The sequence below is a fragment of the Sphingomonas sp. BAUL-RG-20F-R05-02 genome, from assembly GCF_022662305.1.
Lineage (GTDB): Bacteria > Pseudomonadota > Alphaproteobacteria > Sphingomonadales > Sphingomonadaceae > Sphingomonas.
On sequence record NZ_JAKNQH010000001.1, the window covers coordinates 855,360 to 912,885 of the forward strand.

Consider the following 57,526-nt stretch of genomic DNA (forward strand, 5'->3'; position numbering starts at 1 on the left):
TGCACTTCGACCGGCCAGGGCGCCGCCGGGTCCACGCCATCGATGGGACCGCCGCGTAAATCTAGCCGAGCCGGCGTGTCGAGAAAGGTGCCGTTCGCCGCGAGCCGCAACCCGGTTGCGCCCATCGCATCGAACGGGCCGGCTACGAACAGCCTACGCCTCATATCGCGCAGGCTAAGATAGCCGTTGCGAATGACGAGGCGGGTCAAGGTCAGTCCGTGCGTGGCTACGCGGGTGTTATGCGCGTGCTGGCTTTCCCAGTTGGAGCGGCCGTGCGCATCGCGGACCAACGCAACCGTCAATCCGTCGATCGTCACCGCATCGGGATGCACCTCCCCGAACAGCAGTCGCAGCACCGGCAGGCGGACGGTTACCGATCGCGCCGTCAAGAAATCGCCACCGCGGACCCATGTGGGCTGAGCGATCCGCAGATCGTTGATGGAAATGTCAGGCGCGTAGGAGAACACCTGCTTGCGGCTGATCGAGCCGATATGGACTGCCGCGCCAAAGTGGGCGGCGATGCGCGCCTCCAGCACCGGGCGAAGCAGACCGAACGGCAGCATGCCCAATGCAAGGACGAACAATGCGACAACGAGCAGCAAAGCCGCGCCGGCCAGTCCGATCCGGCTTAGGAGCGACCGCGTCGCCGGTGTCATCGCCATGCTGCAATCACCCTTTTCATACTGCCAACTGCAGGAACCGAATGTCTGATTAACGGTCGCGTCGGCTGGACAGCGCGGACCGTTCCTCGCTATCGGCCCGGCATGGCAGTTATCGCAACCATCATGAACACGGCCACCGGCCAACCCATTCAGAAAATGACGTTCGGGCGCATGCCCAAGCCATGGGCATCCTTCAACCTCGCGACCGGTGAACTGGTGACGGCGGACCGGGTCGAGGTGGGCAAGCCCGCGCCCGGCAAGGTGGTCGTGCCGGTGGCGGTGTGGGTGACGGTGAAGGCGGCAGGTTAAGGGGCCGGTTGGCCCGGCCCCCCTCTCCTGACTTGCAGCCCTGCGCCGTAGCGGGGCAAACCGTTCAAAACCCGTGATGCGCGAACCCGATTGAGTCGGATGCGTAATGCTGTGTTCAGGTATAGACCGGGGTTACGGGTAAATCCTTAGCGGGAGTGACCGTTCGGCGACAATTTCGTTCAGACTGGCGTATCCGATGCCCCCGGCGGGCCGGTTCAGTGATGCTGGCACGCCGTCGGTTGACTTCCCACCGTCGCCCTGTATGAGCGCGACCTCAACCCGACAGGCGTTCGCGCCCGCCGGGTCCGTCCGAGACAGTAGGTGCGCCGGGTTTGCCGTCGCTTAATCTCCTACCGAGACGGGGAATGGTATTTCGGCTGGTGCGCAAGCCCCTGCCCTCGGTCCGTAGCGACGTGTCGCCGGTCCGCCAAACCCCATCGCTGGACAGCCCCCGTCGGCACGCGATCCTTTGGTCGTGCGCTTGCGGGTTAACCGGCCCGTCGCTTGCGGCGGGTCCAACGTGGAGAATGGCATGGATCGTGCTCAAAAGACCGAGCTCGTCGCCGAGCTTAACCGCACTTTTGCCGAAGTCGGCGCGGTGATCGTCACCCGCAACCTCGGCATGACCGTCGCGCAGTCGACCAAACTGCGCAACGCGATGCGGGATGCCGGCGCGAGCTACAAGGTCTCGAAGAACAAGCTTGCCAGGATCGCGCTGGACGGCACCGACTACACCGGTCTGGGCGACATGCTCACCGGTCCGGTCGGTCTCGCCACCTCCATCGATCCCGTCGCGGCCGCCAAGGTGGCCGTCGACTTCGCGAAGACGAACGACAAGTTCGAAATCGTGGGCGGATCGATGGGCGCGACCGTCCTCGACGTGGAAGGCGTGAAAGCGCTGGCGACGATGCCGTCGCTGGATGAACTGCGTGCCAAGATCATCGGCCTGCTTGTTGCCCCGGCAACCAAGCTCGCGACGATCACGCAGGCTCCGGCGGCCCAGCTCGCCCGCGTTCTCGCGGCTTACGCCGACAAGGACAAGGAAGGCGCGGACGCCTGATCGGCATCCGCTTCGAGATTTCACACTGAACAGAGCGGGGCGACGCCCCAAGATGGAGACTACACATGGCCGACCTGAACGCGCTCGTTGAGAGCCTGAGCGAACTGACCGTCCTCGAAGCCGCTGAGCTTTCGAAGATGCTCGAAGAGAAGTGGGGCGTTTCGGCTGCCGCTGCTGTTGCAGCAGCACCTGCCGCTGCCGGCGGCGCCGCTGCTCCGGCTGCTGAAGAGCAGACCGAATTCGACGTCATCCTGACCGGCGACGGTGGCAAGAAGATCAACGTCATCAAGGAAGTCCGCGCGATCACCTCGCTCGGCCTGACCGAAGCCAAGACGCTGGTCGAGTCGGCTCCTAAGGCCGTCAAGGAAGGCGTGTCGAAGGACGAGGCTGCCAAGATCAAGGCGCAGCTCGAAGCCGCCGGCGCGACCGTCGAAGTCAAGTAAGCCGCAGCGGGGGCAGGTCCAGCCTGGCTGGACCCACCTCCCGCAAGGCCGGCCGGCGCGAGCAAAGCTCGCGTCCGACGTTACGGGCTTCGCCCGTGACGGTTCGCCAAACAGAAAGGGGCGGCATCCACACGGATGCCGCCCCTTTCTGCGTTGATGGATAGCGTCGCGCGTTACCCCGCCTAGCCAGCGTCAAGCGCCACGCCGGCTTTGCCAGCCGCGCGCGTAGCGGCGAAATAGCCACTCGCCTGCATCACCACCGCGAGCCAGCCGACCAGCAGCGAGTCGGCGATCAGCACCGGCCACAGCAACCGCTTCGGGCCGAGGATGGCAAGCGCCGCAAACGCGTAATGCGGGACCATCAACGGCAGCATCGCGGCGAGCGAAAAGGCGAACGTCCATGGCACGTGTCGGCGCATGATCGCCACCGAAGCGCGTGGGCCCACGCTTGCGTTGCCGAGCACCGCCGCCACGCCCCACGCCAGCATCAGGATGCCAATTCCCGTGGCGACCAAGAACCCGGCGATCGTCACCGCCATATTCGCCGGCAGCGCGAACAATTGTATTACCGCGACGGCGAGCTGAACCGTGACGAACCCCGCAAACATGCGCAGCGCGCGCGGATCGGCGCGCACCGCGCGAGCCGGATCACGCCACGCGAGATAGCGCACGATCCAATAGCCTGGCAGGACCAGCGCGAGGACCTTGACCATGCCGAACCTCATCCGCCACGCGTCATGTTCATGCAGACGGGCGGCGGCGGGGCTGGCGTACAGGCCGATGCGGACCTCTACGACATGCTGGAGCAGTTCGAACGCTACGGGGACCAGCGCGAGCAACGGACACGCGACGATGAAGGCGATGCTGCCGCGATAGGTCGCGGTGAGCGCGTGCCGGAACCTCATGCCTCGTCCTCCTCGATGGCGATGAGCAGGTCGCCGGGCTGACACTCGAGCACGCGACAGATCGCCTCGAGCGTGGAAAAGCGGATTGCCTTGGCCTTGCCGGTCTTGAGGACGGACAGATTGGCGAGCGTGATGCCGACGGCTTCGGAAAGATCGGTGAGCGACATGCGGCGGGCGTGCAGCATATCGTCGAGCCTGACGCGGATCGGCATGTCAGACGGTCCCGACGAGATCGTCGCGCATCGCCGCGCCGCGCGCGAATACATGGGCGAGCACGAATGCGACCAGCACCGACAGCCATCCGCCGACCGACGGCGTCCAGGTCAGCACGTCGATATGCAGGGAGGCCAGCCAGAACTCCAAGCCGCCGAGCGCCGTATCGAGCACTTGCAGCGCGAGCATCGCCCAGGCGATGGTGCGCACCCGCGCGGCATTGTCCGGCAGGAACGGATCGCCGCTACGCAGGCTGGCGAGGATCGCGGCCAATGCGGTGAACAAGCGATACACGGCCCACACCGCAATTAGCCCTATCACCAGCACCAGCCGGATGCCGGTCAACCCCGCGAAGGCAACGGTGGGATCGTGGTATTTCGCCAGCAACCGCGCCATCAGCAACGTCCCGGCCGGCCAGCTTACCAAGAGAGCGGCGGCAAAACCAACACCTGCAGCCACGTTAAGAACCGCCAGCACCCGTACCACCGTTGCCGTGCCCGATATCATCGAATCGCGTGCCATCGCTTTCCCCTTTGGTTTGGGAATATGCTAGGTGGCTTATCGATTACCGGCAAGTGACATATCGAATATCGATATTAGACGATCCGTGAGACGGTGAACGGAAGCTGCCGTACGCGGTCATACATGCGCGGCGCGCCGTCGAGGCGGAACGGCCCGAGCTTGGTATTGGCGCCGCGATCGACCCCGACCACGAAGGACGCCGCGCTCTGCCCATTCCCGCTGTGCCAGCCGTAGTGCAGATTGACGGTCATCACCGGCACGAACAGCACCCTGTCCTCGCCCGCGCCCTGGATCGGCAGCGGCGGCATCGCGCCACGCGGCAGCATCGCGGTGCCCTCCAGCGCGGCGGAGGCTCCGGCGGCGAGGTCGAACCGCGCCACCGCCGGGGCTCCAAGCGGCCCGGCGAACAGCGCGTCGAGCGCGGCCTCCAGCCCCGGCCCCACCCCGAACAATCGCATATCGAGCGCGACATCACGGGCATCCACATCGCCGGCATTGCGCAGGATGACGCGGTATTCGACGGCGGCGCTGAGCAGGTTTGTACCGGCCCGCTTCACTTCCAGCGCGATTTCGACATGCGGGCGCGGCGCGGCGACTTCTACCACTGGAGACGGTGCGGGCGGTGCTGCCGGAATGACCGGCGGAGGCGGCGGCGGTGGCGAGGCGACCGGCTGCGGTTCGATCCCGTCCGTCGCGCGCCCGCGCCGGCGCAAGATCAGTAGCGCAGCCGCCAGCGCCACTACGGCAAGGCCGATCACCCAATATAGCCAACCACCCGATCGTGGTTCGGTCGCCGGCGCAGCGGCTACTGGCGTCGGCGTGGGCGACGGCGACAGGCTTGGCGTGGGGGCCGGCGTCGGGCTGGGAGCGATCGTCGGGGTTGCGCTTGGTGTCGGCACGGCAACCGCGGCGGTCGGTTCGGCAGCCGGCGTGGGTTGCGGCGTGGGGCGCACCTTCGGGCGCGCGGGCGGCGGTGTCGTGGTCACCGGCGGCGACAGCGGCGCCGGGGACGGGATCGCCACCGGTGTCGCGGTCGGCGTGGGGCGCGCCAGTGGCGCGATCTTCGGCTCGGGTGTCACCAGAGGTGTCGGGCGATCGGGTTGCGCGGGCAGCCGGTAATCGTCGAGGCCGGGCACCGTCGCGGGCGCCTGCACGTTCTGCGTCTGGGCAATGCCAGCGGATGCGGGCATCACCAGCATGATGGCACCGACCCGGCGGCCCACAGTCATAACAGAAATCACGAACGTCGCCCCGGTGCCATCATAAGGGCACCGCAATACGACCGCATCCGTATAAGACAAGCATCCCGGCGACGAGGCGAGTTCACTGCGCTACCGATCTCCGCGTTTGTTCCGGGCGAGTGGTTTGACAGAATCCAACACCGCGCCTATATGGATGACTTCGCCACAGCTTTCGGGAAATGACATGCCGTCGCGCAGCATGTCGATCGAATAGAAAGCCGTGGTTCAACGAGGACGCCGAGAAGCTGCTGTTTTCCCGAACCGGAGGACAAGCGGCTTTTTGCGTCTTCGGCGTGCCCGCCCGGGCGATCCGGGCACGAAATTTTGACGTGAGGGCTAACACACATGGCAACCAACCCGATCGACGGCGGCGCTATAAAGCAGCGCGGGAGCGAAGGCACCGCGAAGCGCCGTATCCGCAAGGTGTTCGGCAATATCCACGAAGTCGTGCAGATGCCGAACCTGATCGAGGTGCAGCGCGAGAGCTACGAACAGTTCCTGCGCTCCGACCCGTCGATCGGCTATGTGTCCGGTTTGGAAAAGACGCTACGTTCGGTGTTCCCGATCCGCGATTTCGCCGGCACCGCCGAGCTTGATTTCGTGAACTACGAACTCGAACCGCCGAAGTTCGACACTGACGAGTGCCGCCAGCGCGGCATCACCTATGCGGCGCCGATGCGCGTGACGCTGCGCCTGATCGTGTTCGAGGTGGACGCCGATACCGAGGCACGCTCGGTGCTCGATATCAAGGAGCAGGACGTCTACATGGGCGACATGCCCTTGATGACGGGCAACGGCACCTTCATCATCAACGGTACCGAGCGCGTGATCGTCTCGCAGATGCACCGCTCGCCGGGTGTTCTATTCGATCACGACCGCGGCAAGACGCATGCCTCCGGCAAGTATCTGTTCGCAGCGCGCGTGATCCCGTATCGCGGTTCGTGGCTCGATTTCGAGTTCGATGCCAAGGACATCGTCAACGTTCGTATCGACCGCAAGCGCAAGCTGCCGGTTACGGCGCTGCTCTATGCGCTCGGCCTCAACTCCGAGGAAATCCTCAACTACTTTTATAACCGCGTGACGTTCGTACGCGGTCAGGGCGGCTGGATCGTTCCCTATCAGGCCGAGAACTGGCGCGGCCAGAAGCCGATGTTCGACATCGTCGACGCCAAGACCGGCGAAGTCGTGTTCGCGAGCGGCCAGAAGATCAGCCCCCGCGCCGCCAACAAGGCCGGCAAGGACGGTCTCACCGACCTGCTGATCCCGACCGAGGAGATCTTCGGGCGCTATTCGGCCTATGATCTCATCAACGAGACCACCGGCCAGATCTATATCGAGGCGGGCGACGAAGTGTCGGCCGAGAACCTCGAACTGCTCGATCAGGCCGGCATCGACCGGATCGAATTGCTCGATATCGACCACGTCGCGACCGGCCCGTGGATCCGCAACACGCTCAAGGCCGACAAGGCCGAGGAGCGCGAGCAGGCGCTGTCCGACATCTACCGCGTCATGCGCCCTGGCGAGCCGCCCACGCTCGAGACGGCGGAATCGCTGTTCTCCGGCCTGTTCTTTGACCCGGATCGCTACGATCTGTCGGCGGTCGGTCGTGTGAAGCTCAACATGCGCCTCGACCTCGACGTCGAGGATACCGTCACCACGCTGCGCACCGAGGACATCCTCGAGGTCGTGAAGACGCTGGTCGGCCTGAAGGACGGCAAGGGCGAGATCGACGATATCGACAACCTCGGCAACCGCCGCGTGCGCTCGGTCGGCGAGCTCCTCGAGAACCAGTACCGCGTCGGCCTCCTCCGCATGGAGCGCGCCGTGAAGGAGCGTATGTCGTCGGTTGACGTGTCGACGGTGATGCCGAACGACCTCATCAACGCCAAGCCCGCCGTGGCGGCTGTGCGTGAGTTCTTCGGTTCCTCGCAGCTCTCGCAGTTCATGGATCAGACCAACCCGCTGTCGGAAGTAACGCACAAGCGTCGTGTTTCCGCACTCGGACCAGGCGGTCTGACGCGTGAGCGCGCCGGCTTCGAAGTCCGCGACGTTCACCCGACGCACTATGGCCGCATCTGCCCGATCGAGACGCCGGAAGGCCCGAACATCGGCCTCATCAACAGCCTCGCCTCGTTCAGCCGCGTCAACAAGTACGGCTTCATCGAGACCCCGTACCGCAAGGTCATCGACCACCGCGTTACCGACGAGGTCGTGTACCTGTCGGCGATGGAAGAGGCCAAGCACACGATCGCGCAGGCCAACGCGGAACTGGACGCAGACGACAAGTTCACCGAAGAACTGGTTTCGTCGCGTCAGGCAGGCGAGTTCCTGATGGCGTTGCCGTCGAACATCACGTTGATGGACGTCAGCCCCAAGCAGCTCGTGTCGGTCGCCGCATCGCTCATTCCGTTCCTGGAAAACGATGACGCCAACCGCGCGCTGATGGGGTCTAACATGCAGCGTCAGGCCGTGCCGCTGGTGAAGGCAGAAGCGCCGTTCGTCGGCACCGGCATGGAAGAGACCGTCGCGCGCGATTCCGGCGCGGCGATCGCCGCCAAGCGTTCGGGCATCGTCGATCAGGTCGATGCGACCCGTATCGTCATCCGCGCGACCGGCGAGGTTGAGGCCGGCCAGTCTGGCGTCGACATCTACACGCTGATGAAGTTCCAGCGCTCGAACCAGAACACCTGCATCAACCAGCGTCCGCTGGTGAAGGTGGGCGACGTGATCAACGTCGGCGACGTGATCGCCGACGGCCCGTCGACCGAGTTCGGCGAGCTGGCACTGGGCCGCAACGCGCTCGTCGCGTTCATGCCCTGGAACGGCTACAACTATGAGGATTCGATCCTCATTTCCGAGCGTATCGTGAAGGATGACGTCTTCACCTCGATCCACATCGAGGAATTCGAGGTCATGGCGCGCGACACCAAGCTTGGGCCGGAAGACATCACGCGCGATATCCCCAACGTCGGCGAGGAAGCGCTGCGCAACCTCGACGAGGCTGGCATCGTGTACATCGGCGCCGAGGTCGAGCCGGGCGATATCCTCGCCGGCAAGATCACGCCGAAGGGCGAAAGCCCGATGACGCCGGAAGAAAAGCTGCTCCGCGCGATCTTCGGTGAAAAAGCGTCGGACGTGCGCGATACGTCGTTGCGCCTGCCGCCGGGCGTCGCCGGCACGGTCGTCGAGGTCCGCGTGTTCAACCGCCACGGCATCGACAAGGACGAGCGCGCGATGGCGATCGAGCGCGAGGAGATCGAGCGCCTGAAGAAGGACTCGGACGACGAGCGCACCATCCTCAACCGCGCGACCTGGTCGCGGCTGCGCGAGATGCTGATCGGCCAGACCGCCACCGCGGTTCCGAAGAATGGCCCGAAGAAGGGTGTCGTGATCGATCAGGACGTGCTCGACTCGGTCGATCGTCACGAATGGTGGAAGTTCGCGGTTGCGGACGACGCGGTTCAGGCGAACCTCGAAGCGGTGAAGGGCCAATATGACGAGGCCGCCAAGCTGATCCGCGAGAAGTTCGACGATCGTCGCGAGAAGCTGGAGCGTGGTGACGAGCTGCCGCCGGGCGTGCTTAAGATGGTCAAGGTGTTCGTCGCGGTGAAGCGCAAGCTGCAGCCGGGCGACAAGATGGCCGGCCGTCACGGCAACAAGGGCGTCATCTCGCGCATCCTTCCGGCGGAGGACATGCCGTTCCTCGCCGACGGTACGCCGGTCGATCTCGTGCTCAACCCGCTGGGCGTGCCGTCGCGCATGAACGTCGGGCAGATCTTCGAGACGCATCTCGGCTGGGCGGCGCGCAATCTCGGCCAGCAGGTCCACCGCGCGCTGGAGGATTGGCGTGAAGCCAACCCCGAGGCCGAAGGTGGCGCGATGCCGGACGCGGTGAAGACCCGTCTGCTCGAGGTGTACGGCGAGCATTACGTCGACGACATCAAGGGCCGTTCCGCCGACCAGATCATCGAGCTGGCCGAGAACCTGAAGACCGGTGTGCCGATGGGCACCCCCGTGTTCGACGGTGCTCGCGAGGCGGACGTTTCGGACATGCTGACGCTGGCGGGTCTCGACACGTCGGGCCAGTCCGACCTGTTCGACGGTCGCACCGGCGATATGTTCGATCGCAAGGTGACGGTGGGCATCATTTACATGCTCAAGCTGCATCACCTTGTGGACGACAAGATCCACGCCCGGTCGATCGGGCCGTACAGCCTCGTCACGCAGCAGCCGCTGGGTGGTAAGGCGCAGTTCGGCGGACAGCGTTTCGGCGAGATGGAGGTCTGGGCACTCCAGGCCTACGGCGCGGCGTACACCTTGCAGGAAATGCTGACGGTGAAGTCTGACGATGTGGTCGGCCGCACCAAGGTCTACGAGGCGATCGTCAAGGGTGACGACACGTTCGAGGCCGGCATTCCGGAGAGCTTCAACGTGCTCGTCAAGGAAATGCGCTCGCTGGGCCTGAACGTCGAGCTGAAGACGGTCGAAGAGTTCGACACCGACGGCGTCGCGATCGCGGCGGAATGAGCGGCTGGCGCCATCCTGACGGGTGGCGCCTCCCCTCCCCGCCCCGAGAATTTTCCCTCCAAGTGAGGACTTGAGAATGAACGAACTTACCAACTTCGCCAATCCGGTCGTAAAGCCGGAAACCTTCGACCAGATCCAGATCGGCATCGCGTCCCCGGACCGCATCCGCTCGTGGTCGTTCGGCGAGATCAAGAAGCCCGAGACCATTAACTATCGCACGTTCAAGCCAGAGCGTGACGGCCTGTTCTGCGCGCGCATCTTCGGTCCGATCAAGGATTACGAGTGCCTGTGCGGCAAGTACAAGCGCATGAAGTACAAGGGCATCGTCTGCGAGAAGTGCGGTGTCGAAGTCACGGTCTCGAAGGTCCGCCGCGAGCGGATGGGCCATATCGAACTGGCAGCACCGGTCGCGCACATCTGGTTCCTGAAGTCGCTGCCGTCGCGCATCGGCCTGCTGCTCGACATGCAGCTCAAGCAGCTTGAGCGTGTGCTGTATTTCGAGGCGTATATCGTGATCGAGCCGGGCCTAACCCCGCTCGAGAAGTATCAGCTCCTCACCGAAGACGAGCTGCTCGACGCGCAGGATGAGTATGGCGAGGACGCGTTCTCGGCCGGCATCGGCGCCGAGGCAGTGCGCATCATGCTCGAAAGCCTCGATCTCGAGGGCGAGCGCAAGGATCTGCTCGAAGAGCTCGCGGTCACCAAATCCGAGCTGAAGCCCAAGAAGATCATCAAGCGCTTGAAGGTCGTCGAGAGCTTTATCGATTCGGGCAACCGCCCGGAGTGGATGATCCTCGAGGTCGTGCCGGTCATCCCGCCCGAACTGCGTCCGCTCGTGCCGCTCGACGGTGGCCGCTTCGCGACGTCGGATCTGAACGATCTGTATCGGCGCGTGATCAACCGCAACAACCGCCTCAAGCGGCTGATGGAACTGCGCGCGCCGGACATCATCGTCCGCAACGAAAAGCGCATGTTGCAGGAAGCGGTCGACGCGCTGTTCGATAACGGTCGTCGTGGTCGCACGATCACGGGCGCCAACAAGCGTCCGCTCAAGTCGCTGTCCGACATGCTCAAGGGCAAGCAGGGCCGCTTCCGCCAGAACCTGCTCGGCAAGCGCGTCGACTATTCGGGTCGTTCGGTGATCGTGACCGGGCCTGAGCTGAAGCTGCATCAGTGCGGCCTGCCGAAGAAGATGGCGCTCGAGCTGTTCAAGCCGTTCATCTACGCGCGGCTCGACGCCAAGGGTCTTTCCATGACCCTCAAGCAGGCGAAGAAGTGGGTCGAGAAGGAGCGCAAGGAAGTCTGGGACATCCTGGACGAGGTGATCCGCGAGCATCCGGTGATGCTCAACCGCGCACCGACGCTCCACCGTCTCGGCATCCAGGCGTTCGAGCCGGTGCTGATCGAGGGCAAGGCGATCCAGCTTCACCCGCTGGTCTGCTCCGCGTTCAACGCCGATTTCGACGGCGATCAGATGGCCGTGCACGTCCCGCTGAGCCTCGAGGCACAGCTCGAAGCGCGCGTGCTGATGATGTCGACCAACAACATCCTCAGCCCCGCCAACGGCAAGCCGATCATCGTGCCGTCGCAGGACATGGTGCTGGGTCTGTATTATCTGTCGATGTTGAAGGAAGGCGAGCCCGGCGAGGGCATGCTGATCTCCGACATGCAGGAAGTGCATCAGGCGATCGAGGCCGGCGCGGTGACGCTCCACACCAAGATCATCAGCCGCGTGCCGCAGACCGACGAGAATGGCGAGCCTTACCTCAAGCGCTATGAGACCACCCCAGGTCGCATGCTGCTCGGTGAGTGCCTGCCGAAATCGTCCAAGGTGCCGTTCGACACCGTGAACCGTCTCCTCACCAAGAAGGACGTCGGCGACGTGATCGACGAGGTGTATCGTCACACCGGCCAGAAGGACACGGTGCTGTTCGCCGACGCGATCATGAGCCTCGGCTTCCGCCATGCGTTCAAGGCGGGCATTTCGTTCGGCAAGGACGACATGATCATCGCGCCGGACAAGGACAAGCTGGTCGACGAGACGCGCGAGCAGGTGAAGGACTTCGAGCAGCAGTATCAGGACGGCCTGATCACGCAGCAGGAGAAGTACAACAAGGTGATCGACGCGTGGTCACGCTGCGGTGACCAGGTCGCCAACTCGATGATGAACGAGATCAAGGCGGTCAAGAAGTACGAGGACGGCCCGAACAAGGGTCGCGAGAAGCCGATCAACTCGATCTACATGATGGCGCACTCCGGTGCGCGTGGCTCGCAGGCGCAGATCAAGCAGCTTGCCGGTATGCGCGGGCTGATGGCCAAGCCGTCGGGTGAGATCATTGAAACGCCGATCATCTCGAACTTCAAGGAAGGCCTGACCGTCCTCGAATATTTCAACTCCACCCACGGCGCCCGTAAGGGTCTCGCGGATACGGCGTTGAAGACCGCAAACTCGGGCTACCTGACCCGCCGTCTCGTCGACGTGTCGCAGGATTGCGTCATCATCGAAGAGGATTGCGGGACCGAGCGGGCGCTGGAAATGCGCGCGATCGTCCAGGGTGGTTCGACCATCGCATCGCTTGGCGAGCGTATCCTGGGCCGCACCACGGCCGAGGACATCATCGACAGCAAGACCGGCGAGGTGGTGATCCCGCTCGGCACGCTGCTCGACGAGCCGATGGTGGCGCGGATCGAGGCGATCGGCACGCAATCGTGCAAGATCCGTTCGCCGCTGGTCTGCGAGACCAAGATCGGTGTCTGCGGCAAGTGCTACGGACGTGATCTCGCCCGTGGTACGCCGGTGAACATCGGTGAGGCGGTCGGCGTCATCGCGGCGCAGTCGATCGGCGAGCCGGGCACGCAGTTGACGATGCGGACGTTCCACATCGGCGGCGCGGCGCAGCTCAACGAGCAGTCGAACCTCGAAGCGGCAACCGACGGTGCGCTCGAATATCGTGACCTGCGCATCATCACCGATCAGCGCGGCCGTCGCGTCGTTCTGTCGCGCTCGGGCGAAGTCGCGATCGTCGACATGGACGGTCGCGAGCGGTCGGTCGATCGTCTGCCGTACGGCTCGTACGTGCTGCACGACGATGGTGCGATCGTCTCGAAGGGCGACCGTCTTGCCGAGTGGGACCCGTTCACCATGCCGGTGATTACGGAGAACCCCGGTGTCGTGAAGTATGTCGACCTGATCGAGGGCAAGACGCTTACCGAGCAGGCCGACGAAGCGACCGGCATCTCGCAGCGGGTCGTTATCGAGTATCGTGCGACCAGCAAGGCGAAGGAGGATCTCCGCCCGCGCCTCACCCTCACCGGCGAAAGCGCGGAAGAGGCTGGCCGTTACATGCTGGTGCCGGGCGCGACGCTCTCGGTCGAGGATGGTGCGACGGTTCAGGGCGGCGACGTTCTGGCGCGTGTCAGTCGCGAGAGTGCCAAGACCCGCGACATCACGGGCGGTCTGCCGCGCGTGGCCGAGCTGTTCGAGGCACGCAAGCCGAAGGAAAACGCCATCATCGCCAAGGTCTCGGGCCGCGTGGTGTTCGGCAAGGACTATAAGGCGAAGCGCAAGATCGGCATCCAGCCCGAGGATGGCGGCGAGGTCGTCGAGTATCTGGTGCCCAAGTCGAAGGTGATCGACGTTCAGGAAGGCGACTACGTCAAGCGTGGCGACAACCTGATCGGCGGCAGCCCCGACCCGCACGACATTCTGGAGGTGCTCGGCATCGAGCCGCTGGCGGAATATCTCGTCGCGGAAATCCAGGAGGTCTATCGTCTGCAGGGCGTGAAGATCAACGACAAGCACATCGAGACGATCGTTCGTCAGATGCTGCAGAAGGTCGAGATCACCGAGGGCGGCGACACCACGCTGCTCGCCGGCGAGCAGGTCGATCGTGACGAGATGGACGCGATCAACGACAAGCTCGACAAGGGCCAGGTCCGCGCACAGGGCAAGCCTGTCCTGCTCGGCATCACCAAGGCGTCGCTGCAAACCCGCAGCTTCATCTCGGCGGCGTCGTTCCAGGAGACCACCCGCGTCCTCACCGAGGCGGCGGTTCAGGGCAAGCAGGACACGCTCATCGGCCTGAAGGAGAACGTTATCGTCGGCCGGCTGATCCCGGCAGGCACCGGCGCGGGGATCAACCGCCTGCGAGTCGCGGCCTCCTCGCGCGATGCGGCACAGCGCGTATCGATGCGACGGATGGCCGAGGTGGCGTTCGTTGCGCCGAACTCTGCAGCCGAAGAGCATGCTGCCGAACTGGCACGCAGCCCGCGTGACGCCGGTGGTACGCGCGATGCGCTGGCGGATGTCGAGACGTCTGGCACCGGCACCGATGCCGATGCGGGTGATTACCTGGAGAGCTGATCGGCTCGCCTGATCGAGAGACGAAAGCCGCCGTCCGGGGATACCCGGGCGGCGGTTTTTCATTGCACAGCTTTGTTGCCAGCCGAGGTTTCTCGTCGTGTGACGAACGCTACATACCGCGCGGCGTTGGAGAATACGCCGTTAGCTCGCGGCAGATCCCTTTCGCGTCGCATCTTCGCGGCGTTACGGAGAGGTGGACGAGCGATGCATCCGAGATCGTCCGCAGAGCAATCGTCCGTTAAGCCCTAGCGCCCGACCAGCTTACTGCGGCCGATCTCGGCAGTCTCCACGCGCGATGCTCCCGCCCCTGCCCGTCAGACATGCTGCCGATGCACTGCATGCGGATTTAGGAGAAACCGGTCGCGAGCGGGAGCGGCGTGCGGAACACCAGGCGCCTCAGCTTGCGCCGGTCAAGAATAGACTTCTGGCAGAAATGCCGTCTGCCGTAAGGCCCACAGGGGTGGTGTTCGCCGCGCTTGTTTAGGACGACGGCGCTGGCGGGGAATGAACGCCAAACATCGTCGGTATAGGCTATTCCTCGACGAGCTTCATAAGCCGCCGTTCCACCGGCGCGAGGACCGGACCAAGCTCGTGACCGCGTTTCAGTACGGCGCCCTGTTCGCCAATCAGCGCCCACATACCCTGCCGGTTACGCAGCGCCGGACGTTTTTCGATGCGAAACTCCGGTCGTTCGGCGGCGCGGCGGAAGCAGGAGAACACCGCCGCTTCACTGCCAAGATCCATCGCATAGTCTCGCCAATGGCCGGCCGCGACCATCCGCCCGTAGAGATCGAGAATACGCGAAAGTTCAGGCCGATCGAAAGCGACCTGTGAAGGACCGGCACGGCCGCCTTGCGGCACCGGAAAAGGCGTTACCGTACCCATCAGGCGCGGTTGCGCAGGTCCTGTTGCTCGGCGAGAAGCATGTCGAGACGTTTGCGCATCGTTTCGAGCTCGCAACGCAGCAGTTCGATTTTCTGCGTCTGCGGATCGAACACGTCGCTGCACGGCGTGCCATAGGCAAGGAAGCTCGGCTTGGACTGTCCGCCCTCGATCATCGTTGGCCGGGCGGGGATGCCGACCATCACCGCGCCATCGGGCACATCGCGCGTAACCACCGCATTCGCACCGACGCGTGCGCCGGAACCAACCGTGATCGGCCCCAGCACCTGCGCGCCCGAGCCGATGATCGAATTGTCGCTCAGGGTCGGATGGCGCTTGCCCGCGATGCCATTATCCGGCGCGGTACCGCCGAGCGTGACGCACTGATAGATGGTGACGTTGTCGCCAATCTCCGCTGTTTCGCCGATGACGGTAAAACCGTGATCGATGAACAGATGGCGGCCGATCGTGGCGCCGGGATGGATGTCGATTGCGGTCGTCATTCGCGAGAAATGGTTCACCAGCCGCGCGAGGAAGAAAAGCCGTGCGGTAAATAGCCGGTGCGCGACGCGATGCCACGCCAGCGCCCACACACCAGGATAGGTGAGAATCTCGACACGTGAGCGCGGCGCGGGGTCACGCGCCTTGATCGAGTCGAGATAAGCGACCAAGCGCTGCAACATTAAACGCGTCCCCTTGTCCTTTCAAGTTATCTAAGACTTGGCGCCGACGAATAAAAGAACCGATGCGTAGCGACTGGCTCTTGTAAGACCGATCATTGGCACCGGAGATCGATATCGAGCCTATCCAGCGCATCATCTTAACGTACAGACCAAGCAATGCGCGACTTTCTCGCGCCTGATCGGTCTGGCAGGCGCCGGCGAAGTGGCTGCGCTCCCGTTTTGTTCTGGCGCGCTCTAGCCGGCACGCACAGCGTGCGCTATTCCGTTTCCTATGTCCGACGAAGATCTGTTCGCCGCCCAACCCAAGCCGGGTGGCCATGAGTATGACGCTTCCTCGATCGAGGTGCTCGAAGGGTTGGAGCCGGTGCGCCGCCGGCCGGGCATGTACATCGGCGGCACCGACGAACGCGCGCTCCACCACCTCGCCGCGGAGGTGATCGACAATGCGATGGACGAAGCGGTGGCCGGTTTCGCCACCCGCATCGAGGTCGTGCTGGAAGCAGGCAACCGTCTGACCGTCGTCGACAACGGACGCGGTATCCCGGTCGATCCGCATCCGAAATTTCCCGGCAAGTCGGCGCTGGAGGTAATCCTGTCGACGCTGCATTCCGGCGGCAAGTTCGAAGGCAAGGCATATCAGACAGCCGGCGGTCTGCACGGCGTCGGCATCAGCGTGGTCAACGCGCTGTCGTCAGATACGGTTATCGAAGTCGCGCGTAACAAAACGCTTTATCGCCAGCGTTTTTCGCGCGGCGTGACGCTCGGACCTTTGGAGGCCCTGGGGCCGACGCCGAATCGGCGTGGCACCTCGGTTGCGTTCACACCCGACACCGAGATCTTCGGGCCGGAGATGCTGTTCAAGCCGGCGCGGCTCTACAAGCTGGTGCGATCCAAGGCGTATCTGTTCGCAGGCGTCGAGGTGCGCTGGCACTGCGCGCCCGAGCTCCTTGCCGGCGATACGCCGGCTGAGGCGGTGTTCCAGTTTCCCGGTGGGCTAGCCGATCACCTGCGCGAGCAGATCGGCGGTCGTGAGTGCGCCACTGCCGACTTTTTCACCGGACGGCAGGACTTCCCGAACGAGCAGGGTCGGGTCGAATGGGCGGTGGCGTGGCCGCTGTGGAGCGACGGCAGCTATAGCTGGTATTGCAACACCATCCCCACGCCGGACGGCGGCACGCACGAACAGGGTCTGCGCGCGGCGCTGGTGAAGGGCATCCGCGCGTTCGCCGATCTCGTCGGGCAGAAGAAGGCGAAGGACATCGCGCCCGAGGACGTGATGATAGGCAGCGAGCTGATGCTGTCGGTGTTCATCCGTGATCCGCAGTTCCAGAGCCAGACCAAGGACCGGCTTACCAGCCCCGAGGCGGCGGCGCTGGTCGAACGCGCGGTGCGGGACCATGTCGACCACTTCCTCAGCGACAATATGGAGCGCGGCAAGGCGCTGCTCGGCTATATCCTCGACCGGATGGACGATCGCCTGCGCCGCAAGGCCGAGCGCGAGGTCAAGCGAAAGACCGCCACCAGCGCGCGGAAACTGCGCCTGCCCGGCAAGCTGACCGACTGCGCCGCAGACAGCCCCGAAGGTACCGAACTGTTCATCGTCGAGGGCGATTCGGCCGGCGGCTCGGCCAAGCAGGCGCGTGACCGCAAGTCACAAGCGATCCTGCCGATTCGCGGCAAGATCCTCAACGTCGCATCGGCGACCTCGGCCAAGATCCTCGCCAATCAGGAGATCGCCGATCTTATCCAGGCGCTCGGCTGCGGCACGCGCAAGGACTGCAACACGGATCATCTGCGCTACGAGCGGATCGTCATCATGACGGACGCCGATGTCGATGGCGCGCACATTGCGACCTTGCTGATGACCTTCTTTTTCCAGGAGATGCCGGATCTGGTCCGGCGCGGGCATCTGTTCCTCGCGCAACCGCCGCTTTACCGCCTCACCGCCGGTACCAAGAGCCTGTACGCGATGGACGATGCGGATCGCGCGCGTATCGAGAAAGGTCCGTTCAAGAACAAGAAGGTCGATGTCGCGCGCTTCAAGGGGCTTGGCGAAATGAACCCGATGCAGTTGCGTGAGACGACGATGGACCCCGCAACGCGGCAGATGCTCCGCATCACGCTACCACAGGAATATGAGGAACGGGCCGGCGTGAAAGACTTGGTCGATCGGCTGATGGGTACCAACCCGGCGCACCGCTTCGCGTTCATTCAGGAGAATGCAGCCCGGATGGATGTTGCGGAGCTCGATGCTTGAGCGACATCCTATATCCCACCAAAGTCGAATACCGGTAAAGACTTAGCAGACTTATACTGTCAGGATATACCCTTATCGGCGATGGCCCTAGGGTAATCCTACAATCTTTCAACGACTCGTTAACCACGGTTAAACCTTGCTCAACAGCCGGGGAGACCGAACGTGAGTCGACTGTTTGTAGGAAGTGCGATCTGTGCGATCGGCAGCGGCGGCATCGTCAAGCTGCCCGAGCCGTTTCTTGGCACCGTGACCGCACGCGGCACACGCGATGAGGTGCATGTCGGTCTGCACGATCAGCTTAATTGCCTCGTCGTGTTCGACAGCGTGGTGCTGAACGAACGGCTCGAGCGCTTCGCATGCGATACCGTCATTGGCAGTCTGACCGATGCGACCGACCCGCTCGACCGGCTACGCAGACACTTTGGTTTCGCCGCCTCAGCGCGCCTTGACGGCGAGGGACGGCTGCAAATCCCCGGGTGGCTCGACGAGCAACGCGGTGCGGCTCGCCACATCCTGCTCATCGGGATGGGTCACTGCTTCGAGGTCTGGGATCTCGACTATGTCCTCAATCACGGCGCGCGCGATCTTCAGCAGCTCGCCAATCTTCATCTCGACCTTCTCAACACACAGAATCAACAGGGAGCCAGCCATGAAGTTTCTTTGCAATATGTCGGGTCACGTCGCGGCGCCTGCGTCGGTGACCAACCAGGGCTTCCAGTTCAGCCGCTGCGCGCGTTGCAGCCACGACATGATCCGATCGACGGCGTCGGCCGGCGCTAAGTGGAAGCCGGTGCCGGAGGGGTTTCGCGTCGACTGGGGTGCGACCGACCTCGAATTGTTCAACAAAAAGCCTTGGCTGGTCATACAGGTGAAGGCGGCAACTAATGCGATCGCGTTGGTTGCCAGTGCCGTCCGGATCGGCGTTTCGGTGCTGCTGTGGCGTATGGTTGATGGGCTGCGCGGCTCGGACCGTCATGCCCGCCGCACGCGCGACGCTGCCGGCCGCGTGATCCGCGTATCGCAACCCAAGCCAAACTGGAACGTCAGCGTGCAGATCAACGTCGGCCGTGGCCGTAAAGGTGAATCGTTGTATCAACCGCAGGCTCTGGCGGCGTGACGCGTCAGGCGATCCGGCGAGGCTAACCGGATCGACGCAGCGCTATACGCCCAGGCGTGCGAGCCACGCCTGCGCCTGCTTCGGCTCGCCCACCGCGCTCGAAGCAACCGGCCCGCGCGAGGCGAGGAATTCACGGTGCAGCGCGAACGGCTCCATGCCGAGGTGTTCCCGCAAGGCGGCGATGGCATCCCCGGTCTCGATCAGCGCATCGACCACTGGCGCGAGCTTGGCACGGGTGCGCCGATCCTGCTGATGATCGAACAGACCCCATACCCCGCTCGCCGTGGTGCGCAGCGCGGCGACGAGCGCGGCATGATATTCCACCTCGAGGTCTGCGCGCCGCAGGTCGATCCGTTCGAGGCGATCTGCCTTAGCCATCGCCCTTCATCCGTCGCTGATGGTATTTCAGGCGCACCGCCATACCGGCCAGCATGTGCAGCGCGCCGAGCGCCACGAATCCCAACGGCAGCACCGTCGGGATCGCCGGAAAGCGCGTACGCTGGAGCGCGGCGAGTAACGCGCCACCGACCAACAGCGCCACACCCATCAGCCGTATCGGCCGTGCGATTGCGCGCAGTTCGCGTTGGTATGCGGACCGCGCGGCGGGGTCGGTCAGGTCGGGCGGTGTCATCGTGTCGACCATTCTGACGCGAGCAAGCCCCATAGATGCGTGTCACGCACGCCGATATGGGTTTCCCAATCGGCGCGCAGATGCCCCTCCAACGTAAAGCCGAGCGCCTTTAGAAGCCGGTTGGAGCCTTCATTTTCAGGATCAGTGTCCGCGAACACGCGACGCGCACCTTCCTCACGAAACAGCCGGTCGAGCACGCGCGACACCGCCTCGCGTGCATAGCCATGCCCCCAATACGCACGGGCAAGCAGGTAGCCGATCTCTATCACACCGGGCCGCTTCGTCCCCGCCGCGACCAGACCAACCGCGGTATCATCACTGGCCAGCGTCACGGACCACGTCCGCCAGTCTCCCTTGCCGACCCGCTCGGATAGGTACGCGCGCGTCTCCGCCACGTCGGCGTGCGGTGCGTGTGACCAATAGCGCATGAGATCGACGTCGCCATAGGCCGCATGGAGCGCCTCGGCATCGTCGATCCGCTGCGGCCGCAACCTGAGCCGGGCGCTGGCGAGCGTATCGTTCACGCGGTCAGCGCCGTGACCAGCGCGCGCACTTTCTTCTGGCGCCACTGCGGTAACGGCGCAATCAGCCAGTATCCCTTGGCGAACGGGTTCGGACCGCCCGTGACCACCACCCGGCCAGCGGCGATGTCTGCGGCGGCGAGCAGTTCCGACACGGTCGCGCGGCCAAGCCCCTCCGCCGCCGCGTCGATCGCCAGCCCCGCGTCCCCCACGCGCACCAGCGATACCGCATCGTCGTTCTGGCATCCCGGCCAGGAGATGCGTGTATCGACGCCGCCGCCGGGGCGTTCGATCGTCACCATACCGTCCGATTCGATCGCCTCGCCCTCATGCTCGCCCGGCCCGTCGCCCCAGCGGATCGCGAGATCGAGATTGGCCTCGGTAAAATCGATCGTCTCGTCGGCGGAGATCAACACGAAGCGCAACTCGCCGTCGCCGCGCGCGATCTCGGCGAGGCGCGGCATCAGCCACTTCTCTGTCAGATCGCGCGGCGCGGCGATGGTGAGCGACTTGGAGGTTTGCCCCGCCTGCATCGCGCGTACCGCTTCCTCGAACTGAAGGAAGCCGGTGCGCAATGCCTCGAGCCCGGCCTCGCCCTCCGGCGTCAGTTCCAAGCCCCGCGTGGTGCGGCGGAACAGCACGACGCCGAGCGTGTCCTCCAGCGCGCGGATCTGCTGGCCGACCGCCGCCGGTGTCACCGCCAGTTCGTCGGCGGCGCGCGTGAACGACAGGTGCCGCGCGGCGGCATCGAGCACGCGCAGGCCGTTGAGCGGAAGGTGCGTGCGCTTCATCGCGCGGTGGCGGCGATCACGCGCCGACCGCCGGGGCGAGCAGCGCGAAGCGCGGAATTGCCGCGTCAAACCCGGCGCCATCCGCGCCGACGACATGATAATGCCCCTGCATCGCGCCGGTGGGCGTCGCGAGCGGGCAACCCGACACATAGTCGTAGCTGCCGCCCGGCGCGATCGTCGGTTGTTCGCCGATCACCCCTTCCCCCTCGACCGAGTGGCGCGCGCCGCGACCATCGGTGATGACCCAGTGGCGGGTAAGCAGCTGGATTGCCTGTGCGCCGTCGTTCTCGATGCGGATGTGATAGGCCCAGAACCAGCGCCCACGCGCCGGCTCGGACTGTTCGGGCAAATAGCTGACCGACACGCGCACCACCACGCCGTCCGTCTCCGCGACGTGCGGGAACAGCGACTTCATCGCGTCACTTGTCACAGCCCGACCTTCGTCAGTGCCTGGTGCAGATCGTCGATCACGTCCTGCGGGTCTTCGAGACCGACGTTGAGGCGCAGCAGATTGTCGGTCACGCCCATCTCGATCCGCTTTTCCTCGGCGACGCCGTAGTGGGTGGTGGAGGCTGGATGCGTCATCAGCGAGCGAGAGTCGCCGATGTTGTTCGAGATATCGACCAGTTCGAGCGCGTCGAGCAGCCCGTGTGCCTGCGCGCGCCCACCATCGACCTCGAACGCGAAGATCGGCCCGCACGCGTCCATCTGGCGCATCGCGAGATCGTGCTGCGGGTGGCTGGCGAGGCCCGGATGGAGGATACGCGGCACGCGGGCCTCCAGGAACGCGCCGACCTTGAGGCTGTTCTCGCTCTGCCGCCGGATGCGCAGGTCGAGCGTCTCAAGCCCTTTCAGCACCACCCACGCATTGAATGCGCTGAGCGTCGGCCCGGTGTTGCGTGTGAACGGCAGCAGCACGTCGTTGATGAACTGGTTGGTGGCGCACACCGCGCCCGCCAGCACGCGCCCCTGCCCGTCCATCATCTTGGTGGCAGAATAGGCGGTGACGTCCGCTCCCCATTCCATCGGCCGCTGCAAGGCTGGCGTCGCGAAGGCGTTGTCGACCACGGTCGTGATGCCGTGCGCACGCGCGATGTCGCACACCGCCTTGAGATCGACCACGTCCATCGTTGGGTTTGCTGGCGTCTCGAAGAAGAACACCTTGGTATTGGGGCGGATCGCATCGGCCCACGCCTGCGGGTCACGTGCGTCCACCACAGTGGTCTCGATGCCGAACTTGGGCAGCAGCGTATCGGTCAGCCAGCGACACGATCCAAACGCGGCGCGCCCGCCGACCAAGTGATCGCCCTGCTGCAACTGGCAGAGCAGCACCGCCGTCATCGCCGCCATGCCGGTCGTCATCGTCCGGCACGCCTCGGCGCCTTCGAGCAGCGCGATACGGTTCTCCAGCATCTCCACGGTCGGGTTCTGGAGCCGCGAATAGGTCATGCCGACCTGTTCGCCCGCGAAGCGCGCGGCGGCGTCGCCCGCGCAATCATAGCTGTAGCCCGAGGTGAGGAAGATCGCCTCTGACGTCTCGCCGAATTCGCTGCGCGCGGTGCCGCCACGTATGGCTTGCGTGGCGGGGCGCCACTGGCGGGTGATGCTCTGGTCCTGGCCGGTACGACGTTTCATGGGCCACGCTTTGCCGCCCGCGGTCCCTTCCCGTCAATGCCCCGCTTGAAACCCGCCCGTTAACACCGGATAGCCCTGCATGATGACCGAACCGCAGCCTCGCGCTTTCCTGTCCCATCCGGGCCGAGTCGCCGTGCTGATCGGTGTGGTGGCGCAGGCGTTGTTCAGCTACCGGCTCACCACCCCGGGCAAGATCATGTTCGACGAGGTGCATTACGTCCCGGCCGCGCGCAAACTGCTTACGCTGGCGATGCCCGCCAATACCGAGCACCCGCTCGTCGGCAAGGAGATCATCGCCGCCGGGATCGCGCTGTTCGGGGATGGGCCACTCGGTTGGCGTGCGTTCTCGACCTTGGCGGGCACGGCGACCGTACTGGGCGTGTTCTGGATCGCGTGGCTGACGTTCGGGCGCACGCGGACTGCCGCGTTGGCGGCGGCGTTCACGCTGCTCAACTTCACCGTATTCGTGCAGGCGCGTATCGCCATGCTCGACGGGTTCATGGCGGCATTCGTGGTGCTGGCGACCGCGGTACTGCTTTGGTCGATGCGGGCGCGGACGGCTTGGGGTGCGTGGCCACGTTGGCTGCTGGGGAGCGTGCTGCTCGGCCTTGCGGTGGGCGCGAAATGGACGGCGGTGCCGTTCGTCGGCTACGCGGGTGCCGCGTTCCTGATTGTCCGACTAAACGACGCACACCGCAGCCGCAGATCGGTCTGGTGGAGTCTCAACGCGCGCGGGCACCGCCACTGGCCGGGGCTGGCAGCAGTGCCGGCGCTGCTGACGCTGGGGCTGGTGTCGATCGGCGTCTATTTCGCGACCTTCACTCCGGCATTGTATTATCATGATATGCCGCTGCGGCTCGACGGATTGCTGAGCTTCCAGCGCGATATGTACGCGCAGCAGATCCAGGTGCTGCCACGCCACCCCTACCAGTCCCAATGGTGGAGCTGGCCACTGATGATCCGGCCGATCTGGTATTTGTACGAGTATGTCGACGGGGCGAATCGCGGTGTGCTGATGATCGGCAACCCGGTGGTGCTGTGGGGCGGACTGATGGCGGTAGCGGCATGTGCATATGCCGGCTGGCGTGATCGCTCGCTCCACCTGATCGGCGCGGGAGCATTGTGGGCGGGCGCGTTTCTGCCGTGGATCGTCATCCCGAAATCGCTCGGCTTCTTCTATTATTACTATCTGCCGAGCATCTTCCTGCCGGTCGCGATCGCCGCCGCGCTGCAACGCTTCTGCAAGGGGCGGTTCGCCCGGTGGGACGAATACGCCTTTCTGGCGGCGCTGGCGCTGTTCGCGTTCTTCTATCCCATTCTTTCGGCCGCGCCGCTCGCCACCGCGCAAAGCTTTCACCGCTGGATGTGGCTGCCAACCTGGCCCTGATCGTCGAGTTACATCCAGAACGGAAGTAACAACCCGCATTTCCGCTGCATCGCAGCAGTGATGCGCTGGAACCCTGAAAGTAAACGCGTTACAACCTGTGAAACACACAAGGTGGTGGCGGGAAACGTGCGAATATCACGTTCCAGTCATCGTACCGGCATAGACGTAAACGATAGATCAGCCGGCGCCTTCCATGCACGATCAGAGGGTTACATGAACCAACTTCGGCAAAAGGTGGCGCGCGGTGCCACATGGACTGCCGGTCTGCACGGCGCATCGATGGTCATCGAGCTGGCAATTACGGCGCTGCTTGCCCGCCTGCTGTCGCCGGCGCAATTCGGCATCGTGGCGGCGGCGATGCTGTTCATGGGGCTGGTCAACGTCTTCTCCGAGGTCGGTGTCGCGCCCACCATTATTCAGATGCCCGATCTGACCCGCGACGATCTGCGCACCGGATTGACCGTATCGCTGTATCTTTCGCTGTGCTGTGCGGTGGCGACATGGTGCGGATCGACTTTGGTGGCGACGATCTTCCACATGCCTGAACTCAGCGACGTGCTGAAGGTATTGGGCGGTGTTTTCCTGCTCCGCGGGATATCGCTGGTGTCCGAGGCAAAGTTGACGCGCGACCTGCACGTCAAGGAGGTGCGGCTCGTACAGCTTGGCGCGCGTACGTTTGGCTACGGGCTATTCTCGGCGATCTTCGCATGGCACGGCTATGGCTACTGGTCGCTCGTCTACGGCTCGTTGATCGAGGAGGCGCTGCGTGCGAGCGGCATCTACGCGATCGCGCGAATTCCGTTTTCGCTGTTGCTGTCGGGCCCAGGCTTGCGCCTCATTTTTTCAAGCAGCGCGGGGTTCACCGGGATCAACATCGTGAACTTCATCGCGCTCAACGGTGACACAGCTATCGTTGCACGCGCAACCGATGCGGTTTCGACGGGCCTCTACTCACGCGCATTCAAGCTGATGAGTTTCCCAACCACGCTGTACTCTAAAATTGCCGATCAGGTCGTCTTCCCGGCGATGGCCAGCCTGCAAGGCCAGCCCGAGCGGCTGCGCAAGGCCTATCTTGAGGCCACCGCGCTCGCGGCGCTGATCGGGCTGCCGATCTCGGTGGTGATTGCCTTGGTTGGGCCGGACCTGATTTTGTTCTTCTACGGGCCGAAGTGGACCGCCGCGACACCGATCTTCGCGGCGCTATCGCTCGGCATATTCGCGAGATTTTCGACGCGGACGAGCAGTTCACTCCTGAGAGCGACCGGCAACTTAAGAGGGTTGTTCATATCTCAGATCATCTATGCTGCGGGTACCGTGATCGGGTGCAGCATAGCGATCCCCTTTGGCCTGATAGCGATGTCGGCCACGGTCAGCCTCGTCCTGGTCCTGTCGTTCTTCATCATCACGGGCTTCGCTTTCCGGTCGGTCGATGTTGATCTCCCGACGTTCTTTTCAGCGCATCTCGCCGGATTGAAAGTCGCCGCTATCGTCGCACTCGTCACAGGCGGCGTTCTCGACCTGTGTCACCACAATGCGCTCCATGGCTTCGTTCCCCTCGCCGCCTCGGGCATATCAATCGCGCTCGTCGGGGTCGCCCTGGCCGCTGTGAAATCGCAATGGATCCTTGGGGATGTCGGTATGAAGATCGCCCTGTCCTTGCATACAAAGCTCCGTCGCTTCAGCGCGAAAAGAGAAGCGTAGCGTGATCGCACAGTGAGACAACTATCATGCCCAAAGTAACCGTCGTCTCGTCCTTCTATAACGAAGGTTGGCACGTTAAGGACACGCTTGATTCCATTCTCTCGCAGACTGAACGGGACATGGCGGTTGTCTGCGTCGACGACGGCTCGACCGACGACACGCTTGCGTGCCTGAACGCTTACCGCGATTGTCGCGTGCGGATCGTTGCACAGGCTAATCAGGGCCTGGGTGCGGCGCTGAAAAACGGTTTCGCCGATGCTGACTCGGACTATCTCGCCTACCACGAGGCTGGCGACGATTACCGTGCCGACCGGCTGGAGCGCCAGATCGCGCGCCTCGAGGCGGAGCCGGATTGCGGCGTCGTGTCGTGCCAATCGCGCTCCGTCGGGGTGGACAAGAGCTGGACGCGGGAGACGCGGCCGGAGGCGACAGGTGCCGCCGATACGCTGCTGACGCACAATCCGTTTCCGCACTCGGGCACGCTGTACCGCAAAAGCGCATACGACGCTGTCGGCGGCTACCGCGCGTTCTTCCGCTACCGACAGGACCTCGACCTGCTCTTGCGGCTGTCGGAGCGTCATGCGTTTGCGGTGGTGCCAGAGATTCTCGTTACGGTGCTGCGGCATAGCGAAAGCGTGTCGGTCAAGCCCGCCAAGCGGCTGCTGGCGCGGCGCTATCGAGAATTCGCGGTGTATTGCGCGTCGGAACGCCGGGCGGGCCGCAGCGACCCGCTCGAATCCTTTGGGCCTGGAGCCGCACTCATGCGCCCGCGATCGCGCCTGATGGCGAACGAGTTCGCGCAGGAAGCTATGAAGGCAAGTTGGCGTGGCGACCGCGACAGTGCACGCACCTTCATCGCGGCCGCTATCGACGAGGCTGTGACCGCGCGCGGGCTTGCCGCCACGATAGGCACCCACGTACCCATGCTGCCGCAGATGCGGGCGGCGTATCAGAGCCTGCGTCGTCGCGCGGTCTAGCGGCCGAAACCGTCAAACAAGATGCCGCACCTCAGGCACGGGGGTCAGCGGTTTGCGATCTGCGAACCATCCGCCGAGGTTGTCGACCATGAGCTGCCCCATTGCCGCCCGAGTCTTTACCGAGGCTGAGCCGATGTGCGGCAATAAAACGACGTTGGGCATCGCGACCAGTGCCGCCGGCACCCGCGGCTCGTCCTCGTAAACGTCGAGGCCCGCGGCAAGGATCGTACCGGCTTGCAGCGCCGTGATCAGTGCTGCCTCATCCGCTACGCTGCCGCGTGCAACATTGATGAGCACGCCTTCACGGCCGAGCGCGGCCAGCACGTCCGCGTCGATGAGATGACGGGTTTCCGCCGTGCCCGGCACGATCGCGATCAGCACGTCGCAGGCTTTGGCGAGGCCGACCAACGTGTCATGGTACGTGTACGCCACACCCGCCTGCCGCGAGCGGCCATGATATTCGACAGCGACGCCGAACGCGTCGAGCCGGCGCGCGATCGCTTTGCCGATCGCGCCAAGCCCGAGAATGCCGACCGTCCGCCCGCGCAGCGTCGGGGACAGCGGGAACGCGCCCTGCGGCCATTTACCCTCACGCACGAAGCGATCCGCCTGCGGGAGCTGCCGCAACGTCGCGAGCAACAACCCGATGGCAAGGTCCGCGACCTCATCGTCGAGCACGCCCGGTGTGTTGGTGACGATCACGCCACGCTCCGCCGCGGCTACCGCATCGATACTATCATAGCCGACGCCGAAGCCGGCAATGATCTCCAGCGCAGGCAGCTTGTCCATCAGGGCGCCGTCGATCCGGCCGGCCAGCGTATTGGCGGCAAACCCACGCACGCGCCTGCCAGCATCGGCGAAGAAGCGGTCCTGATCCTCGATCTGCCAGAGCTTGTGAACGGTGAACGCCGCTTCGAGTGCGGCGGTCACGGAATCCGGCATCGGTCCGCCGATGATGATCTCAGGTTGCATGATGGCGCTCTTCGAAAAGTTCAGTAACGTCCCCACGTAAAGCGTGAGGAAAGCGCATAGTTCCAGACCGCACCCACCAGCACGCCCAGCAAGGCGGCCGTCGCCCACGTGCCCTCGCGGGCTTCGTGCAGAAACCCGGCGACACCAACGTTCGCGACCAGGCCCACGCTGCAAACGACGCAGAACGACACCCAGCCATCCAGCAACTGGCGCCAGCCGCGTAGGCGCCGATCGCGATAGGTGAGCGCGTTGTTGAGAAAGAAGTTCATCGTCATTGCCACCACGGCCGCGATAACCTGTCCGAGCAGGAAGGCGCGATCACCCCAGCCGAGCAGGATTGGCGTCAACACACCCATATGCACGCCCACGCCGATCAACCCGATCGCGGAGAACATCGCGAACCGCACCGGCACGATCCTGCCGAACATGCGATCGTACAAGGCGATCAGGAACTCCAGCGCGACGACATGGTCGAGCTTGCTCTCGCCCTCGGTGCGGGTGCGGAAGGTGTAGGGCAGTTCGACGAACTTCAGCGGTCGCGGCGATCCCGTCATGATGTCGAGCAGGATCTTGAAGCCGATCGCGGCGAGATGCGGCGCAAGATCCCGTACGATCCGCGCCCGTATCATGAAGAAGCCGCTCATCGGGTCGCTCAGGTCCGCTTTCAGGACATGCCGCGAAAGCTTTGTGGCGAAAGCGGATTTTGCCACACGGTCACGGTCCCAGTCACCGGTTCCGCCGCCATGTACGAAACGCGAGCCGATCACCACGTCAACGCTGGCATCTGCGTTGAGCGCTTCGACCATCGCGGGGAGGATTGTTTCGTCATGCTGAAGGTCGCCGTCGATCACTGCGACCAGGGGTGCGGCGGTAGCGCACATCCCTTCGATACAGGCCGAAGACAGGCCCCGTCGCCCGATCCGCTGGATCACGCGCACGCGTGGGTCGACCCGCCCGATCGCGCGAACGGCATCCGCCGTGCCATCCGGGCTGTCATCATCGACGAAGATCGCCTCCCAGGCGCGCCCGGCCAAGGCCGCATCGAGCTGCGCCACCAGCAGCGGAACGTTGCGGACCTCGTTGAAGGTCGGGATGACGACGGCGACGTCGAGCGTCTGGCTCACATCAGTGCTGCCAGCACCGCATCTCCCATTTCGCTCGTCGTCATGGTGCCGCCAAGATCGGGCGTGCGGGCACCACCGATCAACGCCGCCGACACGGCCGCTTCGACGCGCTTTGCCGCTGCCTCATCGTCGAGCGAGTGGCGCAGCAGCATCGCCGCCGATAGAATCGTCGCGCATGGATTGGCTTTGCCCTGCCCCGCGATGTCCGGCGCGGAACCGTGAATCGGCTCGTACAGGCCATTGTCACCGCTCCACGCGCGGAGCGAGGCGGACGGCAACATGCCGATCGAGCCGGCGCACATGCTCGCCTGATCGGACAGGATATCGCCGAACAGGTTGCCCGTGACCATCACGTCGAACTGACCCGGGTTGCGAACCAACTGCATGGCGGCGTTGTCGACGTACATGTGGGTGAGCGTGACCTCGGGATAGTCCGCGCTCATCGCCGTCACCACGTCGCGCCATAGCTGCGAGGTCTCCAGCACATTGGCCTTGTCGATCGAATGCAGCGTGCCCTTTCGGCGCTTCGCCATCTCGAACCCGACAGTCGCGATACGGCGCACCTCTGCCTCGTTATAGGACATGATATCAAAGCCTTCGCGCGTTCCGTTCGCAGCGGTTCTGAAGCCTTTCTCTCCGAAATAGACATCGCCGTTTAACTCACGCAGGATCACCATGTCGATCTGGCGGGCGACTTCCGGACGAAGCGCAGAGGCATTTTCAAGGCCGGGGAACAGCGTGGCTGGGCGCAGGTTGGCGAATAGCCCAAGCGCGGCGCGCAGGCCGAGGATCGCCTGTTCGGGGCGAAGCGCCCGCTCCAGCGCATCGCAGCGCGGATCACCAACCGCGCCGAATAGGATCGCATCTGCACGCCGCGCTACGTCCAGCGTCTCCGGCGGCAGCGGATGACCCGCCGCGAAAAACGCCGCACCGCCAACGACCGCTTCTTCAAAGGCGAGATCGAGATTGAGCGCTTCGAGAACCCGGCGCGCTTGCGCGGTGACTTCGGGGCCGATGCCGTCGCCGGCGAGGATCGCGATCGTCTTCACATGAGTTCCGTTCAGGCTGGAGCTGTTTGCGGCCATGCTCTTGCCGCCGCCATGCGTATCACGCAACCGCCCTTTTCAGCCGGTCCACCAGCCGGTTCCGCGCGTCACGCGGATCGGTGCGCGTGTCGGCGAGAATATCGCGGTCGAGGAAGTGGCCGGTGATGCGCAGGGCGGCAAGGATGGCGCCCCAGTCCGCATCGCCGCCGCTCAGCAACTCGGAAGGCAGCGGGAACAGCCTGTCTTCATAACCGAATGCAGCGCCCCGGCTCACCGCGCCACCGCTTTTCGGGCTGACAAACGCAAGGTCGTCGCTTGCCCCGCTCGCCACGCATACGCCGAGATCGAGCCCGAAGCCGAGTTCGGCGAGCAGCAGCAATTCGTACCGTGCCAGCGCCAACGCCCAGCCGCGCGCCGCCGGCGCCGCCGCGATCGCACCGATCACTCCGCTGAGCGCGGCGTGTAGCCGGGGATAGGGTTGTGCTTCCGGCAACGCAGTCGCGGTAAGCGCCGTCACCCATTCCAGCGCAGCCGCCGGCAGCGGCTCGGCATGCGAAGCGGCGTGACTCTCGATCAACTCGATCGATAACTGCGCGAGTTGATCGGGCGCGCGGGCGCGCCATTCGCCGAGGACGAGGTTGCCGGGTTGCAGCACCGGCCTCAGCCGCCGGGAGCGACCGCCCCGTACGTAACCAGGCTGGAGGCCGTGGTCGGCAGTCAGCGCACGCACCACGGCGCCATGCTCGCCATGTTGGCGAACGGCTAGGACGATGGCTTCGGCGCGGAAGTGCATTGCACCGTGCTATATACGCAAGGCTGCCATGGGAAAACGCGCGGCGGCCTTGCGTATTACCGAACCCCGATCAGCTGCCGCAGAGGCACTCGACCTTAGGCTTCGGGTGCCATTTCGGTTTCGGGTGCCACTTCCGCACCGGTCGCCACGCCTTGCGCGCGACATAGCGAGTTTTGGTCGTCTCGACATATTCGGTCGTGGTCGTCGTCACCGACGGTGCGGTCTGCACCGTGACGGTGGTGGTGGTCGAGCCGGGATAATAATATCCGTTGGCGTAATAGCCGCCCGACGAATAGGTCGTCACGCCGCTGCCAGCCGATACGGGCGGTGGTCCGCCGTAAGCCGGACCACCAACAGGCGCAGGGTAAGACGCACCGGCGCCGTAGCTGCTTTCGCTCTGGTAGCTCTCGTCATAGCCGCCGTCATAGGCGTTGTCGTAGCGGTCCCAATCGACGCCACCGACATAATCCCGCACCCGGCCCGAGCCATCGACCAGCACCGCATCGTCGTAATAACGGCTCCAGTTGTAGCCGTACGGCGGCGACGCGAGACCATAAAGCCCATAGTCGCTGATGAAGAAATCAGGCGTGAACCAGTAGCCGGGCAGACGCCAGCCACGCGACGGGCGACGATAGGCGTTCCAACCGCCCGGAGCGTTCCACCCGCCCGACCAGCGACCACCGGAGCGCGCGCCCCAGCGCGAACCGCCGCCGACATGAACGCCACCGTTCCACCCGCCTGGGCGACCGCCGTTGTAGCCGCCACCACCGTTCCAGCCGCCGGGCCGGCCAGCACCGTTCCAGCCGACCTGTCCGCCGCCGTGCGACTGGCCGCCCCAATGCTGTTGGCCGCCGCCGTTGCCGTTCCAGCCCGGCTGCCCGACATTACCGTTCCAGTGCGGACGCGCACCGCCACCGTGGCTGTTCCAGCCACCCTGCCCGCCGCCGTTCCAATGCCCTTGCTGCGGACCAGGAGCCTGCATGGTCGGCCGCGGCGCGCCGCCGCCCATCGCCGGCATCTGCCCCGCCATCGGGCGGCTCGGCATACTTTGCATGCCGCCGGCGCGTTGCGCATCGGCGGGCATCGCGACAGCGGCGCCGATCAGGGCCAACGCGGTGATGGTATGGTTTCGCATGCTCAAGATAGACACTCCCGTTCAGGACGCCGCAAACCCCCGCGCACCGTCGATTTGATTAACGTACCAGTTACCTAATCGGTGCCTTTTCGACCAACAGGACCCTTGGTTAAGGATTGTGCCGAAAAGGGAATGACGATCAGCCGGCGAGACGTGGCGCGATCAACCTGACCAGCGCCTCGCACCCTGCCGCGTCCCCGGCGTCGAAGCGGGACGGCAGCGGGCTGTCGAGGTCGAGCACACCGATCAGCCGTCCCTGATCCAAGATCGGCACCACCAGTTCGGAGCGGCTCGCCGCGTCGCAAGCGATATGCCCAGGGAACGCATGTACATCGGCAACCCGTTGCGTTTCCAACGTTTGTGCCGCCGCGCCGCAGACGCCTTTGCCGATAGGAATACGGATGCACGCCACCTTGCCCTGAAACGGCCCGAGCACCAGTTCGCCCCCGACCAACCGGTAGAACCCGGCCCAGTTGAGATCGGGCAGATACTCCCACAGCAACGCCGCCATGTTCGCCATGTTGGCGATCGGGTCAGTTTCGTCGATCGTCAGCGCATCGAGCGCAGCGGAAAGGTTGCGATACAGTTCGGTCTTCGACGTGGCGTCGATATCAAAGGCATACATGGCGGGAAGCTCCGAGTCGTTGGCGCGCTATGTCGGGTCGGGTGCGCTCGGCATCAATATGGCGGTGCCTGCCGTGCGCGTTGCGCTCGCGCCGCCTCGGTCCACCAGGCGAGATCGTCGGCGAAGCGGGGGAACGCCCGCGCCACAGCCGCCCCACCCTCCCCGGTCGGTTCGCCTTCCGCATCGAACGCGCCGCCGATCCCACCGACGGCGAGCGTGCTGGAGACGACCACCATCCCCATCTCGGAAAGGATGCCGTGCCACGCGGTGCCTGCCCGCACGCCGGCCGAGCGCCCGGCGGAATAGCTGGCGATCGCGGCGGGCCGCCAGAACCACTCCTCCAGGAAATGGTCGGTCAGGTTCTTGAGGCCGGGCTGAACGCTCCAATTATACTCGCCCGTCACGAACACGAATGCGTCCGCCGCGCGGATCTTGCCGGCCAGCGCCTCCAGCTTCTCCGGCGCGGTGCCCGGCGGATACTCTTTGTACATGCGGTCGAGGATTGGCAGGTCGACCGCCCTGGCGTCGATCAGTTCGGCATCCGCCCCGCGTGCGGCGAACGTCTGCACGAGAAACCGCGCGAGCTTGATGCCCTGACGGTCGGCGCGGTACGATCCATAGAAGATCAGGACACGGTCGCTCATGACTGCGCCGGGGTCGGGGAATTCGGCATCGACACCCTTTCTGGAGTTGGGACGGTTCGGTACCACGTCGCGATATCGAAGGGAGGCGGACATGACCAGTTGCCAGCACAGCATGACCATCAACGACGTGACGCCCAGCGCGAAAGGGTGCGAGGAGTGCCTGAAGACCGGGGACGTATGGCTGCACCTGCGGCTGTGTCGCGCCTGCGGGCATGTCGGCTGCTGCGATCAATCGCCCAACCGGCACGCGACCGCGCATTACCACGCTTCGCACCACCCGATCATCGAAGGTTATGACCCGCCCGAAGGCTGGGGCTGGTGCTATGTCGACGCGGTGGAGATCGACTTGCCCGATCAGACCCCACAGCGCGGCCCGATTCCGCGCTTTTACTGAACGGCGCGCCGCGACCGGGAGCGGTTGCGCCCCCGGTGCGTTCGCAGCCGTGGATGCCGGTCGAGCCGGCGAAACGCAGTGTCAGGAACCGAACGATCATGAGCGGCCCCAAACTTTTCGAGCCCGTCACCGTTGGCGGCCTTTCCCTCGCCAATCGCATCATCATCGCACCGATGTGCCAATATTCCGCGGTCGGCGGCTGCATGACCGATTGGCACCTCATCCATCTCGGCCAACTGGCGCTATCCGGCGCGGCGCTGTTGACGATCGAAGCGGCTGCCGTCGTGCCGGAGGGGCGCATCACCTACGCCGATGTCGGGCTGTGGGATGATGCCACCGAAGCGGCGATGGCGCGCACGCTGGAGAGCGTACGCCGCCACTCGGACATGCCGGTCGCGATCCAGCTCTCTCACGCCGGTCGTAAAGCCTCGACCGATCTGCCGTGGGCTGGCGGCAAGCAGATCGCCCCCGGCGCCGAGAACGGCTGGCAGACCTTCGCGCCCTCGCCAGCGGCGTTCACCGCCGGTGACACTCCACCGCAGGCGCTTGGCCTCGACGATCTTAAGCGGTTGCGCGATGCCTTCGCGGCAGCGGCCAAGCGTGCGGCGCGGATCGGCATCGACGCGGTGCAGCTACACGGCGCGCACGGATATCTGCTCCACCAGTTCCTCTCACCGCTGTCGAACCAGCGCGAGGATGATTATGGCGGCTCGCTGGAAAACCGCATGCGCTTTCCGCTCGAAGTATTCAACGCGGTGCGGGAGGCGTTCCCGGCCGACAAGCCGGTGACGATGCGCGTCTCCGGCACCGACTGGGTGCCGGGCGGCTGGGACATTGAGCAGACCGTCGCCTTCGCGCAGGCGCTGGAGGCGCGTGGCTGCGCCGCCATTCATGTGTCGAGCGGCGGGCTCGATCCGCGCCAGGCGATCCCGGCCGGCCCGAGCTATCAGGTGCCGCTCGCCCGCGCGGTGAAGCAGGAGACCGGTCTGCCCGTGGTGGCGGTCGGGCTCATCACCGAACCGGAGCAGGCCGAAGCGATTGTAGCAACCGGCGACGCGGATATGATCGCGCTCGCCCGCACCATTCTCTACGATCCGCGCTGGCCGTGGCACGCCGCCGCCGCGCTTGGCGCGACGGTGACCGCGCCGAACCAGTATTTGCGATCGCAGCCCCGGCAGTACCGCGATCTGCTGAAGGGGCGCGGTTGATCCGCGCTGCCTATGGCACCACGCCGAGCTTCGCGTAGTCCTGCTCGATCGTCGGGGACAGCAGGTGTGCGGCGGTCAGATCCGAGGCACTGCCTTTCACGTCACCCATGCGCTTGTGGACGACGCCGCGCATGAACAGGCTGGCGGCAAGATCGGGGTCGAGGTCTAGCGCCGCGTTCAGGTCGGTAAGTGCGTTATCGAGTTGATTGAGCCGGAAGTAGATCAATGCCCGACTGTCGAGCGCAGCTGTGGCGGAATCGCCCAATTCGATCGCGCGCGTGCAATCCTTTAATGCGGTGTCGAGTGCCGTGTTGAGGATGCCCTTTACCCAGCATCGCGTGTTGAGCAGGTTAGGGTTGCCGGGGCTCGCGGTCACCGCGCTGTCGATCGTGGTGATCGCCTCGTCTTTCTTTCCGCCACGCGCCAGCACCTCGGCCTTCGCGGCGAGGAAGTCGTTCTTCTGCTTGCCGCCCGCTCCGATCCGCTCGTCGAGCATCGCCAGCGCGGCATCCAGTTCGCCGCGGTCTGCGTTGAGCCACGCCATCTGATCGGCCGCGCCTGATCCCGGATCCAGTTTCAGCGCCTCGCCAAGGTCGGCAACGGCCTTCGCCCGGTCACCAAGCGCCGCCTCGATCCGCGCACGAGAGATAAAGCTGTCGGCGGACGGATCGAGCGCGATCGCCTTGGTCAGATCGTCGATCGCCTCCTTGCGGGCATAGATCTTCTCGTGGAACCAGGCGAGATCGGTGAGCGCCTCCGCCTTGTCCGGCCGCGCCGCGACATCGGCCGCGTACAAAGCGAGTAAAGCGTCGAACCGACGTGCGCGCTTATCCGCGTCGATGACCTGCCACGATGCCGGATAGTCCTTGGGCGCCGCGACCCTCAACACACGCGACTTGGCCTGGGTCAGTCGCGCCCGCGCGGCGGCGATGTCCGATACGGCGATTTCGGAGCGGGTGCCGCGAACCCGGTCTTCCACCGTCAGCGTATCGCCCGCCAGTCGCGTCGTTCGATCGATGCGTACCCCCGCCAGCGTGTTGGATATCGCCTGATCGCCGTCGAGCGTGAAGCCCGCACCCGCTTCGGGAAGCGTGATGGTGGTACGGAGCAGGAGGTTGCCGTCACTCCCCGCCAGCACCGGGATGGTCCGCCACGCCGCGCGCGCACGGTCGGGCTCGAAGGTGATCCCGGTGACGCTCTTGTCGAGCGTTGCGCGATATCGTTCCTCCTCCCGGTTCCAGTCGGGATAGGCGATGCCGGTCGCCGCCAAGGTAAATTCACCGGTCGCTTCGTCATAGTTCAGCGTGCGGGTCACGACCTTGCCGCTGCCGTAAAATCCGCTGAGTTGCTGCGTCGCGAACGTATCGAGATCGTCCTTGCTGGCCTGCTGGCTTGCCGCGCGGATCATCTGCGCGATCGGACCGCGATACACCGCGCTCATCTTGAACGATGCCGGCATGCCGACCCCGGCCCGTTCGTCGAGGGCAAGATCGACGCGAACATCCGGCCGCGCGGGCGGGCGATAGGCGATGTTGAGCAACGCGGCACCTTCCCCGCGCACCGGCAGCACCCAGCCGAACGGCGGCGTGTCATGGATGTCGGTCAGCCGTGCGCCGCTGCTCGTGCCGTCCAGCCACAGCGATTCGCCTGCGATCGTCGCGTGGACGATGACGTGATCGAACGCGCCCGGCAGCGGCAGATGATCCGACACCATATCCCCCAACTGGCTGTTGGCGAGGACCGGCTCGGCCGTGATGTCGAGCGCACGCAGCAGCGCGATCAGCAGCAGCGTCTTGGCCTTGCAGTCACCGTAGCGTGCCGACCAGGTCTGCGCCGGCGTCTGCGGAACATAGTTGCCGCCTTCCATGCCGCGAAACAGATAGCGCACCTTGCCCTGCACCAGCTCCAGCGCGAGTTCTGCGCGCTTGATCGGGTCAGTTTCAGCCGCCTTGATCCTCGCGACCTCGGCCGCGAGCGGACTGCCCGCGGTGATCATCCCGTCGGTGCGGTACAATGGCGCCATCGTTTTAGACACGTCCTGCCAGTCGGCGAAGTTGGTCGCTTCGATCAGGCGCGGCGCGCGGTACCGCAGCGGCGCATCGGCGGGCATGTCGGGCTGCTTGGCGAGCGGCATCGCGATCTCGACCTGATGCCACCCGCCGGCGTCGCTCACCTGCGGGGCGGCACCGACGGCGGTGGTCTTCCACGTCATCTTGTCGCCCTGCGGCCACAACATCCGCACCCGCGCGAACTGGATGCGGAAGGGATCGGCAAGCACTCCGTTCATTGCCTGCACATGCCCGCCGAGCGCGCCATCCTTCTGCGTGATCGAAATGGCGACGTGCAGCACGTCGCCGACGCGCAACCCCTCGACCGGCATCGTCGCCGTCAGCATGCCGCTCAGCATCCGCTGCTCAAGCCCCTCTTCCCGCCGCAGCACCGAGAACGGGTCGCGTCCGGCGATCAGGTCGATATGCTCTTTGCCGCGGATGATCTCGACCTTGTGGATGATCAGATCGCCCTTGTCGGGTTGCCACGGCAGCTTGATCGTGCCGATCGCGTCAAGCACCTGCGGCGAGGCGGCGCGCGTCGCGGTTTCGACATAGCCCCACACCTGACCATCTTTGAGCCGCTGTTGCGTGTCCATCGACAGCACCACCGGATCACTGTCCTTGATGGTGGTCGCGTCGATCGCCGGCGCCGGCTTCACCCAGTCCGGCACCGGTGCGTAGAGCGGCTTGTCGCTCGCCTGCGCCGCTCCGCCGGCGGACGCCAGCAGGACGAAGATCAACCGACGCATCATGATATTACCCCCAGTTACCCCGCGTGTATCGTAGCGTGGCGCGGTTTACCGGCAAGCAAGATCCCGTGCAGAAACCATTATTTCGTGTGGAAGAAATCGTACAGCGATTGCGCCATCGCCTTCGACACGCCGGGTGCCTTCTGGAGATCCTCCAGACTCGCACCACGCACCGCCCGCGCGGTGCCGAAATGCATCAGCAGCGCCTTCTTACGCGCCGGCCCGATGCCCGGCACCTCATCGAGCGGGCTGGTCACGATCGCCTTGCTGCGCTTCGCCCGATGCGCGCCGATCACGAAGCGATGGACCTCGTCACGCAACCGCTGGAGGTAGAACAGCACCGGCGCATTGACCGGCAACTGGAACTCGCGCCCATCGAGCATGTGGAACACCTCGCGCCCGTCGCGACCATGGTGCGGCCCCTTGGCGATCCCGACCAGGCACACGTCCTCGATCCCCAGATCCTCCAGCACCTCGCGCGCGGCGTTGAGCTGGCCCTTGCCGCCGTCAATCAGGACAAGATCGGGCCAGTCGCCACCGTCGCGATCGGGGTCCTCGTTCTGGGCGCGCGCGAAACGGCGTTGGAAGACCTCCCGCATCATCGCGAAGTCGTCGTTGGTTGCGGCCTGCTTGATGTTGAACTTTCGATACTGGCCCTTGCGGAAACCCTCCGGCCCCGCGACCACCATCGCGCCTAGCGCAGCGGTGCCCTGGATATGGCTATTGTCGTATACCTCGATCCGGTCGGGCGGCTCCCCCAGCCCGAACAGATCGGCCACTTCGCGCAGCAGCTTGGCCTGCGTCGTACTCTCGGCGAGACGCCGATCGAGCGCTTCCTCGGCGTTGCGTTTCGCCTGATCGAGCAACCGCCGCCGCGTGCCCCGCTGCGGCACGGAAAGGTCGACCTTGCGACCGGCCTGCGCAGCCATCACTTCGGCCAGCAACTCGGCCTCGGGCAACTCGCGATCGACGAACACCGTCTTGGCGGGCGGCACCTCCTCGTAAAACTGCGTCAGAAAGCTGGTCAGCACCTCATCCTCGGGCACGTCGGCGGTGTGTGCGGGGAAGAAGCTGCGGTGGCCCCAGTTCTGCCCACCCCGGATGAAGAACGCCTGGATGCCGATCACGCCCTGCTTGCACGCCATCGCGAAGATGTCGGCATCGCCTACCCCTTCCGCGTTGATCGCCTGGCTGCCCTGGATGAAGGTCAGCGCACGCAACCGGTCACGCAGGATCGTCGCCAGCTCGAAATCCATTGCCTCGGCCGCGACCTGCATCTGCGCACCCAGCTTCGCCTGAACCTCGGTCGATTTCCCGCCGAGGAACGCCTTGGCATCCGCGACCAGTTCCAGATACGCATCCTGCTCGATCCGCCCGACGCATGGCGCCGAGCAACGCTTGATCTGATAGAGCAGGCACGGTCGATCGCGGGTCTTAAAGAAGGTGTCGGTGCACGACCGCAGCAGGAACAGTTTCTGCAACGCATTCAGGGTGGTATTGACCGAACCCGCGCTGGCGAACGGACCGTAGTAATCGCCCTTGATCTTTCGTGCGCCGCGATGTTTCTGGACACGCGGATACTCATGATCCGCACGTAACAGGATGAAAGGGAACGATTTATCGTCGCGCAGCAGCACGTTGTACGGAGGGCGATACCGTTTGATGAGCTGCGCCTCGAGCAGCAGCGCCTCGGCCTCGTTGTTGGTTGTGACGATCGTCATGGAGCGTGTTTGCGCGACCATGCGCTGCAACCGCTTCGACAGGCGTTCGATCTGCGTGTAGTTGGTGACGCGGTTCTTGAGGGCCTTGGCCTTGCCGACGTACAGCACGTCGCCACGCGCATCTTGCATGCGGTACACGCCAGGGCGAATGGGAAGCGTTCTCAATACGTTGCGGATCGCGGCTACGCCGGTTTCTAGGTCCGGCACATCGGTGCCGCGCACGGCGTATGTGGATTTGTCTTCGTTGAAACGATCGGGAGCATTTGGCACGGACATGATGCCGCTGATCTAGGCGTGATGCCTGTCCGACACCAGCGTCCTGACGCTCAAACCATGCCGAAACGCGAGGCTACGAGATGGCTAATGCGTTTTACCGGACCGGCAAACCGCAAGTTGGTGCTGGCTAACCGCGGGGTACAATATGCTCGAACCATGAAGGCGCGGGACTACCCGCGCCTGCACGATCAGTTCAGCCGGCCAAGCCCGGCGATGGTGCGGTTGACCAATGCCTTGTCGGCGTCGGCGCCGTGCCGCTCGGCGAGGATCGTCGCTGCGGCACGCGTGGCCGCATCGGCGGCAATCGCACGGACTTCCGCAATCGCACCACGTTCAGCGGCGGCGATCTTGTCTTCAGCCATTTGCTGACGGCGCTGCACCAATTCTGCGGCATCCGTCTCCGCCTTGGCGAGCAGCGCCTTGGCCTCGGCGTGCGCGTGCGCGACGATTGCGGCGGCATCGCCCTCGCTCGCCGCGTTGCGCGCATTTGCCTGCGCCAGTGCGGCTTCCGCTTCGGCACGGAGCTTGGCGGCTTCGTCGAGCTGCACCTTGATGGTGGCGATGCGCGCGTCGAGCATGTTCGCGATCGCCTTCGGCACCTTGGCGGCGATGATGATCGCCACGACCACCAGCATCGACAAGGCGACGAACATCGGTGGCGTTACGCCGAAGAAGTTCAATTCATGATGAAGTTCCACGGTGCCGGTTCGCGTCGCCATGATGGGATGCCCTTCAGCCATGCGCCAATTCCGTCTTCACCTGATGTTCGATGCGAGCACGATCGACCGACACGCCCGACAATTTGGCGAGGATCGACTCCACCGCGTCCACCGTCGTGGTTTCGATCTCCGCAACCGCAGTCTGCTTCGACGCGGCGACCGCCTGGGTCGCCTGCGCCAGCCGCTCCGCCGCGGCTGCGTCACCCGCCTTCAGCGTGGTTTCGGCATGCGCGGTGGCAGTCGTCTTGGCCTCGGCCACCGCCTTGGCGGCTTGCGACCGGGCGGTGTCGAGGCCCGCCTGATAGCGTTCCTCGTCGGCGCGCGCGGTGTCCCGCGCGGCCGCCGCCGCGGCGAGGTCGCCCGAGACGCGGGCGTTACGATCGTCGATCGTCCGCTCGATCTTGGGGACCATCGCCTTGCCGATCCCGAAGTAGATCAGCGCGAATACGATCGCGAGCCAGAAAAGCTGCGAGGCGTAGATCTCGGTGATCTGGGATAGCTGCGGCATGTCGGTCTCTCTTCGCTTACTTGACGACGAAGAGGATGAGGATCGCGACGACGAATGCGATCAGACCGAGCAGCTCCGAAGCCGCGAAGCCGATGAACAGGCGACCCTGCTGGCCATCTGCCGCGCCTGGGTTGCGCAGCGCGCCTTCGAGGAACGAGCCGAACACGTTGCCCACGCCGAGCGCTGCGAGGCCGACGCCGATCGCTGCGAGGCCGGCACCGATGTACATTGCGCCAAGATCAGTCATGATAAACTCCCTGAGAAATACGTAAGGTCAATGGATCAGACTTAGTGCAGATGCACCGCGTCGTGAAGGTAAAGCGAGGTCAGCAGCGCGAACACATAGGCCTGGATCGCGCAGACCAGCAGTTCAAGCGCGCTGACGCCGACGATCATGATAAAGCTGAGGATCGCCACCACCGGGCCGAGCGCACCGCCTGCGTTGAGGCCCTGCACCACGAAGCTGCCGAACACCTCGAGCAGGATGTGGCCTGCCGTCATCGCGACGAACAGTCGCAGGCCGAGGCTGAACGGGCGCACCATGAACGAGACGAACTCGACCGGGATGATGATCGGCATCAGCCACGCGGGCGCACCGTGCGGTACGAACAGCGAGAAGAACTTGAGGCCATGTTTGGCAAAACCGACCACCAGCACGATCGCGAACGAGAAGAAGGCGAGGATCGCCGTCACCGTAATATGGCTGGTAACCGCAAAGGTGTGCAGACCGGGCACGATCGCGAGCGGCAGCACGCCGACCAAGTTCGACAGCAAAATGAAAAAGAACAGCGAGAAGATGTAAGGCGCAAACTTCTTGCCGCCCTTGCCGATGCTGGTGTCGACCATATTGTCGATGAAGCCGACCATCATCTCGACCATCACCTGCCAGCGGCCAGGAATGAGCTGACGCTTCAGCCCGCCGCTCACCAGTACCGCCAGCAGCGCGCCGACGACGACCATGAACAGCGCCGAGTTGGTGAACGAGATGTCGAAGGCGCCAAGATGGATCGGCCGCGTCAAAGGCGCGACGTGGAACTGCTCCATCGGGTCGATTCTGCCGGCGCTCATTCGGCGCGCTCCTTCGAAATGCGGTAGATGTTGCGGAAAGCGACGATGATGCTGAGCGTGATGAGGATCAGCAGCGCCCAAGGCGACGTATCGAGCCAGTGATCGATCGCGTAGCCGAGAATGCCACCGCCGAGCGGCGCACCGATCAACTCCATGAGCACGCGCGAGCCCTGGGCGTAGCCTTTGGGCTGCGGCGTCACCGGTTTCGCCGCACGCGCCTCGTCAGCCGCCTTCGCTTGCGCGATACGGTGATCAAGATCGTCGTCGTGACGAAGTTCGGCCAACACCCAAGCACCCCGATAAGAAAACGCCGCCGCGCGGCGCGCGACGACGAAAACATGGAGCGTCGCCCCCGTTGCCGGTGCGTTTAGAAAAGGGGTGCGGGCAAGTCAACCGCAACGGAGAACAGTGCAATTCGGCGATTTGCCGACGCTATCGCGCTCCGTGTCGACCGGGCCGGCGGCAACGCGCACATGGCAACGCTGACGGCCCGGCTGGTACCAGCGGCGTCAACGCACCCGTTATACGCAGCGCGAGTCGCGCTCCGGTGCGGCGGCGGTGCGAGTCGCCCAACTACCGCCGGGCGTCTTGTACTTTTCGCCTGGTGAGGTCGCCGCGATCAAGCGGCAGCCGGAGGTGAACGCCATCTGCTCGACCGTGGCGCCGGCCGCCGCGCTTTCCGTGTATTTGGCCTTGCGCTGGATGTTGATGCTGTTGACCAACGCGCGCAGTTCCGCCGATCCGCCGCCGACGACGCCGAGATAGCCGTCGGGCTGCTCCCCGATCTGCCCGGCCGAGCGCGCCGCCTGATAAGCGGGGTCGCGCTGCGCCAGCGCAGGGGTCGCCACCGCGAGCGAGGCGGCGATCAGGACAATGCTACGAACGGTGTTCATCAGAAAATCCCCGGGTTCGACTGGATCAACGACTTCGCCTCGCCATCGAGGCGATAGACGACCTCCTGCGTCACGTTGATGTTGAGGTTGATGACGATCGGCTTGTCCGGCGCGGTGACGTTGACGCAAGCGGCGGTCAACATCGGCGCCAGCATGCCGGCGATCATCAAGGCTCTCGTCATCGGGTGACTCGTCGGTCTCCGCATCAGCTTCGTCAATCCTGTTTCGGTCATGGCACGGTCTCGCTTGCGGGAGGCTGAACGGATGGAGGTTGCGCGGCCTCCTTCTGCTGGTCGATCAAGGCGGGCAGATTGCGCGCGATCAGGCGCTTGGGATCGTAGAACGACTGCGCCGAATCGATGAGTTGGCGGAAAGGCGCGCGGATCGTCACGTTGAAGACCAGCGGCAGTTTCTGGAGCCGATCGAACAGGAAGTTTCGCTTGGCGCCCTTGCCCTGTCCGACCCCGGCGAACTTCACCTCGGTCAGCATCTCGCCCGCAAGCGGCCCGTTCATGACGATGCCGAGGCTGCGGTAGCGCAGCGACTTCAGCGCCTGGAACGCGAAATTGCCCCAGGTGCCAAGGTCCTTCTGGCTGATCTCGCCGACATAGGCGATCGTACCGCCCTTCTCCTGCACCGTCAGCCGCCCGTTCTCGATCCGTCCGCCGGTCGCGTCGAAGATCATTGGTAGCACGCCATCGAAGGTGCCGGTCGCATCGAGGTTCTTGAAATCGAACTGCTGGAGGAACAGCGCGGCGTCCACGCCGGTGACACGAAACGTCATGTGCCGCTCGACCGGCTGTGAGAAGTCGAGCAAGGTCGGCTCCAGCACCAGCGCACCGCCCGCGAATGGCCAGCGCGCGCCTTCCACCATCACCTGCGTACCGGCGCGCAGTTGCAAGCGGATCGTGCCGTCGTTCACGGGCACGCCGGGGTTGATCGTCTTGACCGTTACGATCTGCCCTGCCGCGCTTTCGAGCGCGAGCAGATCGGTGAAATGGATCTCGCCCGCGATGCCGGTCACCGGGCCGAACGCGGCGGCGAGGTTCATGCCCTTGGTGGCGAACGTACCGTTGCTGGTGACGCCCGCCTTGGTCCAGCGGATATGCCCCTCGCCCGTCAAGATGCCCGCGGCGTCTGCGATCACGCCGAAGGTGAGCGGCGTCAGCGCATCCGGCTGGAACGCTTTGCCGAAGGTGATGCCCGCCACGGCAAGATCAGCATGACCGGTCGCATCGCCGAGATCGTGAACGATGCTGACCTCCGCCACCTTCACCTGCTTGGTCGGTTCGACCAAGGTGCCGGTGGAGGCGATCGTGCTGCCCGTCAGCGTAAGCGCGACGTTGCGGGCGGCAAGCGGCTTGAAGCGTGGGCTCGCGGCGGTGTCAGCGACCGTCAGCGCGCCGTCGACCATGAGTTTACCGCCGACGAAGCGCCAGCGTCCATCGGCGGCAGAGAGCGCAAGCGGCACGTTGGCGATTTGCCCACCGCCACCGGTAAAGCCGCCTCCCAGGCCGTCGCCCACGACAGCGCCATCCAGGTGCGCGAAGTCGAGCTGGGTCTGGCGATCCGCAGGGCCGATCCTGGCGGTCACGTTGGTGAGGCCGAAGCCGGTCTGCCCGAGCCGCACGCTCCCGCCGCTCGCCGACAGCGTCAGCGGCGATCCGCCAAGACTGCCGGTAAGCGTGGTGGCAGCCAGCCGCGCGCCGCCGCCGATCCGTCCGCCGGCGAGCGTCACCAGCCCCGCGCCGGTCGGGCATAGGGTCAGCCGGGTCGGCGCGAGCGTGAGGCTCGATACGGACAGCCGTTGCAGGCCGAGCGGCGTGCACGACGGGTTGACGATGACGCGGTCACGCCCGTTCCAGTAGAGCGACAGCGGCGCGGTCAGCTGCTCGACACGGCCGCCCGATAGCGGGCCGGACAGCGCCACCTGCGTCTCGACATGCGTGTTGCCACCAGGCGTCGCAGTGAACCGCACCGGCGATAGCGCCAGCGTCGCGCCGCCGGTGGTGTAGCGATCGAGCGTGGCCGTACCGGTAATCGCGCCGCCGGGTTTCGCCTGAGCGAGATGAACGCGCGTATTGGGAAACCCGCCGCCGTTCAGCGTGCCACTGGCGTCGATCAAGGTGCCGCCGTCCGGCCAGCCATAGGCAATGCCTTGGCCGCCAGACACCGTGAGCCGCGCGCCGGACTGGCTTCGTGCAGCGACCCGTGAGAGCGCCGCCCGCCCGCGCGCGCCGCGCATTTCGGCCGCGACATCCGCCTCGGCATCCACGGACCGCAACGCCGCCTCCCCCGCCGTCGCCAACCCGGCGAGGATCGGACCGACCGGCGTGCTTGCATCCGGCTTGCGATACGCGGCGAACTGGCGCCGCAACGCCTCTCCCGCCGCGACGCCAGTGCCGCGCGCCGTGCCGTTAAGCCGGCTCGTACCGCCCGCGACCGTGAACGTTCCTGCGAAACCCAGCGCTTGCGCGGTCGCACCGGGCAATGCCGCGGTGCCGCTGCGCACGTCCGCCGTGCCGCTGGTCGCGCGCTGCGAGCCGGTGAAGTCCACCACCCCGCCAATATCCGCGACCTGCATGCCCGCGCCGCGCACCGCATCCGCTGCCAGCCGCACCGATCCGCTCCAGCGATCTAGCCCCGCGCCCAACGTCGCCTTGATAGTTGCGGCGGGGCGGGTCGCGGCGACGCCGTTACACGTGATGCGGACCGCGCGCACCGGCCCTTGCAGCGTCGGGCGGCCGTTTCGTGTCGTCACCGTCAGCGCCACCGCACCGTCCGCCAGCGTGCAACCGGCTTGGGCGAGATGATCGCTTACCGCCGCGATTTGTCCGTCGAAGCCGTCGTCGAGCCGTCCGCTCCCGGACAGCTTCACGCCGACGAGACCGTAAGGCGTCTCCAACCGCACGCGCGCGTCCGCCAGATCGAGCCGGATCGCCGGCAGCGCGAACCTTCCCGTGCCGCTCGACTTCGGGATCAGCCGGTCGAGTGTCCCTACCGACAGCCTGCCGTCCACCAGACGCGCGCGCAACCGGACATGCCCGGCGCGTACCCCCGTCACTTCGACCCCGCCGGTGCCTACCGACGTTTCGATCTCGATCCAGTCCGCCACCAGATCGGGATGATCGGGATCGCCCAGCACCACGTCGGTAAGCCGCTGCCGATTGAAGCCGAGATCGGCGATCGCATAGCGTCCGGTGACGCCGTGCGCGGCGAGGTAGCGGTCGGCATAGCCACGCGCGATCTGCTTGCGCTGGCTCCACAACACGAGCAGCGCGACCAGCAGCAGCCCCGCCGCCACCAGCAGGACGCGCCGCAGCCGTACGAAGCCGATGCGCCGACGCGGCGGCTCGGCAGGCTGCTCGGTCTCTCCCGCCGTCACGCTGCGTCCATTCATGTCAAATCGTTTAGGCAACATCGCCGCCGATTGCACGCGTGGCAACGACACCGTAATCGCTTTGCCACCAATGAGCGTTCCCGAATCCGACCACAGCGGCCACCGCGCAAGGCTTCGCAAACGCCTCAACGAGCAGGGTGGCGAGGGGCTGCTCGACCATGAGCTGATCGAATATCTGCTGGCGCTCGCGATTCCGCGTCGCGATACCAAGCCGCTCGCCAAGGCGCTGCTTGCCGAGTTCGGCGGCATCGGCGGTTTGCTGACGGCCGACCCGGAGGCGCTGTCGCGCGTCTCCGGCATGGGCGAAACGTCGGTCGCCGCGATCAAAATCGCGCATGCCGCCGCGATCCGGCTGGTCAAGGCGGAAGTGGCGGCGCGGCCCGTACTCGCCAACTGGCAAGCGTTGCTCGACTATCTGCGCGCCGACATGGCGCACCACACGATCGAGCGGGTGCGCGTGCTCCACCTCAACGCGCGCAACATGCTGATCCGCGACGAGGTGATGAACGAAGGTTCGGTCGACGAGGCGCCGATGTACGTGCGCGAGGTGATCCGCCGCGCGATCGACCTTGGTTCGGCGGCGATCATCCTCGTTCACAACCATCCAAGCGGCGACCCCTCGCCCAGCCGTGCCGATATCGACATCACGCGCAAGGTGGGCGAAGCCGGCAAGCGGCTTGGCATCGCGTTGCACGACCATATCATCATCGGCAGCGAGGGCCATTCGAGCCTGCGCGCGATGGGGCTGATCTGATAGAACGATAAAACTCGAGAGGGACTGGCCTGCATGACGCGCTCTTCGATTTGCCTGTTCGCCGCCGCCCTCCTCGTCAGCACCGCGCTATTGGCCGCCCCGGCATACGCCGGCACCTGCAAGCTCGGCATCATGGCCGATCTGCCGGTGACGATGGAGGGCATGCGCGCCAGCGTGCCGGTCACCATCGACGGCAAGGAAACGCAGCTGTGGCTCGACAGCGGTGCGTTCTTCAGCCTGATGCCGCGCGCCAAGGCGATGGAACTCGGCCTGAAGATTGGCGCGGCGCCGTTCGGCCTGTCGCTGGTCGGGATCGGCGGCTCCTCCACGCCCGATCTCGTCACCGTCAAGAAATTCGGCATCGCCGACAAGACGCTCGACACCGTGCAGTTCCTCGTCGGCGGCAGCGATGTCGGTAACGGGCTGATCGGCCGCAACCTGCTCGGGATCGAGGACACCGAGTTCAACCTGGCCGGTGGTTCGGTCAAGCTGATCCGCCCGCACGACTGCAACAACGCCGCCATCGCATATTGGGCGCCGGGCAAGCCGTACTTCACCGCCCCGCTCGACGTCGGTGAGAATGCCGGCGACCACCGTTTTCAGGTGTTGGTGCGGATCAACGGCGCACAGGTCACCGCCGTCTACGACAGCGGTTCGCCGACCACGCTGCTCTCGCGCCGCGCCGCGCAGAAGGCGGGGATAGACCTGAACGGACCCGCCGTCACGCCGATCCGCGGCATCGGCGGGCTCGGCAAGCGTTCGCGGCCGGGCTGGACGGTGCCGGTGGAAAGCGTCGCGATCGGGGACGAGACCATCCTGAAGACCCGGCTCGACGTGATCGACAGCCCCACGCTCGCCGGCGACACCGGTCCGGACATGCTGATCGGCGCGGACTATATGCTCGCCCACCATATCTATGTCGCGCGTAGCCAGCATCGCATCTACTTCACCTACAACGGCGGCAAGGCGTTCCGCAGTTCCGCGACAACCCCGCTGGCGGTGGCAAGCGGCGCGCCCCTCCCCGCCGATATCCAACGCGTCGCTCCGGTTAGCGAAGCAGCGCCGACCACTGCCGATGCCTTCGCACGGCGTGGCAACGCCCGTGTCGCGCAGCGGCAACTTGCCGATGCGCTGGCCGACTTCAACCAGGCGATCGCGCTCGCCCCCACCAACGCGGACTATTACCGCGACCGGGCGCTGGCCTATGCCGCCTCCGGCCAGCGTGGCCTCGCGCGGACCGATATCGAAAAGGCCGTCGACCTTGCGCCGACCGACGGCAGCCTTCTGCGCATCCGCGCGATGCTGCGCATGCGCGAACAGGATCATACCGGCGCGCTTGCCGATGCCGAGGCTGCCGTCCGCGTCACCCCACCCACGTCGCTGGAGATGGTCACGCTGGCCGAGCTGTTCGCGCGGCTGGGCCAGCCTGCGCGCGGCATCGCCATGCTCGGGCCGGTGATCGCCAGCCATGCAGACGACCGGCAGCTTGGCAGCCTACTTAACGCCCGCTGCTGGATGCGCGCGCAGGCTGGCATCGAACTCGACGCCGCGCTCGACGATTGTAACCGCGCGCTGAAACGCGCGGGCGCGCAGCCGGCGTTCCTCGACAGTCGCGGCCTCGTCTATCTGCGACAGGGCAAATACGCCGCCGCCATCGCCGATTATGACGCGGCGCTGGCGGTCGCGCCGAAACTGGCGTGGTCGCTATATTGCCGAGGGCTTGCCAAGATCGCCTTGGGCCAGAAGGATGCGGGCGAAGCCGACAAGGCCGCCGCGCTAGCGATCGCCCCGAATATCGCGCGCGAGGCGAAGCAGCACGGCATCGGATAAACCGCCCAGCCGGACACGTTTGAAGCTTCGCCCGGTCCCTGCTACCGCGCGGGCGAAACGCCTGCCCGTACAAAGGAACCCCGATGGTCCCCCGCTATTCTCGCCCCGACATGACCGCGATCTGGACGCCGGAGGCGCGCTTCCGCATCTGGTTCGAGATCGAGGCCCACGCCACCGACGCGCTCGCCGAGCTTGGCGTGGTGCCGAAATCGGCGGCGCAGGCGCTGTGGGACTGGTGGAAGACCGAACCCGCGATCGACGTCGCTGCGATCGACGCGATCGAGGCGGTCACCAAGCATGACGTGATCGCCTTCCTCACATGGGTGGCCGAACAGGTCGGTGACGAGGCGCGCTTCATGCATCAGGGCATGACCTCCTCCGACGTGCTCGACACCTGCCTGTCGGTACAGCTCGCGCAGGCCAGCGACATCCTGCTCGCCGATCTCGATAAGCTGCTGGCCGCGCTCAAGACGCGCGCCTACGAGCACAAGATGACGCCGACGATCGGCCGCAGCCACGGCATCCATGCCGAGCCGGTCACCTTCGGTCTCAAGATGGCGGAGGCTTACGCCGAGTTCGCGCGCTGCCGCAAACGGCTCGTCGCCGCGCGTGAGGATATCGCCACCTGCGCGATTTCGGGCGCGGTCGGCACCTTCGCCAATATCGACCCGGTGGTGGAGGCGCATGTCGCCGCCAAGCTCGGCCTGACGGTCGAGCCGGTGTCGACGCAGGTCATCCCCCGTGACCGCCACGCGATGTATTTCGCGACGCTCGGCGTGATCGCCTCGTCGATCGAGCGGCTCGCGGTCGAGGTGCGCCACCTCCAGCGCACCGAGGTGCTGGAGGCGGAAGAGTATTTCTCGCCCGGCCAGAAGGGCTCGTCGGCGATGCCGCACAAGCGCAATCCGGTGCTGACCGAGAACCTGACCGGACTTGCCCGCATGGTGCGCGGCTATGTCACACCTGCGCTGGAGAACGTCGCGCTATGGCATGAGCGCGACATCAGCCACTCCTCGGTCGAGCGCTACATCGCGCCCGACGCGACGATCACGCTGGATTTCGCGCTGGCGCGGCTGACCGGCGTGATCGAGAAGCTGCTGGTCTATCCGGCGCGGATGCAGAAGAACCTCGATAAGATGGGCGGCCTCGTCCACTCGCAGCGCGTGCTGCTCGCGCTGACGCAAGCCGGTGTGAGCCGCGAGGATTCGTATCGCCTCGTCCAGCGTAACGCGATGAAGGTATGGGAGAGCGACGGCGAACTGTCTTTGCTCGAACTGCTCAAGGGCGATGCCGAAGTGACGGCAGCGCTGTCGCCGGAGGTGATCGAGGACAAGTTCGACCTCGGCTATCACCTCAAGCATGTCGACACGATCTTCACGCGGGTGTTCGGCTGACACGGGTGCGGCGGGCGGCCAATATCGCCTCCCGCCGCAACTTGGTTTCGCTGCGATAAACGTCTGGTCGCGCAGGATGCACGGTTCAACGTGCAAATGCTGCATCTGCGAATGCGAGTAATAAAATTGCGTGAAGACGCAATAATATCCAAATGACGCTCAGGCCGGAATTGACCGGCCGGAGACCCTACCATGCGCATCTTCCAGAACCTCGCCGGCGGCATCTTTGCTGTTGCGGGTATCGCGCTGGTGGTCGAGGTTCTCATCCTCTGATCCATCGGCCGACCCCGCCCCTTTTTGCGAGGGGGCGGAACGGCCGGATGGGATCCGGTTTTTCTAGCTGGCGCGCCGCGCATCGGGCGGCGCACTTTGTGAGATTATCGCAAACATCCGCGACTGCGGCACCGGCAAACAGCCTGCGACACCCGCGATCCTTCGCCGGTCAAGGTGAGGACCACGCACGCCGGTGCGGTGATCCGGTCGCGACTTTCGACGCAAAGACGACGCCACGCGGCGACCATGACCCGGCCGCCGCGCCCAGCATCACCCCCAGGCGCCCTTCACCTTCTGAAAGAAGCCGCCAACGTGCGAAGCATCCGCACCGGCGTCGAGCGTGCGCAGCTCCTCCAGCAACTCACGCTGCCGGGCGGAGAGCTTGGTAGGGGTCTCCACCTCGACGCGCACGACGAGATCACCGCGCCCGCGCCCTTGCAACACCGGCATACCCGCGCCGCGCTGGCGCAGTTCACGGCCATGCTGCGTGCCGGCCGGGATCTTCAACACATGCGTCTCGCCGTCCGGGCCGGTGATCGAGAATTCACCCCCCAGCGCCGCCGTCGCGAAGCTGACCGGCGCACGCGCGAGCAACGTCGTGCCCTCACGCTCGAACACCGCATGGCGGGCGACGTGCAGGAAGATGTAAAGATCACCCGCGGGAGCGCCGCGCAAGCCTGCCTCGCCTTCGCCGGTAAGGCGGATGCGCGTGCCCTCGTCGACGCCGGGTGGCACGTTGACCGTCAGCGTCTTGGTCTGCTCGACCCGGCCTTCGCCGTGGCAGGCCGGGCACGGATCGGAAATCACCCGCCCCGCGCCGTGGCATGACGGACAGGTCCGCTCGACCACAAAGAATCCCTGCTGCGCGCGCACCTTGCCGTGGCCGGCACAGGTCGTGCAGGTCTTGGCGCTGGTGCCACGTTTGGCACCGCTGCCCTCGCAGGTGTCGCACACCGCCGACACGTCGACGGTGACCTCGCTGGAGCGGCCGGTGAACGCCTCCTCCAGCGTGATCTCCATGTCGTAGCGCAGGTCCGCGCCCCGACGCGGCCCGCTGCGGCCACCGCCGCCACGCTCGCCGCCCATGAATTCGCCGAAAATGTTCTCAAAAATATCGCTGAAGCCGCCGAAATCCTGCGCGCCGCTACGCCCGCCGCCGGGGCCGCCGTTCTTGAACGCGGCATGGCCGAAGCGATCATAGGCCGCGCGCTTCTGCGGATCCTTGAGGCAGTCATAGGCTTCGCTGATCGCCTTGAAGCGACCTTCCGAATCCTTGCATCCGGCATTGCGATCCGGGTGATATTTCATCGCCAGCTTGCGATACGACGCCTTGATGGTGGCATCGTCGGCGGTGCGCTCGCATTCGAGCAGTTCGTAAAAATCAACTTCGGTCGTCATATATGGCCCCCGCCCCCCGGCTGTCCCCACACGATGCGGGGACAGCCGGGCAAGCGCAACAGGTTACGCCTTGGTATCGTCGACTTCGGAGAATTCCGCGTCGACCACATCCTCGTGCGGCGCCTCGGCACCGGCCGAAGGAGACGCCTCCGACTGGGCCTGCTTGTCGTAGATCGCCTGGCCAAGCTTCATCGCGACCTGAGCGAGCGTCGCCGCCTTCTCCTTCATCGCCTCGGCATCGTTGCTCTCGATCGCAGTCTTGGTGGCGGTGATCGCCTCCTCGATCTCGCTCTTGAGCGACGCGTCGACCATGTCGCCATTGTCGGCAAGCTGACGCTCCGTCGTGTGGACCAGGCTCTCGGCGTTGTTCTTCGCCTCGGCCGATTCCCGACGCTTCTTGTCGTCATCGGCGAACTGCTCGGCATCGCGCACCATCTGCTCGATGTCACGATCCGACAGGCCACCCGAGGCCTGGATGCGGATCTGCTGTTCCTTGCCCGTGCCCTTGTCCTTGGCGGACACGTTGACGAGCCCGTTGGCGTCGATGTCGAACGTCACTTCGATCTGCGGCACGCCGCGCGGTGCGGGCGGAATGCCGACGAGGTCGAACTGGCCGAGGATCTTGTTGTCCGCCGCCATTTCACGCTCGCCCTGGAAGACGCGGATCGTCACGGCGTTCTGGTTGTCGTCCGCGGTCGAGTAGGTCTGCGACTTCTTGGTCGGGATCGTCGTGTTGCGGTCGATCATGCGGGTGAACACGCCACCCAGCGTCTCGATGCCGAGCGACAGCGGCGTCACGTCGAGCAGCAGCACGTCCTTGACGTCGCCCTGCAACACGCCCGCCTGAATAGCGGCGCCCATCGCGACGACTTCATCCGGGTTGACGCCCGAATGCGGCTCCTTGCCGAAGAAGTCCTTCACGACCTGACGGACCTTGGGCATGCGCGTCATGCCGCCGACGAGGACGACTTCCGAAATCTCGTTTGCCGAGATGCCAGCGTCCTTCATCGCCTTCTTGCACGGCTCGAGCGTGCGCTGGATGAGGTCCTCGACCAGGCGCTCGAGGTCGGCGCGGGTGATCGCCTTGACGAGATGCTTCGGCCCCGTGGCGTCCGCCGTAATGAACGGCAGGTTGACCTCGGTCGTCGCCGCCGACGACAGCTCGATCTTCGCCTTCTCGGCCGCTTCCTTGAGACGCTGGAGCGCCAGCTTGTCCTTGGTGAGATCAATCCCCTCGGCCTTCTTGAAGTCCGCCGCGAGGAAATCGAGCAGCTTGTTGTCGAAATCCTCACCGCCGAGGAAGGTGTCGCCGTTGGTGGCCTTCACCTCGAACACGCCGTCGCCGATCTCGAGGATCGAGATGTCGAACGTGCCACCGCCAAGGTCATAGACCGCGATAGTCTTGTTGGTGTCCTTGTCGAGGCCGTAGGCCAGCGCCGCCGCGGTCGGCTCGTTGATGATGCGCAGCACTTCGAGACCGGCGATCTGGCCGGCGTCCTTGGTCGCCTGGCGCTGTGCGTCGTTGAAGTACGCCGGCACGGTGATGACCGCCTGCGTCACCGTCTCGCCGAGATATGCCTCGGCGGTTTCCTTCATCTTCTGAAGCGTGAAGGCGCTGATCTGCGAAGGCGAGTAATCCTTGCCGCCGGCGCCGACCCATGCGTCGCCGTTGTTGCCGCGCACGATCGTGTACGGCACCAGCTCGGTGTCCTTCTTGGTGATCGGATCGTCGAAGCGGCGGCCGATCAGGCGCTTCACCGCGAAGATCGTGTTTTCCGGGTTCGTCACCGCCTGGCGCTTGGCCGGCTGGCCGACCAGTCGCTCGCCGTCCTTGGCGAACGCGACGATCGACGGCGTGGTGCGGGCACCCTCGACATTTTCGATGACCTTGGGCTTGCCGCCCTCCATCACCGAAACGCAGCTATTGGTCGTGCCCAGATCGATACCGATTACTTTTGCCATTGGTCCTCTACGGCCCCCGTCTTGTTCAGGTTTGCAACATGTGGCGGCGCCCCCGAATGGGCGACACCGCGCTCTACTCGCCGGATATAGGGGGGCTTTTGCTTGTCGCAAGATTTCGACACGCCTAGGAACAAATCATCGTTTCCCGAAGTGGGAGTTCCTGTGCGCATCCTAGGTCTTCTCCTCGTCCTGCTGCTCGGCATTAGCGGTTGCAGCGCTCGGCAATTCTACATCGATCATGGTTATGTGCGCCTCGCCGCTGCGCCCGGACGACCGGCGGTGGCGTATTTCACGCTGCACGGCGGTTCTACGGATACGACTCTGGTCGCGGTTCATTCAGAATTCTCCCTCCGGACCGAGCTGCACCAGTCGATGACCAGCGGCGGCATGGCCGCGATGAAGCCGCTCGATCAGGTCGCGCTGCCCGCCGGAGGCAAAGTCGCGTTCAAGCCCGGCGGCATGCATGTAATGCTGTTCGGTCTCAATCCGGTCATCAAACCTGGCAAGACAATGACGCTTCAGTTCACCTTCGCAGACGGCAATCGCTACGATTACGAAGCGCTGGTGATTGCGCCGGGCGATCCCGCGCCGAAGTTCTGATGCCCGCCGCCCGCCCGCTGACCCTCGGCGAGATCGCACTCGCCCGCAGCATCTTCGGAGACGCCATCGATTATGCGGCGGTGCGGATCGTGCTGGGCAAATGGGCATTTTTCCAGCCGCGTAATACCGTGATGGCACCGCGCGGTGCGATCCACTTTCATCCCAAAGGCACCGCGTACTGCGACGACTTCTCGGTCGCGCCGCTCAGCGCGCAGGGGTTGTTCATCCACGAGATGGTGCATGTCTGGCAGCACCAGTCGGGCGTGTTCCTGCCACTGCGGCGCCACCCCTTCTCGCGCTACGACTACGCGATCCGGCCCGGCGTGGCGTTGACCGGCTACGGAATCGAGCAGCAGGCGGAGATCGTCCGGCACGCCTTTGTGCTGCGCGGCGGCGGTCATGTGATCGGCGCACCGGAACGCAACGTGTACGAGGCGATCTTGCCCTTCGGACCGCGCAGGCCAGCCGCAGCCTGAGTGCCCGACAAAACCGGCAAGCGCCGGCTCGCAGCGGAAGCTTTCGCGGCGGATTGCTCCACGGGTTGGCTGTGTCGAATATCCGGTGTTGGGGCACGACACCTAAGCCGAGCTACAGCGTTAACCCTTCGCCCAGACAGTCGACCAGCAACCGACTAGCGACATGGCTTCATGTAAGGTGGCAATCACCGCCGTTATTGCAACGTCCCAGTCTTTCGAGGCAGCCTTTACGGTGGCGACGTCACCATCGCCCATCGGCCGCCGCATTGGCGAACGAATGCGTCCGCCCGATCGCTTCGACATCTACGACAATACTTAAACTACGATTCGTCTTTCAAGTCTTAGCACAATGCTTCACTCTTACGATGGGGACGCGGATCTAGCGGGAGGGGGCCGCCATCGTGACGACTAGCTCGAGGCGGCTTGCCTCCGAACCGCCGCCGATCGATGCACTTCGATCAGGCGAACACACCCCAAACGTCTGCAAGCCCAAGGCTGCACTGCGGCCTCGCCTCACGGGCAAAGCTTGCGTCGGCTCGGTGCCAGCGTGACGCGCCGATCGGCTTCTGCGTCCGGTGTATCCCGCGCCGCCGTGGCACTGACATTGGCGCTGCTGGCACCGCCGAATCCGGCGATATCTCAGGAGGCTGCGCACACCCATACAGATGCCGGCGCGAGAGAAGATGCGCCCGACCAGTTGACGTCCGACATCGTCGTGATCGGACAGCGCGGCGAGGTGGTCACCGACATCGAGCCGCTCGCAACCTTCAACGCACGCGCGATCGAGGCAACGGGCGCAACCTCGATCGACGAGCTGCTGCGGACAATTCGCGGTATCACAGAGGCGGCCGATGGCGAACCGCCCATCTTCCTGCTCAACGCGCAGCGCGTGTCGGGGTATGAAGAGATCGGCAATCTCCCGCCCGAGGCGATCGAGAAGGTGGAAGTCCTGCCCGAACCTGTGGCGCTGCGATACGGCTACCCGCCGACCCGCCGCGTCGTAAACTTCATCACCAAGCGTCGGTTTCGCCAGCTATCGCTGAAATACGTCGTCGGTACCGCCACGCGCGGCGGCGCAGATACCGTGAACCCGCATCTCGACCTGACGCGGCTCCGCGATGACAAGCGGTTCACCCTGTCGCTCGACGCGCATCATACCGATGCGCTCTCACAATCGTCGCGGCACGTGTTGCCCGATCCGGACGTGCCGTTCGACGCAATCGGCAATGTGACAGGCGTGCGCGCCGGCGGCGAGATCGATCCGACGCTGTCCGCACTGGCCGGTCAGGTCACCACGATCGCGCCCGTTCCGGCCGGCGCCGCTCCGACGCTTTCCGGTTTTGCGGCCGGGGCGAACATGCCGCGGCTCTACGACCTGTCGCCCTTTCACGATCTGGCGCCGGCGAACGACACGCTGCATGGCGAACTCGTCATGGCCAACCGGATCGGCCACGGCATCGCCGGATCGCTGACCTTGACGGCCGACCACGCGCATGAGCGAAGCGTCTACGGCCCCTCCAGTGCCACGCTGCTCGTTCCGGCAGACAACCCCTTCTCGCCATTCAGTAATGACGTGCTGCTACAGCGCTACTTCACTGAAGGGCCGCTACTCGGCGCGCGTCTTGACACCACCACGCTCCACGCCGGTGGGCTGCTGCGCGGCGCGTGGCGGGGGTGGCAGTGGGACCTGACCGGCACGCTCGATGGCCAGCGCCGGGTCGGCCTGAGCGACGCCTATACCGACACCGCGCTCGCAAACGCCGCCATCGCTGCCGGTGCCAACCCGTTCCAGCCGCTGCCCAGCGCGCTTGTGGGCAACGTGCGTGCCAATCACACCGTCCAGACGACGCACGGCGCTGCTGCCAAGTTCGTCACAAACAACCGTCCCGTGCGGCTGCCCGCCGGGCCTGTCACCGTCACGGCGACGCTGGAGGTTGAGCGCACCGGCTCGTCGGGCAGGACGACGGGCGCGACCACCTACGACGTCGCGTTCGCCCGTACCCGGATCGAGGGCGCGGCCACGTTGGACGTACCCGTCGCCTCGCGCAAGGCGGGTGTGCTGTCCTGGCTGGGCAAAATGTCCATCAACGCCTCGACGGCACGCCGCCACGTCGAGGGTTTCGGCGACCTGTCGGACGCCACCGCCGGGATCACCTGGGCACCGTTTAAGCCCATCCAGTTCCTCCTCCAGTACAAGACGTCCGCCGCCGCGCCGACCCTCGACCAAGTGGCGACGCCGCAGGCGGTGGCGCTTCAGGCCAACGTCTTCAACTTCGCGACCGGCCGGTCGGACATCGTGACGCTGCTGACGGGTGGCAATCCCGATCTTGTCGCCGAGCACCGCCGGGTTCGTTCGCTGGGCGTGACGCTGAAGCCGTTCGCGAAGTCCGAGCTGCGCCTCGGCGCCACCTACGAAGCAACGACGGTCCGCAACGGCGTGCAGACGATCTACGCGCTTACACCCGCAACCCTCGCCGGGTTGCCCGATCTGTTCGTGCGCGATGCATCGGGCGCGCTTACCTCCGTAGCGTTTCGCCCCGTCAACGTCGCCCGCGAGGAACAGCAGACGCTCAACATCACGCTCAACGCCAACGGCCAGATCGGCCACGCCAAGCCCCCTGCCCAGTCGAATGGGAAGCCGGCCGAGCGGCCGAGTTTCTATGGCGGCCTTGGCCCTTCCATTCGC

The 57,526-nt window shown here is 65.1% G+C and carries 51 protein-coding genes (2 of these 51 only partly in view); 19 read left to right on the forward strand and 32 right to left on the reverse strand.

What is annotated here, in order from left to right:
- Positions 1-662: the beginning of an AsmA family protein gene (locus tag L8F97_RS04090; protein WP_242146719.1), read on the reverse strand. 1,255 nt of this gene lie to the left of the window's left edge; 662 of the gene's 1,917 nt are visible here — the first part of the coding sequence; the start codon lies at positions 660-662; its stop codon lies off the left edge, out of view.
- Positions 663-764: 102 nt separating this feature from the next.
- On the opposite strand from L8F97_RS04090, the gene L8F97_RS04095 reads away from it, so the two are divergent.
- The 3 genes from L8F97_RS04095 to rplL all read left to right on the forward strand — a co-directional run bounded on the left by L8F97_RS04095 (position 765) and on the right by rplL (position 2,474).
- On the forward strand, positions 765-971 hold the full coding sequence (locus tag L8F97_RS04095) for a hypothetical protein (protein WP_242146721.1): 207 nt from the start codon (positions 765-767) through the stop codon (positions 969-971).
- A gap of 532 nt (positions 972-1,503) precedes the next feature.
- On the forward strand, positions 1,504-2,031 hold the full coding sequence (rplJ, locus tag L8F97_RS04100) for a 50S ribosomal protein L10 (RefSeq protein ID WP_242147164.1): 528 nt from the start codon (positions 1,504-1,506) through the stop codon (positions 2,029-2,031).
- Between the two features lie 65 nt (positions 2,032-2,096).
- Positions 2,097-2,474, forward strand: a complete 378-nt coding sequence (gene rplL, locus L8F97_RS04105) for a 50S ribosomal protein L7/L12 (RefSeq protein ID WP_242146724.1) — start codon at positions 2,097-2,099, stop codon at positions 2,472-2,474.
- Between the two features lie 182 nt (positions 2,475-2,656).
- Here the strand turns inward: rplL and L8F97_RS04110 are convergent, their stop codons facing one another.
- The 4 genes from L8F97_RS04110 to L8F97_RS04125 form a co-directional block, all read right to left on the reverse strand.
- Complete coding sequence (locus L8F97_RS04110; protein WP_242146726.1) at positions 2,657-3,379, reverse strand: hypothetical protein; 723 nt, start codon at positions 3,377-3,379, stop codon at positions 2,657-2,659.
- Positions 3,376-3,591 (reverse strand): helix-turn-helix domain-containing protein, encoded by a 216-nt coding sequence (locus tag L8F97_RS04115; RefSeq protein ID WP_242146728.1) that lies wholly within the window; start codon positions 3,589-3,591, stop codon positions 3,376-3,378. Before L8F97_RS04115 ends, L8F97_RS04110 begins: the two co-directional genes overlap by 4 nt.
- Position 3,592: 1 nt before the next feature.
- A complete protein-coding gene (locus L8F97_RS04120; RefSeq protein WP_242146730.1) occupies positions 3,593-4,114 on the reverse strand; it encodes a DUF2975 domain-containing protein in 522 nt (173 codons plus the stop codon).
- 74 nt (positions 4,115-4,188) lie between these two features.
- Positions 4,189-5,343 carry a hypothetical protein gene (locus L8F97_RS04125; protein ID WP_242146732.1) on the reverse strand — a complete coding sequence of 385 codons (1,155 nt, stop codon included), beginning with the start codon at positions 5,341-5,343 and terminating at the stop codon, positions 4,189-4,191.
- A gap of 357 nt (positions 5,344-5,700) precedes the next feature.
- Between L8F97_RS04125 and rpoB the strand changes: the two genes are divergently transcribed.
- Positions 5,701-9,882 (forward strand): DNA-directed RNA polymerase subunit beta, encoded by a 4,182-nt coding sequence (gene rpoB / locus L8F97_RS04130; RefSeq protein ID WP_242146734.1) that lies wholly within the window; start codon positions 5,701-5,703, stop codon positions 9,880-9,882.
- 76 nt (positions 9,883-9,958) lie between these two features.
- Positions 9,959-14,245 (forward strand): DNA-directed RNA polymerase subunit beta', encoded by a 4,287-nt coding sequence (gene rpoC / locus L8F97_RS04135; RefSeq protein WP_242146736.1) that lies wholly within the window; start codon positions 9,959-9,961, stop codon positions 14,243-14,245.
- 531 nt (positions 14,246-14,776) lie between these two features.
- Here rpoC and L8F97_RS04140 read toward each other — a convergent pair.
- Both L8F97_RS04140 and epsC read right to left on the reverse strand, forming a co-directional pair.
- A complete protein-coding gene (locus L8F97_RS04140; protein ID WP_242146738.1) occupies positions 14,777-15,130 on the reverse strand; it encodes a DUF2794 domain-containing protein in 354 nt (117 codons plus the stop codon).
- A complete protein-coding gene (epsC, locus tag L8F97_RS04145; RefSeq protein ID WP_242146740.1) occupies positions 15,130-15,810 on the reverse strand; it encodes a serine O-acetyltransferase EpsC in 681 nt (226 codons plus the stop codon). Before epsC ends, L8F97_RS04140 begins: the two co-directional genes overlap by 1 nt.
- A 271-nt stretch (positions 15,811-16,081) precedes the next feature.
- Between epsC and parE the strand changes: the two genes are divergently transcribed.
- The 3 genes from parE (at position 16,082) to L8F97_RS04160 (ending at position 19,184) form a co-directional block, all read left to right on the forward strand.
- A complete protein-coding gene (parE, locus tag L8F97_RS04150; protein ID WP_242146741.1) occupies positions 16,082-18,067 on the forward strand; it encodes a DNA topoisomerase IV subunit B in 1,986 nt (661 codons plus the stop codon).
- 162 nt (positions 18,068-18,229) lie between these two features.
- Entirely contained in the window at positions 18,230-18,847 is a 618-nt protein-coding gene (locus tag L8F97_RS04155; protein ID WP_242146743.1) for a division/cell wall cluster transcriptional repressor MraZ, read from the forward strand.
- Positions 18,816-19,184: a hypothetical protein gene (locus tag L8F97_RS04160; protein WP_242146745.1), complete on the forward strand. Its 369-nt coding sequence runs from the start codon at positions 18,816-18,818 to the stop codon at positions 19,182-19,184. The genes L8F97_RS04155 and L8F97_RS04160 overlap by 32 nt, the downstream gene beginning before the upstream one ends.
- 42 nt (positions 19,185-19,226) lie before the next feature.
- Here L8F97_RS04160 and L8F97_RS04165 read toward each other — a convergent pair whose 3' ends face one another.
- The 6 genes from L8F97_RS04165 to L8F97_RS04190 are packed head-to-tail and all read right to left on the reverse strand — an operon-like array spanning position 19,227 to position 22,762.
- Positions 19,227-19,562: a hypothetical protein gene (locus L8F97_RS04165; RefSeq protein ID WP_242146747.1), complete on the reverse strand. Its 336-nt coding sequence runs from the start codon at positions 19,560-19,562 to the stop codon at positions 19,227-19,229.
- Complete coding sequence (locus L8F97_RS04170; protein ID WP_242146749.1) at positions 19,555-19,815, reverse strand: hypothetical protein; 261 nt, start codon at positions 19,813-19,815, stop codon at positions 19,555-19,557. The genes L8F97_RS04165 and L8F97_RS04170 overlap by 8 nt, the downstream gene beginning before the upstream one ends.
- Positions 19,812-20,339 (reverse strand): GNAT family N-acetyltransferase, encoded by a 528-nt coding sequence (locus L8F97_RS04175; RefSeq protein ID WP_242146751.1) that lies wholly within the window; start codon positions 20,337-20,339, stop codon positions 19,812-19,814. Before L8F97_RS04175 ends, L8F97_RS04170 begins: the two co-directional genes overlap by 4 nt.
- Positions 20,336-21,127 (reverse strand): LysR family transcriptional regulator, encoded by a 792-nt coding sequence (locus tag L8F97_RS04180; protein ID WP_242146752.1) that lies wholly within the window; start codon positions 21,125-21,127, stop codon positions 20,336-20,338. The genes L8F97_RS04175 and L8F97_RS04180 overlap by 4 nt, the downstream gene beginning before the upstream one ends.
- A 16-nt stretch (positions 21,128-21,143) precedes the next feature.
- Positions 21,144-21,542 (reverse strand): Co2+/Mg2+ efflux protein ApaG, encoded by a 399-nt coding sequence (gene apaG, locus L8F97_RS04185; protein ID WP_242146755.1) that lies wholly within the window; start codon positions 21,540-21,542, stop codon positions 21,144-21,146.
- An 11-nt stretch (positions 21,543-21,553) separates the two neighbouring features.
- Positions 21,554-22,762, reverse strand: a complete 1,209-nt coding sequence (locus tag L8F97_RS04190) for a trans-sulfuration enzyme family protein (RefSeq protein WP_242146757.1) — start codon at positions 22,760-22,762, stop codon at positions 21,554-21,556.
- Between the two features lie 79 nt (positions 22,763-22,841).
- Between L8F97_RS04190 and L8F97_RS04195 the strand changes: the two genes are divergently transcribed.
- Genes L8F97_RS04195 through L8F97_RS04205 form a run of 3 tightly spaced genes read left to right on the forward strand, consistent with a single transcriptional unit; the run spans position 22,842 to position 26,827 of the window.
- Complete coding sequence (locus tag L8F97_RS04195) at positions 22,842-24,149, forward strand: phospholipid carrier-dependent glycosyltransferase (protein WP_313931893.1); 1,308 nt, start codon at positions 22,842-22,844, stop codon at positions 24,147-24,149.
- A gap of 60 nt (positions 24,150-24,209) precedes the next feature.
- Entirely contained in the window at positions 24,210-25,850 is a 1,641-nt protein-coding gene (locus L8F97_RS04200) for a lipopolysaccharide biosynthesis protein (protein WP_242147167.1), read from the forward strand.
- 26 nt (positions 25,851-25,876) lie between these two features.
- Positions 25,877-26,827, forward strand: a complete 951-nt coding sequence (locus tag L8F97_RS04205; protein WP_242146759.1) for a glycosyltransferase family 2 protein — start codon at positions 25,877-25,879, stop codon at positions 26,825-26,827.
- A 12-nt stretch (positions 26,828-26,839) separates the two neighbouring features.
- On the opposite strand, the gene L8F97_RS04210 is transcribed toward L8F97_RS04205, so the two are convergent.
- The 7 genes from L8F97_RS04210 to L8F97_RS04240 form a co-directional block, all read right to left on the reverse strand.
- Entirely contained in the window at positions 26,840-27,799 is a 960-nt protein-coding gene (locus L8F97_RS04210) for a 2-hydroxyacid dehydrogenase (RefSeq protein ID WP_242146762.1), read from the reverse strand.
- Between the two features lie 20 nt (positions 27,800-27,819).
- On the reverse strand, positions 27,820-28,923 hold the full coding sequence (locus tag L8F97_RS04215; protein ID WP_242146763.1) for a glycosyltransferase family 2 protein: 1,104 nt from the start codon (positions 28,921-28,923) through the stop codon (positions 27,820-27,822).
- Positions 28,920-30,008, reverse strand: a complete 1,089-nt coding sequence (gene leuB / locus L8F97_RS04220) for a 3-isopropylmalate dehydrogenase (RefSeq protein ID WP_409929003.1) — start codon at positions 30,006-30,008, stop codon at positions 28,920-28,922. The genes L8F97_RS04215 and leuB overlap by 4 nt, the downstream gene beginning before the upstream one ends.
- A gap of 22 nt (positions 30,009-30,030) precedes the next feature.
- Entirely contained in the window at positions 30,031-30,762 is a 732-nt protein-coding gene (gene recO / locus L8F97_RS04225) for a DNA repair protein RecO (RefSeq protein ID WP_242146767.1), read from the reverse strand.
- Between the two features lie 70 nt (positions 30,763-30,832).
- Entirely contained in the window at positions 30,833-31,897 is a 1,065-nt protein-coding gene (locus tag L8F97_RS04230) for an RcnB family protein (protein ID WP_242146770.1), read from the reverse strand.
- 139 nt (positions 31,898-32,036) lie between these two features.
- Complete coding sequence (locus L8F97_RS04235; protein WP_242146772.1) at positions 32,037-32,522, reverse strand: GAF domain-containing protein; 486 nt, start codon at positions 32,520-32,522, stop codon at positions 32,037-32,039.
- Between the two features lie 53 nt (positions 32,523-32,575).
- On the reverse strand, positions 32,576-33,166 hold the full coding sequence (locus L8F97_RS04240) for an NADPH-dependent FMN reductase (RefSeq protein ID WP_242146773.1): 591 nt from the start codon (positions 33,164-33,166) through the stop codon (positions 32,576-32,578).
- Positions 33,167-33,257: 91 nt separating this feature from the next.
- On the opposite strand from L8F97_RS04240, the gene L8F97_RS04245 reads away from it, so the two are divergent.
- Both L8F97_RS04245 and L8F97_RS04250 read left to right on the forward strand, forming a co-directional pair.
- The gene (locus L8F97_RS04245; RefSeq protein WP_242146775.1) at positions 33,258-33,560 is read left to right on the forward strand and encodes a UBP-type zinc finger domain-containing protein; all 303 of its coding nucleotides are present in this window, start codon (positions 33,258-33,260) and stop codon (positions 33,558-33,560) included.
- Between the two features lie 98 nt (positions 33,561-33,658).
- Positions 33,659-34,768 (forward strand): NADH:flavin oxidoreductase/NADH oxidase, encoded by a 1,110-nt coding sequence (locus L8F97_RS04250; RefSeq protein WP_242146777.1) that lies wholly within the window; start codon positions 33,659-33,661, stop codon positions 34,766-34,768.
- Between the two features lie 10 nt (positions 34,769-34,778).
- Here L8F97_RS04250 and L8F97_RS04255 read toward each other — a convergent pair whose 3' ends face one another.
- The 10 genes from L8F97_RS04255 to L8F97_RS04300 all read right to left on the reverse strand — a co-directional run bounded on the left by L8F97_RS04255 (position 34,779) and on the right by L8F97_RS04300 (position 46,153).
- Positions 34,779-37,571: a DUF3857 domain-containing protein gene (locus L8F97_RS04255; RefSeq protein ID WP_242146779.1), complete on the reverse strand. Its 2,793-nt coding sequence runs from the start codon at positions 37,569-37,571 to the stop codon at positions 34,779-34,781.
- A 77-nt stretch (positions 37,572-37,648) separates the two neighbouring features.
- A complete protein-coding gene (gene uvrC, locus L8F97_RS04260) occupies positions 37,649-39,565 on the reverse strand; it encodes an excinuclease ABC subunit UvrC (protein WP_242146780.1) in 1,917 nt (638 codons plus the stop codon).
- A 188-nt stretch (positions 39,566-39,753) separates the two neighbouring features.
- A complete protein-coding gene (locus L8F97_RS04265) occupies positions 39,754-40,305 on the reverse strand; it encodes a hypothetical protein (protein ID WP_242146781.1) in 552 nt (183 codons plus the stop codon).
- Positions 40,298-40,792, reverse strand: a complete 495-nt coding sequence (locus tag L8F97_RS04270) for an ATPase (protein ID WP_242146782.1) — start codon at positions 40,790-40,792, stop codon at positions 40,298-40,300. Before L8F97_RS04270 ends, L8F97_RS04265 begins: the two co-directional genes overlap by 8 nt.
- A 16-nt stretch (positions 40,793-40,808) precedes the next feature.
- A complete protein-coding gene (locus tag L8F97_RS04275; RefSeq protein WP_010164404.1) occupies positions 40,809-41,021 on the reverse strand; it encodes a F0F1 ATP synthase subunit C in 213 nt (70 codons plus the stop codon).
- A gap of 59 nt (positions 41,022-41,080) precedes the next feature.
- Positions 41,081-41,860 carry a F0F1 ATP synthase subunit A gene (locus tag L8F97_RS04280; protein ID WP_242146783.1) on the reverse strand — a complete coding sequence of 260 codons (780 nt, stop codon included), beginning with the start codon at positions 41,858-41,860 and terminating at the stop codon, positions 41,081-41,083.
- Positions 41,857-42,144 (reverse strand): AtpZ/AtpI family protein, encoded by a 288-nt coding sequence (locus tag L8F97_RS04285; protein WP_242146784.1) that lies wholly within the window; start codon positions 42,142-42,144, stop codon positions 41,857-41,859. The genes L8F97_RS04280 and L8F97_RS04285 overlap by 4 nt, the downstream gene beginning before the upstream one ends.
- A gap of 237 nt (positions 42,145-42,381) precedes the next feature.
- Positions 42,382-42,753 (reverse strand): YdbL family protein, encoded by a 372-nt coding sequence (locus tag L8F97_RS04290; RefSeq protein WP_242146785.1) that lies wholly within the window; start codon positions 42,751-42,753, stop codon positions 42,382-42,384.
- Positions 42,753-42,935, reverse strand: coding sequence for a YnbE family lipoprotein (locus tag L8F97_RS04295; protein WP_242146787.1), 183 nt, complete (start codon positions 42,933-42,935; stop codon positions 42,753-42,755). The genes L8F97_RS04290 and L8F97_RS04295 overlap by 1 nt, the downstream gene beginning before the upstream one ends.
- A 47-nt stretch (positions 42,936-42,982) precedes the next feature.
- On the reverse strand, positions 42,983-46,153 hold the full coding sequence (locus tag L8F97_RS04300) for a YdbH domain-containing protein (protein WP_242146789.1): 3,171 nt from the start codon (positions 46,151-46,153) through the stop codon (positions 42,983-42,985).
- A gap of 70 nt (positions 46,154-46,223) precedes the next feature.
- Between L8F97_RS04300 and radC the strand changes: the two genes are divergently transcribed.
- The 3 genes from radC to purB all read left to right on the forward strand — a co-directional run bounded on the left by radC (position 46,224) and on the right by purB (position 50,131).
- A complete protein-coding gene (gene radC, locus L8F97_RS04305; protein WP_242147169.1) occupies positions 46,224-46,907 on the forward strand; it encodes a RadC family protein in 684 nt (227 codons plus the stop codon).
- A gap of 33 nt (positions 46,908-46,940) precedes the next feature.
- Complete coding sequence (locus L8F97_RS04310; protein WP_242146791.1) at positions 46,941-48,737, forward strand: tetratricopeptide repeat protein; 1,797 nt, start codon at positions 46,941-46,943, stop codon at positions 48,735-48,737.
- Between the two features lie 83 nt (positions 48,738-48,820).
- Positions 48,821-50,131, forward strand: a complete 1,311-nt coding sequence (gene purB, locus L8F97_RS04315) for an adenylosuccinate lyase (RefSeq protein ID WP_242146793.1) — start codon at positions 48,821-48,823, stop codon at positions 50,129-50,131.
- A gap of 543 nt (positions 50,132-50,674) precedes the next feature.
- On the opposite strand, the gene dnaJ is transcribed toward purB, so the two are convergent.
- Positions 50,675-51,802: a molecular chaperone DnaJ gene (gene dnaJ / locus L8F97_RS04320; RefSeq protein WP_242146794.1), complete on the reverse strand. Its 1,128-nt coding sequence runs from the start codon at positions 51,800-51,802 to the stop codon at positions 50,675-50,677.
- A gap of 63 nt (positions 51,803-51,865) precedes the next feature.
- Positions 51,866-53,764, reverse strand: a complete 1,899-nt coding sequence (gene dnaK / locus L8F97_RS04325; RefSeq protein ID WP_242146797.1) for a molecular chaperone DnaK — start codon at positions 53,762-53,764, stop codon at positions 51,866-51,868.
- 162 nt (positions 53,765-53,926) lie between these two features.
- Between dnaK and L8F97_RS04330 the strand changes: the two genes are divergently transcribed.
- The 3 genes from L8F97_RS04330 to L8F97_RS04340 form a co-directional block, all read left to right on the forward strand.
- Complete coding sequence (locus tag L8F97_RS04330; protein WP_242146798.1) at positions 53,927-54,364, forward strand: copper chaperone PCu(A)C; 438 nt, start codon at positions 53,927-53,929, stop codon at positions 54,362-54,364.
- Positions 54,364-54,840, forward strand: coding sequence for a vgr related protein (locus L8F97_RS04335; protein WP_242146800.1), 477 nt, complete (start codon positions 54,364-54,366; stop codon positions 54,838-54,840). Before L8F97_RS04330 ends, L8F97_RS04335 begins: the two co-directional genes overlap by 1 nt.
- Positions 54,841-55,432: 592 nt before the next feature.
- Positions 55,433-57,526, forward strand: partial view of a TonB-dependent receptor gene (locus L8F97_RS04340; RefSeq protein WP_242146802.1) — the 5' portion only. 429 nt of this gene lie beyond the right edge of the window; only the first 2,094 of its 2,523 coding nucleotides appear in the window; the start codon lies at positions 55,433-55,435; the stop codon falls past the right edge of the window.

What these genes read in the sequence shown, in the direction of transcription:
- L8F97_RS04095 (WP_242146721.1), top strand. Translation starts at nt 765, where the DNA reads ATGGCAGTTATCGCAACCATCATGAACACGGCCACCGGCCAACCCATT.
- rplJ (WP_242147164.1), top strand. Translation starts at nt 1,504, where the DNA reads ATGGATCGTGCTCAAAAGACCGAGCTCGTCGCCGAGCTTAACCGCACT.
- rplL (WP_242146724.1), top strand. Translation starts at nt 2,097, where the DNA reads ATGGCCGACCTGAACGCGCTCGTTGAGAGCCTGAGCGAACTGACCGTC.
- L8F97_RS04110 (WP_242146726.1), bottom strand. Translation starts at nt 3,379, where the DNA reads ATGAGGTTCCGGCACGCGCTCACCGCGACCTATCGCGGCAGCATCGCC.
- L8F97_RS04115 (WP_242146728.1), bottom strand. Translation starts at nt 3,591, where the DNA reads ATGCCGATCCGCGTCAGGCTCGACGATATGCTGCACGCCCGCCGCATG.
- L8F97_RS04120 (WP_242146730.1), bottom strand. Translation starts at nt 4,114, where the DNA reads ATGGCACGCGATTCGATGATATCGGGCACGGCAACGGTGGTACGGGTG.
- L8F97_RS04125 (WP_242146732.1), bottom strand. Translation starts at nt 5,343, where the DNA reads ATGACTGTGGGCCGCCGGGTCGGTGCCATCATGCTGGTGATGCCCGCA.
- rpoB (WP_242146734.1), top strand. Translation starts at nt 5,701, where the DNA reads ATGGCAACCAACCCGATCGACGGCGGCGCTATAAAGCAGCGCGGGAGC.
- rpoC (WP_242146736.1), top strand. Translation starts at nt 9,959, where the DNA reads ATGAACGAACTTACCAACTTCGCCAATCCGGTCGTAAAGCCGGAAACC.
- L8F97_RS04140 (WP_242146738.1), bottom strand. Translation starts at nt 15,130, where the DNA reads ATGGGTACGGTAACGCCTTTTCCGGTGCCGCAAGGCGGCCGTGCCGGT.
- epsC (WP_242146740.1), bottom strand. Translation starts at nt 15,810, where the DNA reads ATGTTGCAGCGCTTGGTCGCTTATCTCGACTCGATCAAGGCGCGTGAC.
- parE (WP_242146741.1), top strand. Translation starts at nt 16,082, where the DNA reads ATGTCCGACGAAGATCTGTTCGCCGCCCAACCCAAGCCGGGTGGCCAT.
- L8F97_RS04160 (WP_242146745.1), top strand. Translation starts at nt 18,816, where the DNA reads ATGATCCGATCGACGGCGTCGGCCGGCGCTAAGTGGAAGCCGGTGCCG.
- L8F97_RS04165 (WP_242146747.1), bottom strand. Translation starts at nt 19,562, where the DNA reads ATGGCTAAGGCAGATCGCCTCGAACGGATCGACCTGCGGCGCGCAGAC.
- L8F97_RS04170 (WP_242146749.1), bottom strand. Translation starts at nt 19,815, where the DNA reads ATGACACCGCCCGACCTGACCGACCCCGCCGCGCGGTCCGCATACCAA.
- L8F97_RS04180 (WP_242146752.1), bottom strand. Translation starts at nt 21,127, where the DNA reads ATGAAGCGCACGCACCTTCCGCTCAACGGCCTGCGCGTGCTCGATGCC.
- apaG (WP_242146755.1), bottom strand. Translation starts at nt 21,542, where the DNA reads ATGAAGTCGCTGTTCCCGCACGTCGCGGAGACGGACGGCGTGGTGGTG.
- L8F97_RS04190 (WP_242146757.1), bottom strand. Translation starts at nt 22,762, where the DNA reads ATGAAACGTCGTACCGGCCAGGACCAGAGCATCACCCGCCAGTGGCGC.
- L8F97_RS04195 (WP_313931893.1), top strand. Translation starts at nt 22,842, where the DNA reads ATGATGACCGAACCGCAGCCTCGCGCTTTCCTGTCCCATCCGGGCCGA.
- L8F97_RS04200 (WP_242147167.1), top strand. Translation starts at nt 24,210, where the DNA reads ATGCGCTGGAACCCTGAAAGTAAACGCGTTACAACCTGTGAAACACAC.
- L8F97_RS04205 (WP_242146759.1), top strand. Translation starts at nt 25,877, where the DNA reads ATGCCCAAAGTAACCGTCGTCTCGTCCTTCTATAACGAAGGTTGGCAC.
- L8F97_RS04210 (WP_242146762.1), bottom strand. Translation starts at nt 27,799, where the DNA reads ATGCAACCTGAGATCATCATCGGCGGACCGATGCCGGATTCCGTGACC.
- leuB (WP_409929003.1), bottom strand. Translation starts at nt 30,008, where the DNA reads ATGGCCGCAAACAGCTCCAGCCTGAACGGAACTCATGTGAAGACGATC.
- recO (WP_242146767.1), bottom strand. Translation starts at nt 30,762, where the DNA reads ATGCACTTCCGCGCCGAAGCCATCGTCCTAGCCGTTCGCCAACATGGC.
- L8F97_RS04230 (WP_242146770.1), bottom strand. Translation starts at nt 31,897, where the DNA reads ATGCGAAACCATACCATCACCGCGTTGGCCCTGATCGGCGCCGCTGTC.
- L8F97_RS04235 (WP_242146772.1), bottom strand. Translation starts at nt 32,522, where the DNA reads ATGTATGCCTTTGATATCGACGCCACGTCGAAGACCGAACTGTATCGC.
- L8F97_RS04240 (WP_242146773.1), bottom strand. Translation starts at nt 33,166, where the DNA reads ATGAGCGACCGTGTCCTGATCTTCTATGGATCGTACCGCGCCGACCGT.
- L8F97_RS04245 (WP_242146775.1), top strand. Translation starts at nt 33,258, where the DNA reads ATGACCAGTTGCCAGCACAGCATGACCATCAACGACGTGACGCCCAGC.
- L8F97_RS04250 (WP_242146777.1), top strand. Translation starts at nt 33,659, where the DNA reads ATGAGCGGCCCCAAACTTTTCGAGCCCGTCACCGTTGGCGGCCTTTCC.
- L8F97_RS04255 (WP_242146779.1), bottom strand. Translation starts at nt 37,571, where the DNA reads ATGATGCGTCGGTTGATCTTCGTCCTGCTGGCGTCCGCCGGCGGAGCG.
- uvrC (WP_242146780.1), bottom strand. Translation starts at nt 39,565, where the DNA reads ATGTCCGTGCCAAATGCTCCCGATCGTTTCAACGAAGACAAATCCACA.
- L8F97_RS04265 (WP_242146781.1), bottom strand. Translation starts at nt 40,305, where the DNA reads ATGGCTGAAGGGCATCCCATCATGGCGACGCGAACCGGCACCGTGGAA.
- L8F97_RS04270 (WP_242146782.1), bottom strand. Translation starts at nt 40,792, where the DNA reads ATGCCGCAGCTATCCCAGATCACCGAGATCTACGCCTCGCAGCTTTTC.
- L8F97_RS04275 (WP_010164404.1), bottom strand. Translation starts at nt 41,021, where the DNA reads ATGTACATCGGTGCCGGCCTCGCAGCGATCGGCGTCGGCCTCGCAGCG.
- L8F97_RS04280 (WP_242146783.1), bottom strand. Translation starts at nt 41,860, where the DNA reads ATGAGCGCCGGCAGAATCGACCCGATGGAGCAGTTCCACGTCGCGCCT.
- L8F97_RS04290 (WP_242146785.1), bottom strand. Translation starts at nt 42,753, where the DNA reads ATGAACACCGTTCGTAGCATTGTCCTGATCGCCGCCTCGCTCGCGGTG.
- L8F97_RS04295 (WP_242146787.1), bottom strand. Translation starts at nt 42,935, where the DNA reads ATGACGAGAGCCTTGATGATCGCCGGCATGCTGGCGCCGATGTTGACC.
- L8F97_RS04300 (WP_242146789.1), bottom strand. Translation starts at nt 46,153, where the DNA reads ATGAATGGACGCAGCGTGACGGCGGGAGAGACCGAGCAGCCTGCCGAG.
- radC (WP_242147169.1), top strand. Translation starts at nt 46,224, where the DNA reads ATGAGCGTTCCCGAATCCGACCACAGCGGCCACCGCGCAAGGCTTCGC.
- L8F97_RS04310 (WP_242146791.1), top strand. Translation starts at nt 46,941, where the DNA reads ATGACGCGCTCTTCGATTTGCCTGTTCGCCGCCGCCCTCCTCGTCAGC.
- purB (WP_242146793.1), top strand. Translation starts at nt 48,821, where the DNA reads ATGGTCCCCCGCTATTCTCGCCCCGACATGACCGCGATCTGGACGCCG.
- dnaJ (WP_242146794.1), bottom strand. Translation starts at nt 51,802, where the DNA reads ATGACGACCGAAGTTGATTTTTACGAACTGCTCGAATGCGAGCGCACC.
- dnaK (WP_242146797.1), bottom strand. Translation starts at nt 53,764, where the DNA reads ATGGCAAAAGTAATCGGTATCGATCTGGGCACGACCAATAGCTGCGTT.
- L8F97_RS04335 (WP_242146800.1), top strand. Translation starts at nt 54,364, where the DNA reads ATGCCCGCCGCCCGCCCGCTGACCCTCGGCGAGATCGCACTCGCCCGC.